Consider the following 57,671-nt stretch of genomic DNA (forward strand, 5'->3'; position numbering starts at 1 on the left):
TTGCTCGCGAAGGCGGTGTATCTGTGACATCTATGTTGAATGTCCGGCCGCCTTCGCGAGCAAGCCCGCTCCCACAGAAATTATTTCAGGGTAACAGTACCTTTCATCATCGAAATGTGGCCCGGGAACGAGCAGAAAAAGCCGTATTTTTCAGCGGCATCGAGCTTCGAAACGTCGAAGGTCACCGAGTCCTTCTCATTGGCACCAATCACCTTGGTATGGGCAATGACGCGGTCGTCAGCGTCTTTCAGGTAGTTCTTGTCGATGCCAGCCGCCAGGCCGTCGGTCGCGATCGGCTGCATGTCGGCTTCTTTGCTCAGGACCCAGTTATGGCCCATGACGTTTTTCGGCAGGTTGCCGGAATGAGTCAGCTCAACGGTGAAGGTCTTGCAGCTTTTGTCGATTTCGATGGCCTTGGTGCTGAAGGACATCTGGTCGGTGGAGTCGATCGTGGTCTTGCACTCCGCTGCCATCAGTTGGCTGCTGGCCAGCGTCAACAGGGATACCGCAACAAGTTTGGCAAACATCGTGAATCTCCAAGGCATGGTTAGAAAATTCCTTCAAAGGGGAAGACTGCCTTAATTTCAGACAAGTTCCTATGACCTGAATCAAACATTGTATACAACTTAAGGCTATCAGCCTGATGGACACAATCAACAAGCCAGACGCACGAGCCCACCCTATGATCGGCTCCATCACCCTCTGGAGCGTCCACCATGAACCTCAACAGCCTGTTGTGCAGCTTGCTCGCCGCCTACGCCTGCGGCGCCAGTGGCACCTATGAAAAACCCCAGCGCGAAGGCTAAGACTTTCAGCGCCTTTGCACACCCGTGACGAGGCTTTACTCTGCAACGGTCATCGACCCACGGAGTAACGCATGTCCATTGCATCTGTTTGTGTATTTTGCGGCGCCAGCACCGGCAGCCATCCCGCCTACCGTGAAGCGGCCCAGACCCTGGGAAAGGCGCTGGCCGAGCGCAAGCTGACACTGGTCTATGGCGGCGGTGCCGTCGGCCTGATGGGCATCGTTGCCGACGCGGCCCTGGCAGCCGGCGGAGAAGTCATTGGCATCATTCCCCAAAGCCTGAAGGACAAGGAGATCGGCCACGCCGGCCTGACCCGCCTGGAGGTGGTGGACGGCATGCATGCCCGCAAGGCGCGCATGGCCGAACTCAGCGATGCCTTCATCGCCCTGCCCGGCGGCCTCGGCACGCTGGAAGAGTTGTTCGAGGTCTGGACCTGGGGCCAGCTCGGCTATCACGGCAAGCCGCTGGGCCTGCTGGAAGTGAACGGGTTCTACAGCAAACTGACCGGTTTCCTCGACCACATCGTCGGCGAAGGCTTCGTCCGGGCGCCGCATCGTGACATGCTGCAAGTGAGCGAGTCGGCCCATGACCTGCTCGACGCGCTGGACGAATGGCAACCCTCGGTGCAGCCGAAGTGGGCCGAACAAAAACCCCGCTAACGGCTCGGCCCCGATACAGGGCAGAATACGCGCCGCTCTCCCTCCCTTCGACCCCAGAGGAACGCCCATGGCCAAACCCAATTATTCCTTCGCCAAACGTCAGAGAGACCTGGCCAAGGAGCAGAAGAAAGAGGAAAAGCTGCAGCGCAAGAAAGCCTCGGCTGAAGAAGCGGCACTGAGCCACGACGCCGAAAGCGACGTGACCACCGACGAAGGTGACGCACCGAAAGACCCGGCGCCTGACGCCTGATCCCTCCTGCCCCGCCGGTCCTGTGTCCTGGATCGGCAGCCCCGCTGCCGGCCTGAAAACCGGGACCATGGGCTTTGCTCGCTATTGAATACCTTGCCTGTGGGAGCGGGCTTGCCCGCGAAGGCGGTGTACCAGCGACCTCATCAGCCACTGACAACCCGCTTTCGCGAGCAAGCCCGCTCCCACACTGTAATCGTCCTATGACTCAACCGGCATCACCGTCACCCGCACCTCGGGATCGTGGTTGCCACCGCCCAGGATCACCCCGCGCAACGGCGACACATCGGAAAAATCCCGGCCCCAGGCCAAGGTGATGTGCTCCAGGGCCGGCTGCACATTGTTGGTCGGATCAAAATCCACCCAGCCCAGCACCGGGCAATACACCGACACCCAGGCGTGAGACGCGTCGGCGCCGATCAGGCGTGGCTGGCCGGGTGGCGGCTGGGTCAGCAGGTAGCCACTGACATAACGCGCCGCCAGCCCGCGCGAACGCAGACTGGCCAGCATCAGGTGGGCAAAGTCCTGGCACACGCCCCGCCGCCGCTCCAGCACCTCCACCAGCGGCGTCGCCACCTGGGTCGCTTCGGCGTCGAAGGTGAATTCCTGGAAAATCTTTTCCATCAACGCCCGGACCCCGAGCATCAACGGCCGGCCCGGCGGGAAACAGCTTGCGGAAAACTCGACGAAACTGCGCTTGAGGTGCACATAGGGCGACTCGAAACGGTAACGGCACGCCTCCAGCACCGGGGCCGCGAGCGGCCGGCCACTGTAGCTCAGTGCCTGGCAGGTCGACTCCCAGGCCGGGGACATATTGAAATCCAGCTCAGGACGGGCCAGCACTTCGACGCTCAACCGTGCGTTGACCTGCAACTCATCGTGCGGTCGCTCGAAAGCCAGGCGGGTCAGCGGGTTGCCGAACACGTCCTGTTCATCGCGGCGGGTGGTCGGTTCCGGGCTGATCAACAACTGCTGCTCGGTACAACGTTGCCACTCACACGGCCGTGGCCACAGGTGCGCGAGCTGCTGGGCCAGGGAAACCGGACTGTCATAGTGGTAATGGGTGTCGTGGAAAATCTGGTAACGGGCACTCATCAGACGGACACCGTGCGCTGGCTGACATCATCGACATGGGCAAAGTGACGCAAGGCCAGGCGATCGGACACCTGACCGCTGACATCGGCCACTTCCTGGAGCAGGTCGGCCAACCCGTCGAGCGCCGCGCGCAGGCTGGTTTCGCCGAACAACGGGTTTTCCAGGCAACGCAAATCGAAGCGTGAAAGACGCGTCACCAGGTCCGGCAAGGCAACGTCCCGGGGCGCGCCGAAGTCATCGTTGAGACGCTTGAGGGTGCGGGCCACCAGTTTCAACTGAAAGAGCACCGCATGGGGGTTCTGCTCGTCCAGCAACAGCAGGTCGAGCACCGGGATCAGTTGCGCCACCGCCAGATAGCGCGAGCGGTAGGTGATGCTGCTGTTACCCAACTCCAGCAACCATTCCAGCCCGGCCTGATCGAACACGGCCTCGCCCCGCAGGAATGCCGCCAGGCTGCTGCTGAGAAATTGCAGGCGCTCCAGGCGTCGGCCGATCATCAGAAAGCGCCAGCCCTCGTCGCGGGTCATGTCGTCCAGGGCAAAACCGGACAACGCCGCCAGGGACATCACCAGCCGGTTGAGGAAGTCCAGCAGTTCGCCGAAATCCGGCTCGGCGGTGTCCAGTTCCATGGCCTCGCGCTGCAGCTCAACCAGCGCCTGCCAGTTCTCCCGCGACAACTTCCCACGCACCTGGGACGCCGCCCACTGCAAGCGCTGCAGGTTGGAGCGCAGGCTGAACGACCAGTCCTCGCCCAGCAGGGCCGCCAGCAGCCGCTCGGGCAATTGCCCCTCGTCGGGCAGCAACATCAGGCTTTCGCCCAGGGCCACCGCCGACTGCAAGGCCTGCGGATCATCGCCGTCGACGTAGCGTGCGAGCATGATCCGCAACAGCCGCGCGCTGTCGTCGCAACGCTCGCAGTAACGGCCGAACCAGAACAGGTTTTCCACCACCCGCGACGGCAGGTACGGATCGCGGCGAACCAGGTCGTGGACGCCTACGGTCCGCTGGGCAGCCCACTGCTCGCCGCCCGGGGCCTGCTCCGCCAGCACCCAGGTGTCCTTGCTGGCGCCACCGCGCTGCATCGACACCACCTCGGCGTCGGCCTCGGCGGCCACGCGCGTCAGGCCACCGGACAGCACCCGATAATCATCCTTCCCGGCCACCGCATACACGCGCATGCCAATGGCCCGGGGCTGGATCTGCCCGTCCTCGGCCTGCCAGACCGGAGCCTGGGACAGTTGCGCCAGCTCCTGGGCGACGTACGCGTAGGGACGCGCCTGCATGCGCGCCGCCAGTTGGCTGCGCTGCTGTTCGCTCAGGTCGCGGCCGAACACCGGGTTGAAGCTCTGCGAAGGGAACGCCGGCTTGATCAGCAGTTCTGGCAGTTTCTCCAAAGCCTGGGCCAGCACCGGTGGTTCACCGCACCACCAGGTGGCGATCGACGGCAGCAACAACGCTTCGCCGAACAGGTACTGGTTGATTTGCGGCAAAAAGCCCAACAACCCTGGCGATTCCAGCACGCCGCTGCCCAAGGCATTGGCCACCAGCACCCGGCCCTGGCGCACCGCCTCCAGCAGCCCCGGCACGCCCAGGGCCGAATCGGTGCGCAGTTCCAGCGGGTCACAGAAATCATCGTCGAGACGACGCATGATGGCGTGGACCCGGCGCAGGCCGCTGAGGGTCTTGAGGTAGACCGTGGCGTCCCGGACAGTCAGGTCGCTGCCTTCCACCAGCGGATAACCCAACTGGCGCGCCAGGTACAGGTGTTCGAAATAGCTTTCGTTGAACCGCCCCGGCGTCAGCAGCACCACCAACGGCGGCTCGCCATCGCTGGGCGCCTGGCGTGCCAGGGTTTCCTGCAAGGTCCGGAAGAAGCCGGACAGGTGTCGCACCTTGAGGTCGCGGTACAACTCAGGAAACGCGCGGGAAACGATCATGCGGTTTTCCAGCGCATACCCGGCCCCCGACGGCGCCTGGGTCCGATCCGCCGTGACCCACCAGCGGCCATCGGGTGTGCGCGCCAGGTCTACCGCGTACAGGTGCAGGAAGTTGGCGCCCGGCTGGGCAATGCCCTGGCAGGGCCAGAGGAAATTGTTGTGCCCGAACACCAGTTCCGCCGGCAACAGGCCCTCGCTGATCAGCCGCTGTGGCCCGTACAGATCAGCCAGCACGGCGTTGAGCAGGCGGCCGCGCTGGGCGATGCCGGCCGACAGGTGCTTCCACTCCTGGGCATCGATGACGTGCGGCAGCAGGTCCAGTTCCCACGGCCGATCCGCACCCTTGGGGTCCGCGTAGACGTTGTAGGTCACGCCGTTTTCCTGGATCTGCCGCGCCAGCAGGGCCTGGCGCTGGATCAACTGGGCCGGCGTGCTGCGTTGCAATTGGTCGAGCAGCCGTCGCCAGTGCGGGCGCACCGCACCGCTGTCGTCCAGCAATTCGTGATAGGTGCCCGTCGTCAGCGGGTAACGGTCAAGCAGGTCAGGCATGGAAAGCTCGGCAGACGGCAATGAAGGATCAGACTAGCGCAAGCAGATGACGCGCGGATAGATGTGTGTTGCCTTGGGCCTGGCAACCTATTTCAGCCTTGAACCATCGTGGCGAGGGAGCTTGCTCCCGCTTGACCGGGCTGGCGCACCCGTGCGAAGCGCTCACAAAAAAAAGGGCTGCTTCGCAGCCAGCGGGAGCAAGCTCCCTCGCCACACAAGGTGTGCGTTACATGTTCGGGGCCCCATGGAAACGCCGCAGATCAAGCGTGAGCGGAAATTCGTCATCCACGGCCAGGCTCGGTATCGGAATTTTCCCGGGTGTGTGCCCGAGCCGGAAGAAGCGCGCCATCCGCCGACTCTCGGCTTCGTTGGCATTGACCGGCAGGCTCTCGTAGTTGCGCCCGCCAGGATGCGCCACGTGATACTGGCAGCCGCCCAGGGAACGCTGCGTCCAGGTGTCGAGCACATCGAAGACCAGCGGCGCCTGCACCGGGATGGTCGGTTGCAGGCAGTTGGCCGGTTGCCAGGCGCGAAAACGCACCCCGGCGACGAACTCGCCGACCCGACCGGTGGGGTGCAGCGGCACCGGCACGCCGTTGCAGGTCAACACATAACGTTGCGGCGCCAGGCCATTGAGCTTGACCTGCAAGCGCTCCAGGGAGGAATCCACATAACGCACAGTGCCGCCTGCCGCGCCCTCCTCCCCGAGCACATGCCAGGGCTCCAGCGCCTGGCGCAACTGCAATTCGATGCCATTGACCGCGTAATCGCCAACCTTGGGAAAACGGAACTCCAGGTGAGCGGCGAACCACTCGGCGCGCAACGGGTAGCCGGCAGCGTTCAGCTCATTGATGACGTCGGCAAAATCCTGCTCGATGAAGTGCGGCAACAGGAATCGGTCATGCAGTTCGGTGCCCCAGCGCGCCAGTTTCGCCGGCGCATAGGGCTCGCGCCAGAACCGCGCCACCAATGCCCGCAGCAACAGTTGCTGGACCAGGCTCATGCGGGCGTGAGGCGGCATCTCGAAAGCGCGCAGTTCCAGGAGGCCGAGACGCCCGGTGGCACCGTCCGGGGAATAGAGCTTGTCGATGCAGAATTCGGCGCGGTGGGTATTGCCAGTCACGTCGATCAACAGGTTGCGCAACAACCGGTCAACCAGCCAGGGCGGGCATTCCTCCCCAGGCTGGGGCATCTGCGCAAAAGCGATTTCCAACTCGTACAACGCGTCGTTGCGCGCCTCGTCCACCCGCGGCGCCTGGGACGTCGGGCCGATGAACAATCCGGAAAACAAGTAGGACAACGACGGGTGGTTATGCCAGTAGCTGATCAGGCTGCGCAGCAGATCAGGACGCCGTAGGAAAGGTGAGTCAGCCGGTGTCGCGCCGCCCAGTACGAAATGGTTACCGCCACCAGTGCCGGTGTGCCGGCCGTCGATCATGAATTTTTCGGTGGTCAGACGGGTCAGTCGCGCCTGTTCGTAGAGGAACTCGGTGCGCTCGACCAACTCGTCCCAGGAGGCCGAGGGTTGCACGTTGACCTCGATCACGCCCGGGTCGGGGGTGATGCGCAAATTGCCCAGGCGCGGATCGCTCGGCGGCTCATAGCCTTCCAGCAGCACCGGGCAGTGCAGTGCCTGCGCCGTCGCCTCGATGGCGCTGACCAGCTCCAGGTAATCCTCGGCCCGCTCCAGCGGTGGCATGAACAGGTACAGCCGGCCGTCGCGGGCCTCGGCACAGAGGGCGGTGCGGGTCAGCCAATCGGCCGAGACATCGACCGGCGGCGCACGGTCCGGTTCGACGGCCGCTTCGCCGTGCTGCGCCAACCGTTCGGTGTCGGGCAACTCAGGAAAATCCTGGTTCGGATCGGTGGGGTGGATGAACGGGAACTCAGCCGCCGTGACCCAGGGCTGCGACGCCAACGGCAGGCGATAGCCCAGAGGCGAATCCCCCGGCACCAGCCGGCAGTGCTCATCCCGCAGGTACCAGCGACCGCTCTGCCATTGATCGCCCTTGGCGGTACGGGCCAGCGGCAGGACCTGACCGATCACCTTGTCCAGGCCCTGGTTGAAGACCTTGCGCAGCCGCGCGCGCTCCAGGGGGTCTTCCAGGCGTGGGTCCTGGGCCGTGACATTCGAAGGCAACGTCCCTTCGCGCCACAAGTAATAGAAATTGTCTTCGTAGGCCGGGAACACGAATCGCGCGGGAATGTTCAGGCGCTCGGCGACGCGGGTCAGGAAGCGCCCCGCCAGCTCGCCGTCAGCCTGGTAGTCCTGCTGCTCGTCGGCGATCAGTGCGCTGTCGTGCCAGATCGGCACACCGTCACGGCGCCAATAGCAATTGAGCGACCAGCGCGGCAGTTGTTCGCCGGGGTACCACTTGCCCTGGCCGAAATGCACCAGGCCCTTGGGGGCATAGTGGTCGCGCATCCGTGCGAACAGCTCGGCAGACAGCCGGCGCTTGTCCGGCCCGAGCGCCGCGGTGTTCCACTCGGCGCCATCCGGGTCGTCGATGGACACGAAGGTCGGCTCGCCGCCCATGGTCAGGCGCACATCGCCCTCCAGCAGATCCACGTCAATCTGCCGGCCCAGGGCCTGGATCGCCAGCCATTGCGCGTCGGTGTACGGCTTGGTCACCCGCGGCGCTTCCCAGACGCGCTCGACCGACATGGTGTGGCTGAATGCGCACTCGCACGGCTCCACCAGGCCACTGATCGGCGCCGCCGAGGACGGGTCGGGGCTGCACGCCAGCGGGATATGCCCTTCGCCGGCGAACAACCCGGACGTCGCATCCAGGCCGATCCAGCCCGCGCCCGGCAGGTAGACCTCGCACCAGGCATGCAGGTCGGTGAAGTCCACCTCGGTCCCGGACGGGCCGTCGAGGCTTTTCACATCGGCCGTCAACTGGATCAGGTAACCGGACACGAACCGCGCCGCCAGGCCGAGGTTGCGCAACAGTTGCACCAGCAACCAGGCCGAGTCGCGGCAAGAACCGGAGGCCTGCTCCAGGGTGTGCTCCGGAGTCTGGACGCCGGGCTCCATGCGGATCAGGTAGTTGATGTCTTCGCTCAGGCGCTGGTTGAGCGCCACCAGGAAATCCACCGCCGGCAGCGGCGTGCGGTCGATGCCCTCCAGGTAAGTCTGCAACCGCGGCGTCAGCGGCAGGGTTTCCAGGTACGGGGCCAGCTCCTTGCGCTCATCGGCGGCGTAGCTGAAGGGGATCTTCTCGGCATAAGGCTCGAGGAAAAAGTCGAAGGGGTTGAACACCGCCATTTCCGCCAGCAGGTCGACCTCGATCCGCAGTTCCTCGGTTTTCTCGGGAAACACCAGCCGTGCCAGATAATTGCCCTGGGGGTCTTGCTGCCAGTTGATGAAGTGCTGGTCGGGCGAAACCTTCAGCGCGTAGGAAAGAATCCGCGTACGGCTATGGGGCGCCGGGCGCAGGCGAACGATCTGCGGGCCGAGCTCGACGGCGCGGTCATAGCGGTAATGCGTGACGTGGTGCAAAGCAACATGGATCGACACGGCGTGCCTCCTGCGAGCCTGGGCGTTATCGAAAGCGGCGCAAGACTTATGCCATGCAGGCAGGCCGGACACTTTCTTCGTCTACTCAAGGCAGTAGAGCACTAAAACCGAACGTTGCCCGCTTTCTGCGCAATGGGCCGCACATAAATGTGGCGAGGACGCGGGCTCAGCGGCGGGAGCGCGGGCCCTTGGCGGCCTGGATGATCAGCTCGCGCTGGCGGCGAATCTCCACCAGCTTGCGACGCATCTCCCGGTGGCGCTTGCTGTTGAGCAACAACAACCCCAGTAGAGGCAGCAGCACGGCGAACACGTAGACGCCTTGGTGCGGCCGGTAGGCAAACATCGGCAGCACGGCGGCCAGGCACGCCAGGAAATACCCCGCGACCCCCCAGACGGCCCAGGCCCGCCCACGTACGATCAGGAGATTGGCCCCCACCAGGACCAGCACCAGGGCCAATGTCCCGAACCCGACATAGTCAGCCCTGGTGGAGGGTTCCAAGTCTCGCCAGTAGGTCGTCCCGGCCAGCGAGAGCAGCATCGACCCACAAAAGCAGCCCAGCAAAAGGGTGCCCATGAACACCGGGAAGTACCGGGCCAGGAAGCCCTTCAGCGATCCGCCGCCGATCATTCGGTGAACTCCTCATACAAGCCGACAGCCACGGTTTTCACATGACCGTCGCTGGTGTAACTCCCGATGACGCCCAAGGCACCCCCCAAGGCGTCCTTGATCTGAGTCAGCGTCGCGTGTCTGATTTCGGCGGACGAATAGCGTTTGGGCAGGGCTCCGGCCCGCTGCTGCAACTTGAGCAGCTTGGCGGTCAGGCTCGGATCCTTGAGCGACAGCAACTCCTTGGTCAATTTGCTGCGTTCCTGCCGGCTCAACCCCTTGAGCAACTGGTACCAGCTCTTTCCGGTGGCGGCTGCCTTGTTGGCCTTGAGCAGGCGAACCGTGGTCAGGGCCGAGCCACCCACGCCCACCAGGGACACCGCATCCAGGATCGGCGAGACGATGTTGTACCAGTCGGCGTCGTTCATCTCATCATTGCCGGTGGGGTTGTTCAGTTCGTTGGCGACCCGCGCGCCGCCAATCACACATTGAGCGGTACTCGCCGTCGCGGCAGCTACGCCCAGGGCCACCACCCAGGCACTGGCTCCAGCGGTAAAGGGCACCGCGACGCTGCCACTGAACACCACCACCCAACCGATGACGGCGGCGACGCAAGACAAACCGGCATTGGTCGCCTCCACCCCGAGCTTCGACTCCCGCGGGCTGCTTTTCACCTGGTCGATGAACTGCTGCGGGGCGATGTACTTCTTGGCCTCGCGCAAAATCACGCGCTTGGGCGCGATGCTGCAGATCGGCTTGAACTCGCGCAGGGTCACCACGTTGTACTCGGAGTCGATGTACACCACCCCTGCGCCGGCAATGTTGGGGTCCGCATCGATGGCCGCGAACAGGCGCGGCAGGTTGACCTGGGCTTCGATGCGTTGACGGGCCATGTACTGGGAGAACGTGAAGTCCATGCCAATGGCGGGGGTTGAGGGGCTGCTCATGGGAATCGTCCTTGAGGATCGGAGGGTGAGCGCTTTATCGACACAGCCTCTGTGCAAGATCGGCACAGACCTTGTGGCGCGGCACATCACCCGGCTTCATGGCCCGGAACAGGGGCGGCGGCCACGATAGCAAATGGGCAGCACAGCCGCTAGAAAGCAAAACGCCAGCACTTAGGCTGGCGTTTGCGGTGCAACGTGGCGATCAGCGTGGCACGACCGGCTTGCGTGCCGGCTTCGGCCCCTTGCCCTTGGCCGCGTCCTTGCGCTCCTTGGCGGCCTGCTGGTTGCGGGCGAACGCGGCGGCCTTGGCTTGCTCGCGCTTGTCCCACGAATTGCCGCCGTCGCTGGCGCGTGGTGGCAGGCCAGTGTGCTGGGTCAGGATCCGAGTGGTGTCCTTGCCCACCTTGTGGCTGCCGGCCGGCGTCGAGTTCTTGCGACGGGCGCTCTGGTAGCTGTCGGTGGCCGGCTGGTGCAGCGGGATCAGCTGATGCTTGCCCGGCCCGATCAGGTCGGCCCGGCCCATGCGCGTCAGCGCTTCGCGCAGCATCGGCCAGCCCTTGGGGTCGTGGTAGCGCAGGAACGCCTTGTGCAAACGGCGCTGCTCTTCGCTCTTGACGATGGTCACCCCGTCACTCTTGTAGGTGACCTTGCGCAGCGGGTTCTTGCCCGAGTGATACATGGCCGTGGCGGTGGCCATCGGCGACGGGTAGAACGCCTGCACCTGGTCAGCCCGGAAGCCGTTGCCCTTGAGCCACAGCGCCAGGTTCATCATGTCTTCGTCGGTGGTGCCCGGGTGGGCGGCGATGAAGTACGGAATCAGGTACTGCTCTTTCCCGGCTTCCTTGGTGTACTTCTCGAACATCCGCTTGAACCGGTCATAGGTGCCGATGCCCGGCTTCATCATCTGGTTGAGCGGCCCTTCCTCGGTGTGCTCCGGGGCGATCTTCAGGTAACCGCCGACGTGGTGGGTCACCAGCTCCTTGACGTACTCCGGCGACTCGACCGCCAGGTCGTAGCGCAGGCCGGAAGCGATCAGGATCTTCTTCACCCCAGGCAATGCCCGCGCGCTGCGGTACAGCTGGATCAGCGAGGAATGGTCGGTGTTCAGGTTCGGGCAGATGCCGGGGAACACGCAGGATGGCTTGCGGCACGCGGATTCGATCTCCGGGCTCTTGCAAGCAATGCGGTACATGTTCGCGGTCGGGCCGCCGAGGTCGGAAATCACCCCGGTGAAGCCCGGGACCTTGTCGCGGATCTCTTCGATCTCGCGAATGATCGACTCTTCGGAACGGTTCTGGATGATCCGGCCTTCGTGCTCGGTGATCGAGCAGAACGTGCAGCCGCCGAAGCAGCCGCGCATGATGTTCACCGAGAACCGGATCATCTCGTAGGCCGGAATCTTTTCCTTGCCGTAGGCCGGGTGCGGGATACGTGCGTAAGGCATGCCGAACACGTAGTCCATTTCCTCGGTGGTCATCGGAATGGGCGGCGGGTTGAACCAGACATCGACGTCGCCGTGCTTCTGCACCAGGGCGCGGGCATTGCCCGGGTTGGTTTCCAGGTGAAGCACGCGGTTGGCGTGGGCGTAGAGCACCGCGTCGTTGCGCACCTTTTCCACCGAGGGCAGGCGGATCACGGTCTTGTCGCGGGTCATCTTCGGGCTGGCCAGGATCTGTACGACCTTGGCTTCGCTGGGGTCCTCAACCGGCCCCTTCTCCTGCTCGATGGCGCAGGCGGCAGTGTCCTGGGTGTTCACGTACGGGTTGATGATCTTGTCGATCTTTCCCGGACGGTCGATGCGCGTGGAGTCGATTTCGTACCAGTCCTTGGGCGTGTCGCGACGAATGAACGCGGTACCGCGCACATCGGTGATGTCTTCGATCTTGTGGCCATAGGACAGGCGCTGGGCGACCTCGACGATGGCCCGCTCGGCGTTGCCGTAGAGCAGGATGTCGGCGCTGGCGTCGATCAGGATCGAGTTGCGCACCCGGTCCTGCCAGTAATCGTAATGAGCAATGCGTCGCAGGGACGCTTCGATGCCGCCGAGCACGATGGGCACATGCTTATAGGCTTCCTTGCAGCGCTGGCTGTAGACCAGGCTCGCACGGTCCGGACGCTTGCCCGCCAGGCCGCCGGGGGTATAGGCGTCATCGGAACGGATCTTCTTGTCGGCGGTGTAGCGGTTGATCATCGAGTCCATGTTGCCGGCCGCGACGCCGAAGAACAGGTTGGGCTCGCCGAGCGTCATGAAGTCGTCTTTGGACTGCCAGTTCGGCTGGGCAATGATCCCCACGCGAAAGCCCTGGGCTTCCAGCAAACGGCCGATGATCGCCATGCCGAACGACGGGTGGTCGACGTAGGCATCACCGGTCACGATGATGATGTCGCACGAATCCCAGCCGAGCTGATCCATCTCCTCCCTGCTCATGGGCAGGAATGGCGCTGGGCCGAAACATTCGGCCCAGTACTTGGGATAGTCAAATAACGGCTTGGCTGCTTGCATGTCGATGACCGGTATAAAAGGTGAAAAATCGCGGGGGCGAAATATAGCACAAAAAATGATCAAGTCCGACGGCTATGGTCGGAAATGGTCGGGCTTATCGCAAAACCAATGTGGGAGCGGGCTTGCTCGCGAAAGCGGACGGACATTCAGCATCAATGTCTCCTGAGCCACCGCTTTCGCGAGCAAGCCCGCTCCCACAAGGAGTATTACAGCCCTTCAAAAAAGAAGGTCTTACTCATCATCATCAAAGTTATAGCTACCCGGCGCCAGGTTCTCGAACCGGGTGTATTTACCGATGAACGCCAGGCGGATGAAGCCGATCGGACCGTTCCGCTGCTTGCCGATGATGATCTCGGCGATGCCCTTGTGCTCCGTCTCGGGGTGATACACCTCGTCGCGGTACACGAACATGATGACGTCGGCGTCCTGCTCGATCGCTCCGGATTCCCGCAAGTCGGAGTTCACCGGGCGCTTGTTCGGACGCTGTTCCAGGGAGCGGTTCAACTGGGAGAGCGCCACCACCGGGCAGTTGAACTCCTTGGCCAGGGCCTTGAGGGAACGGGAGATCTCGGAAATCTCGTTGGTCCGGTTGTCGCCGCTGGAGCCGGGAATCTGCATCAATTGCAGGTAGTCGATCATGATCAGCGCAATGTCACCGTGCTCGCGCACCAGGCGACGGGTCCGGGCGCGCATTTCCGACGGGCTGATGCCGGCGGTGTCGTCGATGAACAGCTTGCGGTCATTGAGCAGGTTGACTGCCGACGTCAGGCGGGGCCAGTCGTCATCTTCCAGTTGGCCGGAACGGACCTTGGTCTGGTCGATGCGCCCCAGGGACGACAGCATACGCATGATCAGCGATTCGCCTGGCATCTCGAGGGAGTACACCAGCACCGCCTTGTCGCTGCGCAGCACGGCGTTTTCCACCAGGTTCATCGCGAAGGTGGTCTTACCCATGGACGGACGGCCGGCGACGATGATCAGGTCGGCCGGCTGCAAGCCGCTGGTCTTCTCGTCGAGGTCGGTGTAGCCGGTGGACAACCCGGTGATGGCGTTGTCGGTGTTGAACAGGGTATCGATCCGGTCGATGGCCTTGGTCAGCAAGTCATTGACGCTGACCGGACCGCCGGTCTTTGGCCGCGCCTCGGCGATCTGGAAGATCTGCCGTTCGGCTTCATCGAGGATCTCTTCGGCGGTACGCCCTTCCGGGTTGAAAGCGCTGTCGGCGATCTCGTTGCTGATGCCGATCAGTTGGCGCAGGGTCGCGCGCTGGCGGACGATCTGCGCATAGGCCTTGATGTTGGCGACAGACGGCGTGTTTTTCGCCAGTTCGCCGAGGTAACCGAGGCCGCCCACCTGGGACGTCTGCCCTTCCTTGTCCAGTTGTTCGGCCAGGGTCACGACGTCGATCGGCATGTTCTGATCGGCCAGCTTGGCGATCGCCCGGAAAATCAGGCGGTGGTCATGCCGGTAGAAATCGCCGTCGGAGACTTGATCGAGCACGCGCTCCCAGGCGTTGTTGTCCAGCATCAAGCCACCGAGCACGGCCTGTTCGGCCTCGATGGAGTGCGGCGGCACCTTCAGGGCAGCGGTTTGCAGATCGTATTGCTCGGGAGCGGTGATTTCGTTCATGGCCACGGGGATTCTGGTGATGAAAACAGCAATTGCACAAAGACAAAGGGCACGACCTGTAAACAGGATCGTGCCCGATGTTACCGACTAGTACCCAAGGGTGCCAGCCGACAGGTGTTGTTGCTTAGGCTGCTACCACGACAACGCGTACGGTGGCTTCAACTTCAGCGTGCAGGTGCACGGCGACGTCGAATTCACCCACGTTGCGGATGGTGCCGTTCGGCAGACGAACTTCGCTTTTCGCGACTTCAACGCCGGAGGCGGTCAGTGCGTCAGCGATGTCGTGAGTACCGATCGAACCGAACAGCTTGCCTTCGTCGCCAGCGGTGGCAGTGATGGTCACTTCCAGCTCGGCCAGTTGGGCAGCACGGCTTTCAGCCGATGCCTTACGGTCTGCGGCGGCTTTTTCCAGCTCAGCGCGACGCTCTTCGAACGCAGCCAGATTGGCAGCGGTCGCAGCGGTGGCTTTGCCGAAAGGCAGCAGGTAGTTACGACCGTAGCCGGCCTTAACGTTTACTTTGTCGCCCAGGTTGCCCAGGTTGGCGATTTTTTCCAGAAGGATCAGTTGCATGTGAAAATCCTCTAACTTTTAACCTTCACCGTTCGCGTTGTCGGCGTCTTTCGACGCCATCCGACCGCGAAAATCAATCAGGCTGTCAACGATGGCCAGGACCACGAGCAACGGACCGAGCAAGTGCATGAAAGGAAACAACGTCACGTACATCCCCACCAGCCAGAAACTGGCCAGTCGTTTCTGCGCCACCAGCCCATGAACCAGGGCCAGACCGGCGAAGATCAGCGGCACACTGCACAACGGCAACAGGATCAGTGCATGCAGCCCGAAGAACGGAGCCACACACATGACGGCCAGCAGTGACAGCGCCACGCCTTTGGGGAATCGGACGGCGCGAAACTCGCGACCGAAACCACCGGGGTTGTACAACGAAGCTTGCCAATAGCGCCCAAGCATCAGGCACAGCACGCTAAAGATCTGCAACGAAGACGCTATCGAAATGATCATCAGCGGAGCAGTCATGGCGGTGACAAACGCCTTCTGGTCTGCCGAGAATGTCTCGTAGACCCCACCCATCGCCAGCGGCAACACGTCCTTGAACGTCTGCGCCAGCGATTCGATGATGGAACTGAACACAGTCCCCAGGCTCACCGCACACAACAACCCCACGGCCACGCTGCACAGCAGCACGCGGTTCCAGGTATGCCCGGCGCGCAAAATCAACGCCAGGCTGCAAGCCCCGATCAACACCAGGAGCGTTGTCGGGTCCTTCAGGAAATGCCAGCTCACCAACGCCGACAACAACCCGATACCCAGGACGCTCAAGGCGTCCGAACCGCGCCGCAGGAGCACAAGGCATCCGGCGGCGGCACTCAACCAGAACAACAGCGGCAATGCCGCGGATCCGGCCACGACCAGCGTGGCCTGCACACGTCCCCGCATGATGAAGTCAGCTAAGGCGCGCATGCATTCAATCCCTTACTACTCGTCGACGAACCTGGTCTCAGCGGCCGTGGCTGTCGGTGTAGGCCAGCAGGGCCAGGAAGCGGGCGCGCTTGATAGCGGTGGCCAGCTGACGCTGATAACGAGCTTTGGTACCGGTGATACGGCTTGGAACGATTTTGCCGGTCTCGGATACGTAGGCTTTCAGGGTGTTGAGATCTTTGTAGTCGATCTCTTTCACGTCTTCAGCGGTGAAGCGGCAGAATTTACGACGACGGAAGAAACGTGCCATGTGATTGGCTCCTTAAAAGGTCCGTGGATTACTCGTCAGCGTTATCGCTGTTGTCGCTGTCGCTATCGCTGTCATCGCCATCGGCGCTGTCAGAGTGCTCAGGACGGTCGCGACGCTCACGGCGCTCACTGCGGTTTTCTTCAGCCTTGAGCATCTCGGATTGGCCGGTAACGGCTTCTTCGCGACGGATGACCAGGTTACGGATCACTGCATCGTTGTAGCGGAAGTTGTCTTCCAGCTCGGCCAGGGCCTTGCCGGTGCACTCAACGTTCAGCATCACGTAGTGAGCCTTGTGAACATTGTTGATTGCGTAGGCCAGTTGACGACGGCCCCAGTCTTCCAGACGGTGGATTTTGCCGCCGTCTTCTTCGATCAGCTTGGTGTAACGCTCAACCATGCCGCCGACTTGCTCGCTTTGATCCGGGTGGACCAAAAAGATGATTTCGTAATGACGCATGAATGCTCCTTACGGGTTGTAGCCTGCCGCTCAAAAACGGTCAGACAAGGAGTGAATGACACTTATGGACTTGTGGACGCTAGACACATAAGTGCCTGCCATCACAGCAAGGGGCGCAATTGTAGAGAAGGGTCGAGGGCGGCGCAAGGCAATTGGTGATTATTTGAACAATCACAATCCGTGCTTCATCACAAACCTTTGTGGGAGCGAGCTTGCTCGCGATAGCGGCCTGCCAGTCGACACTGCTGTCACTGATACACCGTCATCGCGAGCAAGCTCGCTCCCACAGGGGTTACTGCAGGGTCAGGGCTTCTTTGCCGCCGCCTTGACGCTACGCTGACGCAACGCTTCGAACAGGCACACGCCGGTCGCCACCGACACATTGAGGCTGCTGACGCTACCGGCCATCGGCAGCTTGACCAAATAGTCGCAATGCTCGCGGGTCAGGCGACGCATGCCCTTGCCTTCGGCGCCCATGATGAGGATCGTCGGGCCGGTCAGGTCCTGCTGGTAGAGGTCCTGCTCGGCCTCGCCCGCCGTGCCGACCACCCACAGGCCGCGCTGCTGGAGTTTCTCCAGGGTGCGCGCCAGGTTGGTCACGGCCACCAGCGGAATCACCTCCGCGGCGCCGCAGGCGACTTTTCGGACCGCCGGAGTCAATGTGGCTGACTTGTCCTTGGGCACGATCACCGCCAGCGCGCCGGCGGCATCCGCCGAACGCAGGCAGGCGCCCAGGTTATGCGGGTCGGTCACGCCGTCCAGTACCAGCAGCAGCGGCGCGCCTTCAGTGCGATCGAGCAGCTCTTCGAGCATGGCCTCACCCCACACCTGGCTCGGACTGACTTCGGCCACGACGCCCTGGTGAACGCCTTCGACCCAGGCGTCCATCTCGCGCCGCTCGGCCTGGCCGACCGCCACGCGGTTTTCATTGGCCAGCTCGACCAGGGTCTGCACCCGAGGCTCGCTGCGGCTTTCCGCCAGCCAGATCTGCTTGACCCGCTTGGGATGATGACGCAACAGCGCTTCCACGGCGTGCACGCCGTAGATCTTTTCCAACTGACTCATGACTTGGCCTTGGGTTTACGCGCCCCGCCACTCTTGGCCGGGGCCGAGCCCGCTTTCGGCGGGCCTTTACGGTGTTTGCTGGGTTTGCTGGCGGCCTTGTCCGGTGCCGAACGCCCGGTCTTGCCCGACGCTCCTTTGCCACCGTTCTTGGCTTCAGCCAGCAACGCCTGCTTCATTTCACGGCTTTTGCGCACTTCGGCGTTCTTCGCCGCCGCATCGCTCGGACGATAGGCCTCGCTGGCTTTTTCCTTGGCCGACCCGCGCCCGGAGCGGGACGATGCCGGCTCAGCGGCCTTGGCAGCAGGCGCGGAGGTTTCGGCACCGCGTTTCTTGCGGCCAATCGGTGCGCTGATGGTCTTCTCCGCCATCTCGAAGTCGATCTTGCGCTCGTCGAGGTCGACGCGCATGACCCGCACTTCAACGGTATCACCCAGGCGGAAGCTGCGACCGGTGCGCTCGCCCGCCAGGCGGTGATGCACGGGGTCGAAGTGATAGTAGTCCGCCGGCAGCGCAGTGACGTGCACCAGGCCCTCGACGTAGATATCGGTCAGCTCGACGAACAGGCCGAAACCGGTCACAGCCGTGATCACGCCCGGGAACGACTCACCGACGCGATCCTTCATGTATTCGCACTTGAGCCAGTTCACCACGTCGCGGGTCGCTTCGTCGGCACGACGCTCGCTCATCGAGCATTGTTCGCCGAGCTGCTCGAGGGCGGCTTCGTCGTACGGGTAGATGCGCGCCTTCGGAATCGTCATCGCACCGGCACGCTTGACGTGCGGAGTATTCATCTTCGAATGGATCACGCTGCGAATGGCCCGGTGCGTGAGCAGGTCGGGGTAACGGCGGATCGGCGACGTGAAGTGGGTGTAGGCTTCGTAATTCAGGCCGAAGTGGCCCTGGTTATCGGCGCTGTACACCGCCTGGCTCAACGAACGCAGCATCACGGTCTGGATCAGGTGGAAATCCGGGCGATCCTTGATGCTGGCCAGCAGGGCCTGGTAATCCTTGGGTGTCGGACCTTCCTTGCCTTTGTGCAAGGAAAGGCCCAGCTCGCCGAGGAACGCCCGCAGCTTTTCCAGACGCTCCGGCGGCGGGCCGTCGTGGACCCGGTACAACGCAGGAATCTCGTGCTTCTTCAGGAATTCGGCGGTGGCGACGTTGGCCGCCAGCATGCATTCCTCGATCAGCTTGTGCGCATCGTTGCGAACAGTCGGGCGGATTTCGGCGATCTTGCGCTCGGAACCGAAGATGATCCGGGTTTCCTGGGTTTCAAAATCGATTGCACCGCGCACATGACGCGCCGCCAGCAGCACCTTGTACAGTGCATAAAGCTGCTTGAGATCCGGCAACACTTCGCTGTACTCACCGCGCAACTTGCGCGACTCGGCCAGTTTCGGCGTCTCCAGCATCGCGCTGACCTTGTTGTAGGTCAGCCGCGCGTGGGAATGGATCACCGCTTCGTAGAAGCAGTAATCGGTCATCTCGCCGGACTTGGAGATGGTCATCTCGCAAACCATGGCCAGGCGATCGACGTGCGGGTTGAGCGAGCACAGGCCGTTGGACAGTTGCTCAGGCAGCATCGGCACCACGCGCTCGGGGAAGTACACCGAGTTGCCGCGCACCTGCGCTTCGGCATCCAGCGCCGAACCGAGCTTCACGTAGCTGGAAACGTCGGCGATGGCCACGTACAGCTTCCAGCCACCAGAGAACAGGCGCAGCTTGCCGGGCCGGGCTTCGCAGTAGACCGCGTCGTCGAAGTCACGGGCATCCTCGCCGTCGATGGTGACGAACGGCAGGTGACGCAGGTCGATGCGTTTTTCCTTGTCCTTCTCTTCGACTTCCGGCTTGAGCTTGGAGGCTTCCTTCATGACCGCATCGGGCCAGACGTGCGGGATGTCGTAGGTGCGCAGGGCAACGTCGATCTCCATGCCCGGCGCCATGTAGTTGCCCACCACTTCCACCACGTCCCCTTGGGGCTGGAAGCGCGGGGTGGGCCAGTGGGTGATCTTCACTTCGACGAACTGACCGACCTTGGCGTCGGCATTGCGGCCCGGGGTAACCAGCACTTCCTGCTGGATCTTCGGGTTGTCGGCGACGACGAAACCGATGCCGCCTTCCTCGAAATAACGACCGACGATGCTTTCGTGGGCGCGGGACACCACTTCGACGATCACGCCTTCACGACGACCACGGCGGTCCAGGCCGGACACGCGAGCCAGGGCCCGGTCACCGTCGAACACCAGGCGCATCTGCGCCGGGCTCATGAACAGGTCGTCGCTGCCGTCGTCCGGGATCAGGAAACCAAAGCCATCGCGATGGCCGGCGATGCGGCCCAGGATCAGGTCGAGCTTGTCCACCGGCGCATAAGTGCCGCGGCGGGTGTAGATCAACTGGGCGTCGCGCTCCATGGCACGCAAGCGGCGGCGCAGGGCTTCGAGCTGGTCCTCGGTGGTCAGGCCGAATTCTTCGACCAATTGCTCGCGGCTGGCGGGCGAACCCCGATCGGCGAGATGCGCCAGGATCAGTTCGCGGCTAGGAATAGGGTTTTCATATTTTTCCGCTTCACGAGCGGCCTCGGGATCGAGGGACTGCCAATCGGCCATTAGAGAGTTTTCACCTTGTCTATATGCGGGTTAGTTTGGCATAGGCTTAATGAAACGGGAAATTTCAGGCACCTGAATCCTGTTTCCGACGCCGTTCGACCCTGCGCTGCAGCCTAGGATCGTGCCACTCGTGAAATTTCCAGGTTTTTTTACCAAGAGGGGTTTACAGTTAAAAACACGCTCCGTATAGTGCGCGCCATCGACGACGCACACACGTTGCCGATACTGCCCAGATGGTGAAATTGGTAGACACGCCAGCTTCAGGTGCTGGTGACCGCAAGGTCGTGGAAGTTCGAGTCTTCTTCTGGGCACCAATTTCAAGCTGCAGACCAACAGCCTGCAAGCTTCACAAAAACCCGCGAAAGCGGGTTTTTGCATTTCTGCCCTCCTGAAATTCGACCTGGCAATTACTAAAACAAAAACAGGGGTTTACAGATCAAAACGCGCTCCGTATAGTGCGCCACATCAACAGCGGCAACGCTGAAGATGCTGCCCAGATGGTGAAATTGGTAGACACGCCAGCTTCAGGTGCTGGTGACCGCAAGGTCGTGGAAGTTCGAGTCTTCTTCTGGGCACCAATTCAAGCTTCAAGGTCATCGCCTTGAATCTCACAAAACCCCGCGAAAGCGGGTTTTTGCGTTTCTGGGTTCAGGAACCGCCTAAACCGCTATCGCGAGCAAGCTCGCTCCCACATTGGCCCCGTTAAACACCCGAGATCACTGTGGGAGCGAGCTTGCTCGCGATGAGGCCAGCCCAGCCGCGAGATCAGGCCCGGAACTGCCCCAGGCTTGCCTTCAACTGCGCCGCCAGGCTATCCAGCACCTTGCCGCTGGCCGTGGTTTCGACCACCGCCTGGGCCGCCTTTTCAGCCTGGACGTGAATGGTTTCGACCCGTCCACGCACCGCCTGCGCACCCTGGGCCTGATGGGCTGCAGCCTGGGTTGCCAGGCCGATGGCCGCGTGCACCTGTTCGACAGACGCCTGCACCGATTGCTGCAAGCGCGCGCTGTCACGCAACACCAGCAAGCCCTCATTGGCCTGGCGCCCAGCCTGACCAATCGCCGCCACCGCCTCGCGGGCGCCCTGCTGCAACGCCACGATGTGCGCCTGAATATCACCCGTCGAGCTCTGGGTCTTGCTCGCCAACGCTCGTACTTCATCCGCCACCACCGCAAACCCGCGTCCGGTCTCGCCGGCCCGGGCCGCTTCGATCGCCGCGTTCAAGGCCAGCAGGTTGGTCTGCTCGGCAATGCCATGGATCACCGTCAGCACCACCTCGATCTGCTCGCTCTGCTGCGCCAGCCGCTCGATCACCTTCGCCCCGGTGTCCACTTGCCCGGCCAGCGCCTCGATCAAACCGCTGACCTTCGCCGAGGTGCGCGTGTTTTCGTCCGTGGCCTGGCGAATCTCCACCACCTGCTGCAAGGCCGCCTGCATCGCCTGGCTTTCCGATTGAGCTTCGTCGGCCATTTGCGACAGCGCCCGCAAGCTCTCGGCCACCTCGTCACGCTGCATCCCGGCCGCCGCATCGGCGCCGGAGTTGCGCAAGGTCATCGCGCCGATCTCCACACCGGTACGCTGGGCGACATCGCCGGCCTCGCGCACGATGGGTTGCAACTTATCCACAAAGCGATTGACCGCCGACGCCATGTCGCCGATCTCATCCTTGCTGTTGATTTGCACACGCTTGGTCAGGTCGCCCTCGCCCGCCGCCAGGTCATTCATCGCCGCGATCAGCAGCTTGAGGCGATTGACCACCCGACGCCCCAGCACCACGGCCAGCAGCAACAGGACACCAGCGCCCACCAACGCCAGGCCGAGACCGATGCGCCAGCGCAAGGTGCTTGCCGCTTCCTGCACCGTACTGGAAGTGTTGGTCTGCATTTGCGTGGCCGTGGCCTGGGCCGATTGCAACCGACCGCGCATGGCGGTGGCACTGTCGGCCGCCGCGCCTTTCAGGCTATCGCCCACCAACTGGTCACTGCTGGCGATCAACGCCGAAAAGCGCTGGTCCAGCGCCTTCAGGTCGGTTTCGACGGACGCAGTGGAAACCCCCATCAGTACCTTGCCGATCTCCACGCCATTGGGGTTGATCGAAGCTTCGAGGTAATACACCGACGGATCGCTCTTCGCCGCATCCAACACCTTGTCCAGCGCCCGCTCGCCCTTGCCCTTCTCCAGCAACGCCTTGTTGATCGGGTTTTCCCGGTTCAAGTAGCGGGTCAGGTGCTCACCGGCAGCGTCGTCGTAAATGACGAACAAAACATTGGGGTTGCGCTGGGCCCGGCGGGCGAATTCGGAAAGGGTCGGCACATCGCTGTCCCACATGGCGCGGGGCGCGACGGAAGCCAGCAGTTGCGCCATATCATTGGCGGAATCGCGCAAGTCTTTCTCCAACGCCCCACGCAGCTGCGCCTGCTCGTCCTTCAGACGCGCGGACAGCCCGGCATTCAACCGCTGGCGAGTGTTGGCGGACAGGCTGTCCAGGCTCGACGTGACCTCACGCCCGGCCTGCTCCAGTTCTGCCGAAAGTTTCTGGCTGTCTACGCCCAACCGTGTACCGAGATCGGCTTCCAGCGCCGTGACAGTGCTCCGGGTCAGCGCGACGGCCACCAGTACCTGCACCAAAAGGGCGATACCGAGGGTAACGAACACGGGCCGCAGTAAACGGCTTTGTAACAGTGAGAGAACGGCCGACACGTGAAATCCCTCTACCAAACGCCAGTAATTTGATGGCACTCATCAAGAGCTGCCTGTAATGGAGTTGCATAGCAAGTGTCATGCCGCCTGGCAGCAGAAACGACAAAGGACCCAAATGAGGGTCCTTTGCTTTTTACATCAACGACTTATCAGCCGAAAGGATGACGCAGAACGATGGTTTCGTTACGGTCAGGCCCCGTCGAAATAATGTCGATCGGCGCACCGACCAGCTCTTCGACACGCTTGATGTAGTTACGGGCCGCCGCTGGCAGCTCTTCCAGCGTCTTGGCGCCTACGGTCGATTCAGCCCAACCCGGCATCTGCTCGTACACTGGCTCCAGGCCGATGTAGCTGTCGGCGTCGGTCGGTGCGTCGATGACAGCGCCGTCCTGGTTCTTGTAGCCCACGCAGATGTTGATGGTTTCCAGGCCGTCCAGCACGTCCAGCTTGGTCAGGCACAGGCCCGAGATGCTGTTGACGTCGATGGCGCGACGCAGGATGACCGCATCGAACCAGCCGCAACGACGGGCACGGCCGGTGGTCGCACCGAATTCATGGCCGCGCTTGGCCAGGAAAGCGCCGACGTCGTCGAACAGTTCGGTCGGGAACGGACCCGAACCGACGCGCGTGGTGTAGGCCTTGGTGATGCCCAGGATGTAGTCCACGTACATCGGACCGAAACCCGAACCGGTGGCGATACCGCCGGCGGTGGTGTTGGAGCTGGTGACGTACGGATAGGTGCCGTGGTCGATGTCCAGCAGCGAACCCTGGGCGCCTTCGAACATGATGTCCTTGCCGGCGCGACGCAGCTCGTGCAGTTCGGCGGTGACGTCGAGCATCATGGGCTTGAGCAGCTCGGCGTACTCCATGCACTCATCCAGGGTCTTCTGGAAGTCGATGGCCGGCTCTTTGTAGTAATTGACCAGGACAAAGTTGTGGTAGTCCAGCAACTCACCCAGCTTGGCGGCGAAACGCTCACGATGGAACAAGTCACCGATACGCAGGCCGCGACGCGCGACCTTGTCTTCATAGGCCGGGCCGATACCGCGACCGGTGGTGCCGATCTTCAGCTCGCCACGAGCCTTTTCACGGGCCTGGTCCAGTGCAACGTGGTAGGACAGGATCAGCGGGCAGGACGGGCTGATACGCAGGCGCTCACGCACCGGTACACCCTTCTCTTCCAGCTTGATGATTTCCCGCAGCAGGGCGTCGGGCGCAACCACCACACCGTTGCCGATCAGGCACTGGACGCCTTCGCGCAGCACGCCCGAGGGAATCAGGTGCAGGACGGTCTTCTCACCGTCGATCACCAAGGTGTGACCTGCGTTGTGGCCACCCTGGTAGCGCACTACGGCGGCAGCATGTTCGGTCAGCAGATCAACGATCTTGCCTTTGCCCTCATCACCCCACTGGGTGCCCAGGACTACGACATTCTTACCCATAACACTTGTCCTCATTCGCGCAAACTTGGTGCCGGCCGCGGCCGGCGAGAAAACTCAAGAAGCCAGCGGCAATACTTGCCAAAGCCCATTCTGCTGAATCAATTGCCGGTCGCAGTCCGCTTCACGGGCGGCGGCCACAGGTTGCCCAGGCAAGGCCTGGACGACACGCTGACCCTCGCTGCGCAACTGGCAGACGGCCTGCCAGAGTGCCGCATCCGTACTGTCAGGCATCCAGATACCGCCAGACGGTAGCTCGATCTCAGCACGCCCCAGGGTCACCAGGGTTTTCAAATCGGTAGAGAAGCCGGTCGCCGGACGGGCGCGACCGAAGTCGGCACCGATGTCGTCATAGCGACCGCCCTGGGCGATCGACTGGCCGACGCCCGGCACGAATACGGCAAACACGACACCGGTGTGGTAGTGATAACCGCGCAGCTCACCCAGGTCGAAATACAGCGGCAGGTCAGGGAAACGCACCGACAGACGCTCGGCAATCGCCAGCAGGTCGTCGAGCGCCGCCAACACCGGCGCCGGCGCGTGGGCCAGGCGCTCGCGAGCCGCGGCCAGCACCTCACGACCACCGCACAAGTCCACCAGCGCCCGCAGCATGCCTGACAGATCGGCCGGCAGGCCTTCGGTCAGGCTGATGACTTCGTCGATGGCCTTGCGTTGCAGCGCATCGAACAACTGCTGCTCCACTTCGCCAGACAGGCCGGCCGCACGGGCCAGGCCGCGATAAATACCGACATGCCCCAAGTCCATGTGGACATCCGGCACGTCGGCCAGTTGCAACATGGCCAACATCAGGCTGATGACTTCCACGTCGCTGCTCGGGCTGGCATCGCCATACAACTCGGCACCCAACTGGATCGGGCTGCGCGAGGATGACAAGGCACGTGGCTGGGCGTGCAGCACGCTGCCGGCATAGCACAGGCGGCTAGGGCCTTCGCGGCGCAGGGTGTGGGCATCGATGCGCGCCACTTGGGGCGTGATGTCGGCCCGAAAGCCCATCTGACGGCCTGATTGAGGGTCGATAACCTTGAAGGTGCGCAGATCCAAGTCCTGGCCCGCGCCGGTCAGCAGGGATTCCAGGTACTCGATATGCGGGGTGACGACAAACTCGTAACCCCAGCTCTGGAACAGATCCAACACCTGCCGACGCGCTACTTCGATACGCGCAGCTTCCGGTGGCAGTACTTCTTCGATGCCATCTGGCAGCAGCCAGCGGTCTACCGTTGCCATTACGCCATTCCCCTATGGTCCGGGCGGCCAGCCTTCGGGCAAGCCTTGAGTGAAGCAGAAAATGCCCCGCCCGCGCGCAAAACACGCGCAAGGGCGACGTGACGAATGGCGCCGTGCCGCTCAGTCAAGGTCGATTGAATCTGTGGCGAGGGAGCTTGCTCCCTTGCCACCAGAACTTTAATCGACGCCAGGAATGAACAGCATTGCAGCCTCGTCCGGCACTTTCCTCGAAAAACCTGTCGAGTCGTTCAACCCGACGCCTGCACCTCAAACCGCAATCGAACGTGCAGACGCAAAAAAGCCGGGAATTTCCCGGCTGCCGCATCATACACACGTTTTCCCAAAGGATCACCCCGCCCGACGCTTTAGCCGCCGGGCGGAGCCCCCAGGTCAACGTCGAATCAAGGCTTGGCCTTCTCCAGGTAGTGGAAGAAGTCGCTGCTTGGGTCCAGGACCATGACGTCGGATTTATTCGCAAAGCTTTCACGGTAGGCACGCAGGCTACGATAGAACCCGTAGAACTCCTGGTCCTGGCCGTAGGCCTTGGCGTAGATCGCTGCCGCCTGGGCGTCGCCATCACCGCGAACCTCTTCCGATTCACGATAGGCTTCGGCCAGCAACACGCGACGCTGACGATCGGCATCGGCACGAATGCCTTCCGCCAGCTCGTTACCCTTGGCGCGGTGCTCACGAGCCTCACGCTCACGCTCGGTGCTCATCCGCTCGAACACGCTGCGGTTCACTTCCTTCGGCAGGTCGATGGCCTTGACCCGGACATCGATCACCTCGATACCTAGTTCCTTTTCCGCCATCGAGTTCAGCGAACGGGTGATGTCGGCCATGAGCGCATCACGCTCACCGGACACCACTTCATGCAGCGTGCGCTTGCCGAACTGGTCACGCAGGCCCGACTCCAAACGACGGGACAGACGTTCATCGGCGATCTGCTTGAGGCCGGAGGTCGCGGTGTAGAAGCGCTCGGCATCCTTCACTCGCCACTTGGCGTAGGCATCCACCATCACGGCTTTCTTTTCCAGCGTCAGGAAGCGTTGCGTCGGCGCATCCAGCGTCATCAGGCGGGCGTCGAACTTGCGCACCTTGTTGACGTACGGCACTTTCACATGCAGCCCCGGCTGGACATCAGCCTGGACCACGCGACCGAATTGCAGCAACACCGCACGCTCGGTCTGAGCCACGATGTAGAAGCAGTTCCAGGCAGCGATCGCCACGACGACACCGACAATAAGGGCGATCAGCGATTTATTGCTCATCAGCGACTCTCCCTGGTACGTGCTTGCTGTTGCTGCAGGTCCGCCGCCGCGCGGGCATTGGCTTCATTGCTGGCGGCCGACGTGCTGCCCACAGGTGGCGCGGTGACGCTGCTGCGCCCCCCTTCGACCATCTTGTCCAGCGGCAGGTACAGCAGGTTGCTCTGGCCATTCTTGTTGCCGGTCACGAGGACCTTGCTGGTGTTGCTGAAGACTTCCTGCATGGTGTCCAGGTACAGGCGCTGACGGGTCACTTCAGGCGCCTTGCGGTACTCGGCCACCAGCTTGGTGAAACGATCGGCCTCACCCTTGGCGCGGGAAACCACTTCGTCGCGGTAACCGTTGGCATCCTCGATGATGCGCTGGGCCTGGCCGCGCGCTTCCGGCACGACGCCGTTGGCATAGGTCTCGGCCTGGTTGCGCGAACGTTGCTCGTCTTCACGGGCACGGATCACGTCATCGAAGGCTTCCTGGACTTCACGCGGCGCCGCGGCGCTCTGCACGTTGACCTGGGTCACCGTGATACCGGTGCGATAGGTATCGAGGAACCGTTGCAGGCGTTCCTTGATCTCGCTGGCCATCAGCTCGCGGCCTTCGGTCAGGACCTGGTCCATGGCGGTGGAGCCCACCACATGGCGCAAGGCACTTTCGGTCGCGTGCTGCAGGCTGACTTCCGGCTGGTCGACGTTCAGTACGAAGTCTTGCAGGTTGGTGATCTTGTACTGCACGGTCAGCGGCACTTCGACGATGTTCTCGTCTTCGGTGAGCATCTGGCCCTGCTTGCTGTACGCACGTTCACGCGTGACGTTTTCCAGGTACTTCTGGTCGATCGGCGGGAAATAGATGTTCAGGCCCGGGCCGACGGTCTCGTAGTACTTGCCGAAGCGCAGCACCACGGCCTGCTCCTGCTCGTCCACGACATAGACCGCACTGTAAAGCCAGACAGCCGCCAACACGACGAGACCGATGCCGAGCAGGCCAAAACCGCCGCTCTTGCCCGGACGGCCGCCGCCGTCATCACCACGTTTTTTACCGCCACCGAACAAACCGTTCAGGCTTTCCTGCAGCTTTCGGAAGGCCTCGTCGAGATCCGGCGGCCCCTTGCGGTCGCCGTTGTTACGACGCTTGCCACCCCAAGGATCCTGATTGTTCGAGTTGCCACCCGGCTCATTCCAAGCCATAGCGCTCTCCATCTGATAAAGCAAAGACGCACCCACGGCGCGCCGACCAATGCTACAGAATGCCTGACACCGCTTTCTCAGGCTTTTATTGCAAAGTGTGTTGCTCGATGAATTCCATCGGTTGCAGTCCTTCGCGACTGACCAGACGGTTCAGCTCCGATCGAGGCAGGCGCACCGCCAGCAGGCAGGTGCCTTCGTCGTCGTGTTCTTCTTTTTGCACCGCGCCCAGCTCGAAGAACTGGGCACGCAGCCGGGCGAAACGTTGCGGCAACTTCAGGGTCCCCACGAACAGATCGTCGCCGAGCAGCTCGGCCACGGCCTGCTTGAGCAGGTCCAGGCCGCTGCCGTCGCGGGCCGACAACCAGACCCGTTGCGGCTTGCCGTCGGCATCGCGCTGGATCTGCGGCTCCACGCCCTCGAGCAAATCGAGTTTGTTGTATACCTCGAGGATCGGCAAGTCCTGAGCCCCGATCTCGCCCAGCACCACCATCACCTGCTCGATCTGCAGCATCCGGTCCGGCTCGGCGGCATCGATCACGTGCAGCAGCAGGTCGGAGTTGCTCGACTCTTCGAGCGTAGCCCGGAAAGCCTCGACCAGTTTGTGCGGCAAGTGACGGATGAAGCCCACGGTGTCGGCCAGCACGATCGGCCCGAGGTCGTCCAGGTCGAGCCGGCGCAGGGTCGGGTCGAGCGTGGCGAACAACTGGTCGGCGGCATAGACGTCGGATTGGGTGACGTTGTTGAACAGGGTCGATTTGCCGGCGTTGGTATAACCCACCAGTGAAACCGTCGGGATCTCCGCGCGCTTGCGGCCGCGTCGCGATTGTTCGCGTTGGCTGCGGACCTTTTCCAGGCGCCCCTTGATCTGGCGCAGGCGAACCCGCAGCAGGCGCCGGTCGGTTTCCAACTGGGTTTCACCCGGGCCGCGCAGGCCGATACCGCCCTTTTGCCGCTCAAGGTGAGTCCAGCCGCGAACCAGCCGCGTACTCATGTGCTCAAGCTGGGCCAGTTCGACCTGGAGCTTGCCTTCATGGGTGCGGGCGCGTTGGGCGAAGATATCGAGAATCAGACCGGTACGGTCGATCACGCGACACTCGAAGACACGTTCGAGGTTGCGTTCCTGACTGGGCGTGAGGATGTGATTGAAAATCACCAAATCGACGTGCTCGGCCTTGATCAGGTCGCGCAACTCCTCGACCTTGCCACTGCCGATCAGGAACTTGGCGGTTGGCCGATGACGCGGCACGTTGAAGAACGCGACGGTCTCGGCGCCGGCCGAAAGTGCCAATTCCTGAAACTCCTGCGGATCTTCGCGCGCCTCAGGGTCCTGTCCATCCAGGTGAACGAGAATGGTCCGTTCACCACCACCGTGGCGCTCAAAGAACAAAGGAGGCTCCTATCAGGCGTTACCCGGTTCAGCGTCACCGCCTTCGGATTCGGTTGCGCTAGGCAGACGAATTGGACGAACTGGCACAACGGTGGAGATCGCGTGCTTGTAGACCATCTGGCTGACGGTGTTTTTCAGAAGGATGACGAACTGGTCGAAAGACTCGATCGTGCCTTGCAGTTTGATCCCGTTGACGAGATAGATGGACACCCCAACTTTTTCTTTACGTAAAGTGTTCAAGTAAGGGTCTTGTAGCGAATGCCCTTTTGACATGTGCCGCACTCCTTTAAGGATCAATAATAAAAATCGGAATCAGATGGCTTGGGCCGTCACACCCCCAAGGATAGACGGCAATTGCAAGGACTCAGCTCAATATGGAGATGGTCCCGAGGTATTTCAAGGCGCGTGGCAGATTGTCGCAATCGAGACTGTCGAGCCAATGCAGGTCAGTCCAGCTGCGCAGCCAGGTGAACTGGCGTTTCGCCAATTGGCGCGTGGCAATGATCCCACGCTCCTGCATCTCGGCTGACGTCAGCTTGCCGTCAAGGTAATCCCAGACCTGGCGGTAACCCACAGCACGTATAGACGGCAACCCGGCATGCAGGTCACTTCGCTTACGCAGGGCTACGACCTCGTCGATGAATCCCTGTTCCAACATTAATGTGAATCTTTGTTCAATTCGCCGGTGCAGCACTTGCCGGTTCGCCGGAGCGATGGCCAGATTCGCGACAGTATAGGGCAATTGTTGCAGTCCCGAAGCGGCTGCTTCAGTACTTTGCGCAGATTGTCGCTGGCGCAGGGCGGTCATGCTCAGGCCACTGACCCGATAAACCTCCAGCGCCCGGCTGAGCCGCTGCGGATCGTTGGGATGGATGCGCGCGGCCGATTCCGGGTCGATCAGCGCCAATTGCGCGTGCAGGGCTTGCCAGCCAAGGCGCGCAGCCTCGTCTTCGATCTGCGCGCGGACCTCGGGATCGGCCGCTGGCATGTCCGCCAGGCCGTCCACCAGGGCTTTGTAGTACAGCATGGTGCCGCCCACCAGCAGTGGGATCTTGCCGCGCGCGGTGATCTCGGCCATGGCCTGGAGCGCGTCGCGACGAAAATCCGCCGCCGAATAGGCCTCGGCCGGGTCGAGAATATCGATCAGGCGATGGGGAAATTCGGCCAGCAGCGCCTTGGACGGCTTGGCGGTGCCGATGTCCATGCCCCGGTAGACCAGCGCCGAGTCGACGCTGATCAGCTCGCAGGGCAGGACCTTGGTCAGTTCGATGGCCAGGTCGGTCTTGCCGGCGGCGGTCGGCCCCATCAGGAAAATCGCGGGTGGCAACTGGCTCATCAACGACCGCGCAAGAACAGTTTGTCCAGGTCGTCCAGGCCCAATTGGGTCCAGGTCGGCCGGCCATGGTTGCATTGGCCGCTGCGCTCGGTGTTTTCCATGTCCCGCAGCAGGCCGTTCATTTCCGGCAAAGCCAGGCGCCGGTTGGCGCGGATCGCGCCGTGGCAGGCCATGGTGCCGAGCAGTTCGTTCAGGTGCGCCTGGATGCGGTCGCTGGTGCCGTACTCCATCAGGTCCGCCAGCACGTCGCTGACCAACCGATTGGCCTCGGCCTGCTTCAGCAAAGCTGGAATCTGGCGGATCGCCAGGGTTTCCGGGCCCAGGCGCTGCAATTCGAAGCCCAGGCGCTGGAACCAGCCCACGTGCTCTTCGGCGCAATCGGCCTCGCGCTGGCTGACGGCCAGGGATTCGGGCACCAGCAGTGGCTGGCCGCTGAGGCCTTCGCTGGCCATGGCGATTTTCAGCCGCTCGTACATGATCCGCTCGTGGGCGGCATGCATGTCCACCAGGACCAGGCCCTGGGCGTTTTCCGAAAGGATGTAGATGCCCTTGAGCTGCGCCAAGGCGTAACCCAAGGGCGGAATGTCGCCCTGGCCGTCGGGCAAGGCCGTGGCACCGGCTTCAGGCAGCGGCTTGAAAAACTCGCGGTAGGCCGCCTGGGCCTCGGCTGCCGGCACAGTCGATTGCGGGCGTGGCGTGTATTGGTATTGATAGCCGCTGCCGGCACCGCTGCCGGCCGGGTTGTAGCTCGGCTGGGGCTGGGGCTGCTCCAGCAACGCATTGGCCGCCAGGCGCATTTCGCCCTGGGGACCGAACTCGCCCGCCTCCAGCCCCGTGGGCCGGACCATCCCACCCACCGCGGCCGGCGCCGCGAGCTGGTCTTCCGGCCGCACATCGCCCAAGGCGCGGTGCAAGGTGCCATACAGGAAATCGTGGACCATGCGACCGTCACGGAAACGCACCTCGTGCTTGGTCGGGTGCACATTGACGTCCACCACCGCCGGGTCGACTTCGAAAAACAGCACGAAGGTCGGGTGCCGGCCGTTGAACAGCACATCGCGATACGCCTGGCGCACCGCGTGGGCCACCAGTTTGTCGCGCACTGCCCGGCCGTTCACGTAGAAATATTGCAAGTCGGCCTGACTGCGGGAAAAGGTCGGCAACCCGACCCAACCCCAAAGCCGCAGACCGTTGCGCTCCACCTCGATGGGCAACGCCTGTTCGAGGAAGCCCGCGCCGCACACCGCCCCCACGCGCCGGGCCCGGGCCGCGTCATCATGGGCCTCGTGCAGGCTGAGGATGGTCTTGCCGTTGTGGCGCAAATGGAACGCCACGTCAAAACGCGCCAGGGCCAGGCGCTTGATGACTTCTTGCAGGTGATCGAATTCGGTTTTCTCGGCCTTGAGAAACTTGCGCCGCGCCGGGGTATTGAAGAACAGGTCGCGCACTTCCACCGACGTGCCCATCGGATGGGCGGCCGGCTGGACCCGGGACGCCATGTCCCGGCCTTCGGTCTCGACCTGCCAGGCCTGGTCGGCGTCACGGGTGCGGGACGTGAGGGTCAAGCGCGACACCGAGCTGATGGACGCCAGCGCCTCGCCGCGAAACCCCAGGCTCATGACCCGCTCAAGGTCTTCCAGGTCGCGAATCTTGCTGGTGGCATGGCGCGCCAGGGCCAGCGGCAGGTCATCGGAGGAGATACCGCCGCCGTCATCGCGCACCCGCAACAGCTTGACGCCACCCTGCTCGACATCCACATCGATCCGCTTGGCGCCGGAGTCGAGGCTGTTTTCCAGCAATTCCTTGATCACCGACGCCGGGCGCTCGACCACCTCGCCGGCCGCGATCTGGTTCGCCAGCCGCGGGCTGAGCAGCTCGATGCGGGCGTTGCTGCCGATCACTTCATCGCTCATTGCTTGGACGCCACTTCGTTACCGGGAATGGTCAGGGTCTGGCCGATCTTCAGTTCGTCACTCTTGAGGTTGTTGGCACTGCGCAGCGCGGCGGGCGACACCTGGTAGCGCACCGCGATCATCGCCAGGGTCTCGCCCGGGCTGACCCGATGGTCCCGCGGGCCCTGGGCGATCTTGCCGGAGTCGCGCAGCCAGGCGATGTAGGTGCCCGGCGGCGGGTTCTGCTGGAAGAACTGCCGCACACCGCTGCTGATGGAACGGGCCAGCGCCTGCTGGTGGCTGGCCGACGACAGCTTCGACGCTTCGTTGGAGTTGGAGATGAAGCCGGTTTCCACCAGGATCGAGGGGATATCCGGCGACTTGAGCACCATGAACCCGGCCTGTTCGACGCGCTGCTTGTGCAGCGGCGTGACCCGGCCGATGTTGCTCAGGACCTTCTGGCCGACGTTCAGGCTGGAGGTCAACGAGGCGGTCATCGACAGGTCGAGCAACACGCCGGCGAGCATCCGGTCCTTGTCATCGAGGCTGACGTTGCCCGCACCGCCGATCAGGTCGGAGCGGTTTTCACTGTCGGCCAGCCAGCGGGCGGTCTCGGACGTGGCGCCCCGGTCGGACAAGGCAAACACCGACGCCCCGAACGCCGCCGCGGAAGGCGCGGCGTCGGCGTGGATGGAGACGAACAGGTCGGCGCCTTTCTTGCGGGCGATTTCGGTACGCCCGCGCAACGGAATGAAGTAGTCGCCGGTACGGGTCAGCTCGGCGCGGAAACCTTTCATGCCGTTGACCTGGCGTTGCAGCTCTCGGGCGATGGACAACACCACGTCTTTTTCACGCTGCCCACGGGAGCCCGAGGCACCCGGGTCTTCGCCGCCGTGACCGGCGTCGATCACCACGATGATGTCGCGCTTGCCGGCCGGTGCCGGTGGTAGCTTGATTGCAGGTTCGGCCGGGGTCACCGGCACCGCAGGCACCGTGGCGACATTGGTCGGCGGTGGTGGTGGCGGCGCGGCGTCGGCCGGGTTGTCGAACAGGTCCACCACCAGGCGATTGCCGTACTGGGCATTGGGGGCCAGGGTGAAACTCTTCGGGGTCACGGCCTTTTTCAGGTCGATGACCACCCGCAGGTCGGTGGGCGTACGCTGGGCCGACCGCATCGCGGTAATCGGCGTATTGGCAGTGGCGACGTTCAGCGGCGCGCCCAGGGAGGCGCCATTGATGTCGATCACCAGGCGGTCGGGGGCGGTCAGGGTGAACACGCTGTGCTGCACCGGCCCCGTCAGGTCGAACACCAGTCGAGTGTTATCCGGCGCCCGCCAGAGGCGAACGCTGTTGACCTTTGTCTCGGCCACAGCATCGACGGCCAGTGCCGTAAGCAACAGTCCTACGACAGCAACCACCGCGCGAAAGCGCATACCAAACCCCATCATCAATAGTTTTCCAATGCCAACGCGGCACACCACGACTCGCCACGCGAGCCTTGCGGCGTCAGTTTCAGCGAACGCCCGCCATTCTGCGCGCCAATGGTAATGGTCAGGTCAGGCTTTGGCAAAAAGCCTGCACCCTTGTCGGGCCATTCGATCAGGCACAAGGCGTCATCTTCGAAATAATCGCGGATACCGAGAAATTCCAGCTCTTGCGGGTCCACCAGTCGGTAAAGGTCGAAATGGAACGCGCGGATGTCACCGATCTCGTAGGGCTCGACCAACGTGAACGTGGGGCTTTTGACCGAGCCCACATGGCCAAGGCCGCGAATGATGCCCCGGGACAAGGTGGTTTTCCCGGCACCGAGGTCGCCTTCGAGAAAAATCAGGCCATGGCCGGCCGTGGTGCGCGCGATGCGCGCACCCAATTGCGTCATGGCGTCTTCGTCCGCCACGTACAGGGTTACTTCAGACACGGTGAATGCTCCTCCAACAACTGACGAATGGCCGGGATCAGGTCGGTCGCTGCCACCCCCCGGCCCGACTGACCGGCCTGGGCACCGGCATTGGCGTGCAGCCACACCGCCAGACAGGCAGCCTCGAACCCTTCCATGCCCTGGGCCAGCAACGCACCGACCACCCCGGCCAGGACATCTCCCAGGCCGGCGGTGGCCATGGCTGGATGGCCCTGGCGGCACACCGCCAGGCGACCGTCCGGGCTGGCAATCAGGCTGCCGGCGCCCTTGAGGACGACCGTAGCGGTGTACTTTTCGCTCAGCGCACGGGCCGCCGCCGGACGGTCAGCCTGCACGTGGGCCGTGGATATCCCCAGCAACCGCGCCGCCTCCCCCGGATGCGGTGTGATGACACAATCCCCCGGCAGACTGACAGCGCCGCTGCCCAGCAGGTTCAGCGCATCGGCATCCCAGACCTGCGGCAGCGGCGCATTGGCCGCCGCCGACAACAGGCTGCGCCCCCACGCGGCCTGGCCCAGGCCCGGACCGACCACCACGACACTGGCTTGCTTAATCAGGCCCATCAATTGGTTGGCCGAATGCGTGCCCTGCGCCATGACCTCGGGCAAGCGCGTCAAGGCCGACGCCACATGCTCGCTGCGGGTGGCCATGGACACCATGCCCGCGCCGCAGCGCAGGGCGCTTTCGGCGCTCATCTGGATCGCGCCGCCAAACCCCCGATCGCCGCCGATCAGCAACACATGGCCGAACTTGCCCTTGTGGGCGGTGGCGGCGCGCGGCGCCAGGCGTGGCAGATTGTGCGCCGAGAGCAGTCGAGCGCTGAGCGGCGCCGCCTCGACGAGATCCGGATCGGCCTGCAGGTCGTTGAACAGCGGCTCACCGACCCGGTCCGCCGCCTCGCCGGTGAACAGCCCCAGCTTCAGACCGATGAAGGTGACGGTCAGGTCGGCCGTCACCGCGGTGCCCAGCACCCTTCCGGTGTCGGCACACAAGCCCGAGGGAATGTCCACCGCCGCCACCGGAAGGCCACTGACATTGATGGTGTCAATGGCACGCACATAAGGTTCGCGAACCTCGCCGTTCAGGCCAGTGCCGAGCAATGCGTCCAGCAGCACACCGCGCAATTCGGATTCGTCCGACCACGGCTCCACCGGCACGCCCACGGCAATGGCTTCGGCGTGGGCATTGGCGGCATCCCCCTGCAATCGCCGGGGCTCGCCCACCGCCAGCACCCGAACCGTCCAGCCCGCACGGCGCGCCAGAGTCGCCACCAGGTAGCCGTCGCCGGCGTTGTTGCCGTGACCGGCAAGTACGGTCAATTCACGGGCATCGGGCCAGCGTCGGACGATTGCGCGCCAGGTGGCGCGCGCCGCTCGCTGCATCAATTCGAAGCCGGTGGTGCCTGCCGCGATCAGTTGCGCGTCGAGGGCCCGCACTTGCGCGGCGCTGTACAGCGCGTCGGGAAAATCATCTTTAGTGTGCGGCATGCGTCTTCGGGCTCCGATGTCTGGCAGAATTATACGCATCTCAGTTCCGGTTTCTCTCGCCTCATGCCCGCCATCCCCACAGACCTCCCCGCCCTCGCCCAATCCATCAAGGAGTGGGGCCGCGAGCTGGGCTTCCAGCAGGTCGGCATCAGCGGCCTGGACCTCGCCGAGCATGAACGGCACCTGCAACGCTGGCTCGAAGCGGGCTACCACGGCGAAATGGACTACATGGGCGCCCATGGCAGCAAGCGCTCGCACCCTGAAGAGCTGGTGCCCGGCACCCTGCGGGTGGTGTCCCTGCGCATGGACTACCTGCCGGGCGACACCCAGATGGCGCAAATGCTCGGCCAACCGGAAAAAGCCTACGTCTCGCGTTATGCATTGGGCCGCGATTACCACAAATTGATCCGCAAGCGCGTGCAGCAATTGGCCGAAAAAATCCAGGCCGTCATCGGCCCCTTCGGTTATCGCGCCTTCGTCGACAGCGCTCCGGTCCTGGAGAAAGCCATCGCCGAACAGGCCGGGCTTGGCTGGATCGGTAAAAACACCCTGGTACTGAACCGCAAGGCCGGCAGTTACTTCTTCCTGAGCGAGCTGTTCGTCGATCTGCCGCTGCCGACAGATCCGCCCCATGCCAGCGAGCATTGTGGAAAATGCACCGCCTGCCTGGACATCTGTCCGACGAACGCCTTCGTCGGGCCCTACGTGCTGGATGCCCGTCGCTGCATTTCCTACCTGACCATCGAGCTCAAAAGCGCCATTCCGGAGGCATTGCGACCGTTGATCGGCAACCGAGTGTTCGGTTGCGACGACTGCCAGATCGTCTGCCCCTGGAACCGCTTCGCCCGCCCCTCTGGCGAGAGCGACTTCAAGCCGCGCCATAACCTGGACAACGCCGGCCTGGCCGAGCTGTTCCTGTGGGACGAGCAAACGTTCCTCAGCAGTACCGAAGGCTCGCCGCTGCGGCGGGCCGGCTACGAACGCTGGCTGCGCAACCTGGCGGTCGGCCTGGGCAACGCCCCCTCAACCATCCCCGTGTTGCAGGCGCTGGAAGCGCGGCGCGACTACCCCTCGGAACTGGTGCGCGAACATGTCGAATGGGCGCTGCGCCAGCATGCGCAACGTCAGACCTCGTCGTTGTAGACGAACTTCGGCATTTCCCAGTGAAAGCGGATCGCCAGGAGCCGCAGCAGGAAACCGCCGAACAAGGTGATGAGGATCGCCTGCTCGCTCGGCAATTGCAGGTAGACGCACAGCAGGTAGCACCACGCCGCGGCAAACGAGACGCTGGCGTACAACTCGCGGCGGAAGATCAGTGGAATATCGTTGCAGAAGATGTCCCGCAGGATGCCGCCGAACACGCCGGTGATCACCCCGCTGACCGATGCCACCAGCATGCCGTGACCCATTTCCAGGGCCGTCATGCAGCCGATCAGGGTGAACGCCACCAGTCCCAGGGCGTCGAGCACCAGGAACAACGAGCGCAGATGGCGCATCCAGCGCGCCAGGAAAACCGTCAGCATCGCCGCCGCGGTGGTCAGCACCAGGTACTCCGGGTGTTTGACCCAGGTGAGCGGGTAATGCCCGAGCAACACGTCACGCACCGAGCCGCCACCCAGCGCGGTGACGCAGGCAATCAGCACCACGCCAAACCAGTCCATTCCGCGACGCCCGGCAGACAGGGCGCCGGTCATGGCTTCGGCGGTGATGGCGATCAGGTAAAGCATCAACAACATGATGGCGGTCCTTGCAGGAGGGCGCGCAGTCTAGCCATTTCGGGTCTGCACCAAAAGAGCGCAATGCAACAATGCCTGCTTGAATACCCAGCCCACAGCCCAACCCGATCCCTGTGGCGAGGGAGCTTGCTCCCGCTCGGCCCCTCCTACCTGAAGGACCATTGGGGCCTGCTTCGCAGGCCAGCGGGAGCAAGCTCCCTCGCCACAACAGCAATCTCGCTGGGGGCCGGGGTGCCGGTGCCGGTGCCGGTCAGAACTTGATGAAATGCTTGCGGTAATGCTGCAACTCGGCGATGGACTCGCGGATGTCGTCCAGGGCCAGGTGGCTGCCGCCCTTCTGGAAGCTGTCACGCACATGCGGCGCCCAGCGGGCCGCCAGCTCCTTGAGGGTGGAGACATCCAGGTTGCGGTAATGGAAGTAGCTTTCCAGGGATTTCATGTGGGTATAAAGGAAGCGGCGGTCCTGGCAAATGCTGTTGCCGCAGATCGGCGACTTGCCTTTTGGCACCCACTGCTCCAGGAAGGCGATGGTCTGGGCCTCGGCCTCGGCCATGCTGATCTTGCTGTCGCGCACTCGCTGGGTCAGGCCCGAGCCGCCGTGCTGGCGGGTATTCCATTCGTCCATGCCGGCGAGGATCTCGTCGCTGTGATGGATCGCAATCACCGGGCCTTCGGCCAGGGTGTTGAGGTCGCTGTCGGTGACGATGGTGGCCATTTCGATGATGACGTCGGTGTCAGGGTTCAGACCGGTCATTTCCAGGTCGATCCAGATCAGGTTCTGCGGATTTTGCATGGGGGGGCTCCTCGGCGTAGCCCAGCAGTTTAGCCTAGGCCGGCCCTCGGGCGTGCTAAACTCGCGGCCGTTTTACCTAATCGCTGCATTTCTTCATACGGAACACCCATGGCCAAACGCCAACTCAATCGTCGTCAGAACTGGCGCATCGAAAAGATCCAGGGCGAACGCGCCGCCCGCGCCGCCAAGCGCGAATCCAGCGCTGTCGAGGCCCTGGAGGGTGGCGACCTGGGCCCTGAACAGACCGGCCTGGTGATCGCGCACTTCGGTGTGCAGGTCGAGGTCGAGGCCCGCGAAGGCGAGTTGGCCGGCCAGGTGTTCCGCTGCCATCTGCGGGCCAACCTGCCGGCGCTGGTCACCGGCGACCAGGTGGTCTGGCGCGCCGGCAACCAGGGCATCGGCGTGATCGTGGCGCAATTGCCGCGCCACACCGAGCTGTGCCGTCCGGACAGCCGCGGCCAGCTCAAGCCGGTGGCGGCCAACGTCGACATGATCGTCATCGTGTTCGCCCCGTTGCCCGAGCCCCATGCCAACCTGATCGACCGTTACCTGGTGGCCGCCGAACACGCCGGCATCCGCCCGTTGTTGCTGCTCAACAAGTTCGACCTGATCGACGCGCACAACGCCCCGGCGCTGAACGCCCTGCTGTCGGTCTACCGGGACCTGGGTTATCCGGTGCTGGAAGTCTCGGCCCACCACGGCAACGGCATGGAGCAGTTGCAACGGCAACTGGACGGGCGCATCAGTGTGTTCGTCGGCCAGTCCGGGGTCGGCAAGTCGTCGCTGGTCAACAGCCTGCTGCCGGACGTCGAGACCCGTGTCGGGCCGCTTTCCGAACTGTCCGGCCAGGGCACCCACACCACCACCACCGCGCGGTTGTTCCACTTCCCCGGCGGCGGTGAACTGATCGACTCGCCGGGCATCCGCGAATTCGGCCTGGGCCACGTCAGCCGGGCCGATGTGGAAGCCGGTTTCATCGAGTTCAACGAGCTGATCGGTACCTGCCGCTTCCGCGACTGCAAGCACGACCGCGAACCCGGTTGCGCCCTGCTCAAGGCCCTGGAAGAGGGCCGCGTGCACCAGCAACGGATGAACAGCTACCGCTCGATCATCGCCAGCTTGCCGGACAGCAGTTACTGACTGTAGGAATACACAATTTCCGTGGCGAGGGAGCTTGCTCCCGCTTGAGCGCGAAGCGCTCACCAAAAGGACTGCTTTGCAGCCCGGCGGGAGCAAGGTCCCTCGCCACGGGAATTGCGAAAGATAAAAAAAGCCGACAGTCATGTCGGCTTTTTCATGGGTCACTGCCCTGGTGTTGCGGGCGGTTTGGGCGCCGCATCGTCAAACAGGTTCAACCGTTCGCGCAGTTCGTGGGCCGGCACCGGTTGCTGGTCCGCCGGCAATGCGTTCGGGTCCACCGCCGCGCCTGACGGCGTTGCCGGGGCTTCGCCGGGGGCGCCCTGACCCTGGACAGGGTCTGGCGCCGGGTCGTTGGTTTGCGAACCTTCGATGGCTTTTTGAGCCTTCTTGGTCAGCACCACGATGTCGATACGCCGGTTGATCGGGTTGAACGGGTCCTTGCGGTCGAACAGTGCCGAGGAGGCATAACCGACCACCCGTGCCACCTGCTCGTCTGGATAACTGCCAGCCACCAGGGCGCGACGTGCGGCGTTGGCGCGGTTGGCAGAGAGCTCCCAGTTACCGTAGTCACCCTTGCCGACGTACGGCTTGGCGTCGGTATGGCCGCTGATGCTGATCTTGTTCGGCACCGCCTTGATGGTGTCGGCCATGGCCAGCAGGATGTCCTCGAAATAAGGCTTCAGGCGCGCGCTGCCGGAGTCGAACATCGGCCGGTTCTCGGCATCCGTGATCTGGATGCGCAAGCCGTTCGGCGTGATCTCGAACAGGATCTGGTCCTTGAACTTCTGCAATTGCGGGTTCTCGTCGACCTTGTTCTGCAACTCCTGCAGCAGCAATTCCAGGCGCTCGCGCTCGACCTGCTCGGCCATGCCCTCGACCTGATCGGTGTCCACCGTCACCTTGTCGGGCTGTGGCTGAGACTTGACCTCAGGGTTGAGGGTATTGTCCGGCGCCAGGGTCGGCGAACCACCCAGGTCGATGATGTACGGCGTGCCGCTTTCGGAGAAGCCGATCGGGTCCTTGAAGTAACCGGCGATGGCGATTTTCTGCTCCGGGGTGGCCGTGGACAGCAGCCACAGCACCAGGAAGAACGCCATCATCGCCGTCGCGAAGTCGGCGAAGGCGATTTTCCAGGCACCCCCGTGGTGTCCAGCGGCGATGCGCTTGACACGCTTGATGATGATCGGCTGGTTATTTTCCATATCAGCGACCGCGAACTGCTTGTTCCAGCTCGGCGAAGCTTGGACGGTGCGCCGGGTACAGGACCTTGCGGCCGAACTCCACCGCCAGCGACGGCGGCATGCCCGAGGCAGAGGCTACCAGGGAGGCCTTGATGGCCTCGTAGACGTTCAGTTCTTCCTTGGCGTCATGGGCCAGGGAATGGGCCAGGGGGCCGAAGAAGCCATACGCCGCCAGGATACCGAAGAAGGTACCCACCAGCGCCGCACCCACGTGCAAGCCGATGGACGCCTGGTCGCCGTCGCCCAGGGACGCCATGGTCACCACGATCCCCAGTACCGCCGCAACGATACCGAAGCCGGGCATGCCATCAGCGATACCGGTGACCGCGTGGGATGGGTGTTCCAGGTCTTCCTTCAGGTTGTAGAGCTCCATGTCGAACAGCCCTTCGAGCTCATGAGGCGCCATGTTGCCCGAGGACATGATCCGCAGGTAATCGCAGATGAACGCCGTCATGCGGGCGTCCTTGAGCACGGCTGGGTACTTGGCGAAGATCGGGCTGGCGGCGGCGTCTTCGATATCGCCTTCGATCGCCATCATGCCTTCGCGGCGGCTTTTGTTGAGGATCTCGTACACCAGCCCCAGCACCTCGATGTAGAAGGTGTGGGTAAAGCGCGAGCTGAACATGGTCAAGGATTTCTTGATCACGTGCATGGTCATATAGCCAGGGTTGGCCTGCAGGAAAGCGCCAAAGGCTGCGCCGCCGATGATCATCACCTCGAAGGGCTGGATCAGGGCGGCAATCTTGCCATGGGAGAGCACGTATCCGCCGAGCACGCTCGCGAACACGACAATGATGCCGATAATTTTAGCCATAGATAGAAAGTACTTATTTAAGTCGGGTTCAAGGTCATATTCGGAAGCTGAAAAATCTCTTCTTCTACTTATCGGCAAAACTGCGCCAGACTATAGCCAGTTCCGGCGAAAAGCCAATTTGCCCCGTTCCGGGCGTAGATAATTCATGGGATGATCGCGTCCAACCATGGCTAATGTATCGAACGTCCCGACTCCAAGACCGTCCACCCTCGAAGGCTGGGTAAAGCTGCTCCAGGGTGTTCACCTGCCGGTGCCCCAGGCCAGTCACGACCTGGTCTGCAAGGCGCTTGCCGACAGCCGCCGCTCGTTGCGCGACATCGCCGAGCTGATGCAGGAAAGCCCCGCCCTGGCCCTGAGCGTCATCCGCGAAGCCAACCATCACACCCATGGCAGCCTCGCCGAACCGGCGGAAAACCTTGAAGTCGCCCTCAACCGCCTCGGCCTCAAGCGCACCGAGCAATTGCTCGCGCGCCTGCCTTCGCTGCCCGAGCAGCAGATCCCCGTGACCCTGCGCCAGCTGCAACTGATCAGCCAGCACGCCACGCAACAGGCCAACGGTTTTTTCTCCAGCCGCCTGGCGCGGTTGTGGCAGGACATCCACTGGGGCAGCCTGCTGTTCCTCTCGCCGCTCTGGCCCCTGGCCCTGACGCACCCGCGGCTGCTCGGGGAGTGGGAGCTGCGGGTCATCCATAAAGGCCAGTCGGCCAGCCAGGTCGAGCACGAACTGTTCGGCGTCGGCCTGCTGGAGATCTGCCTGGGCGTGGTCGAAGCCTGGCGCCTGCCGATCTGGGTCGCACAGGGCTACCGCCTGCTGCTCAACGAACGTCGTGAACTGGTGAAAGTGCTGCGTATCGCCCGGGACAGCGAGCACCCGTTACGCCAGCAGAATCGCCTGGACGATGACCCGACCCTGCGGCGCTGGCTCAATCAGCCGGCCAACACCGTACTGCTGGCCAACGGCCTGGCCCTTTCCGCGCACCAGGCCTGGGACGGCCCCCACATCGCCCGCTGGCAATACCTCACCAGTTTGTATCTGCAAATTTCAATGGATGATGTCCAGCAACAACTGCACCAACAAGCCGCCAACAGCGCCCGGCAACACGCCATGCCAGACCTCTGGCACCCGGCCGAGGCCCTGATCTGGCCCTGGGGCAGTCGCCGCGTCCAGCCTGGCCCACGCTCGGCGACCCCGCCCAGTGCCCCGGACCTGAGCCAGTGGCGCAAGCAATGCTCGGCCCTGCTGGTGGAACCGAGCCCGTTCAGCAACGCCATGCACCTGACCAGTTCGGCTCGCGATGTGCTGGTGGCCTGTGGCATGCGTCGGGTGATGATCCTGATGGCCGACCGCAGCCAGACCAGCGTGCGCGTGCACCAAACCGCCGGCCTGGCGAAAGAAGTCGCGGCGATGAGTTTCCCCATCGCCCAGAGCAAGGTCTTGCAGCGGTTGCTGGCCCAACAGGCCCAGGTACGCCTGAACCCGGACAACAATGCCCAGTTCTCCGCGTTACTGCCGCCGGGCCTGCGCGCCCTGTTCAAGGGCGAGCACCTGCTGCTGCGCTCACTGACCTGCAACGGCCGGGTGATCATGCTCGTCGTCGTCGACCAGGGGGGCGGCCCTTTCTCGGACGTCACCGTGCAGGCCTTCGGCAAAACCGTGCAATGCATCGAAAGGGCCCTGCACACCTTTACCAACCGGGGCCGTTGAACTTGCTACAATCCTTTCCCTTTGCGCCCCTGGAGACCTCACATGCCTGACTTCTCTGGCTTGCCGCTGGTGATCGAGCCGAGCGAACTGCTGTCGCGCCTCGACGCCCGCGAACTGATCCTGGTGGACCTGACCAGCGCCGCCCGCTATAGCACCGGGCACATTCCCGGCGCCCGCTTCGTCGACCCCAAGCGCACGCAACTGGGCCAGCCACCGGCGCCGGGGCTGTTGCCGGCGAAAGCCGACCTGGAGGCCCTGTTCGGCGAACTCGGGCACCACCCGGACGCGGTGTACGTGGTGTATGACGATGAAGGCGGCGGTTGGGCCGGACGGTTCATCTGGCTGCTGGACGTGATCGGCCACGGCAACTACCACTACCTCGACGGCGGCCTGCTGGCCTGGCTGGACGAGGGCCTGCCGGTGTCCACCGACGCACCCGCACCCGGCGCCGGCCCGTTGAGCCTGACCCTGCACGACGCGCCAACGGCCACCCGCGAATACCTGCAAAGCCGCCTCGGCGCCGCCGACCTGGCCATCTGGGACGCGCGCGGCCCACTGGAGTATTCCGGCGAGAAAGTCGTCGCGGCCAGGGGCGGGCACATTCCCGGGGCAGTCAATTTCGAATGGACGGCCGGCATGGACCAGGCCCGCAGCCTGCGCATCCGCAAGGACATGCCGCAGATCCTCGAACAACTGGGCATCACGCCCGACAAAGAAATCATCACCCACTGCCAGACCCACCATCGTTCTGGCTTCACCTATCTTGTGGCCAAGGCGCTCGGTTATCCGCGGGTCAAAGGCTATGCCGGTTCCTGGGGCGAATGGGGCAACCACCCCGACACCCCCATCGAACGTTGAAGGCTCTTAAGGACCGTTAATGAAAAACCGTTTGTTCATCCTCTCTCAGTACCTGCTGCCCCACCACCTGCTGTCGCGGCTGGCCGGTTGCATTGCCGAATGCCGCGTGCGCTGGTTCAAGAATGCCTTCACCGCGTGGTTCGCCAAGCGCTATCAAGTGGACATGTCCCAGGCCCTGGTGGAAGACCTGACCGCCTACGAACACTTCAACGCGTTCTTCACCCGCGCCCTGAAAGACGGCGCGCGGCCGCTGGACGAAACCCCGGGCGCGATCCTCTGCCCGGCCGACGGCGCGGTCAGCCAGCTTGGCCCGATCGAGCATGGCCGGGTGTTCCAGGCCAAGGGCCACAGCTTCAGCGTGCTGGAGCTGCTGGGCGGCGATGCGGCCAATGCCGCGCCGTTCATGGGTGGTGATTTCGCCACGATCTACCTGTCCCCGAAGGACTACCACCGCGTGCACATGCCGCTGGCCGGCACCCTGCGGGAGATGGTCTACATTCCCGGACGGATTTTCTCGGTGAACCAGACCACGGCCGAAAACGTGCCGGAGCTGTTCGCCCGCAACGAACGCGTGGCGTGCATCTTCGACACCGAACGCGGGCCAATGGCCGTGGTGCTGGTGGGAGCGATGATCGTGGCCTCGATCGAGACCGTCTGGGCAGGTTTGGTCACGCCGCCCAAGCGTGAACTGAAGACGTTCCGCTACGACGAAGCGGCCCGTGCACCGATCCACCTGGAAAAAGGGGAGGAACTGGGGCGTTTCAAGCTGGGTTCCACTGCCATCGTGCTGTTCGGGCCGAACCAGGTGAAATGGGTTGAAAGCCTGGTGGCCGGTTCGCCGGTGCAGATGGGCCAAGGCCTGGCACTGCCAAAGGCCTGAGTAAAAGATCAAATGTGGGAGCGAGCTTGCTCGCGATGGCGATATAACAGTCACCTCGATGGCGACTGTCCTAGCGTCATCGCGAGCAAGCTCGCTTCCACAGGGTATCCAGCATAGATAGCGCACCTCCTTCGGCTACAACTGCTAGAGTTGGAACATCACGTTTGTTTCCCGCCGGAGCCCGTCCACGGCATGAATGAGACCAGCCCTCTCCAGTTGCTGCGTGTCCTGTCCCCGACGCAATCGCGCCTGTCGTTCTGCGAAGCCTCGCCGCGCGACCTCAAGCGCTGGATCGCCGACCTGCCCAAGGCCAACATCGGCGAAACCGCCCGCCTGTTGTACCAGGCCCTTGGCGAACTCAACCAGTTGCTCACACCCAGCGACAATCGCCTGCAATTGCTCGAATTGCTGCGCCCCGAGGTGTATTACGTCTGCAAGCACCTGGAGCGGCACTTCCTGCAACAGGCCATCGTGCTGGATGACCGCTCGCGCAAGATCGTCAACCTCTGCCAGGCCCTGCAAACCCAGCTGGCGATGGGTTACAAGCAGATCGTGGCGCGCATCGCATCCAAGTACACCAAGGACCGCGCCCGCCTGCTCAGCACCGCATTGCAGCGCGCCATGCACGCCCTCGATGGCCCGCTGATTCGCGCCAGCCAGCTCTACAGCCCTGTGCCTGAAGGCTTGTGGCTCGATTTGCACCAGTTATACCGGATTGCCTGCCAGCACCGCTTGCAACAACAAAGCGTGAGCGACGAACTGGCCAGCCAGGTTCACCAGTTGAGCCCCGAGCAAACCTACATCGTCGCCCTGTTGCTGGGCGCCTCACGCAGCAATCAGCTGCGCCAGGGCCAGATCGCGCGACTGGCCGAGGCCCTGGAGGCGTGGAGCCAGTGGGTCAGGCTCGACCCAGCCAGCACCGCCACCAGCCTGTTCGCCGTCGCCGCGGAACTGGATGTCGGACCACGCTACCGCTCCAAGTTCAGGGCCGAGCAGCAACCGACGTTGCAGGGCTTCGATCCGCAGCCATTGGTGCGCATGATCACCACCCACCTGGAACAGCCGGCCGACCCGGCCCTGCCGGTACCGGCCGGGATGAACACCGACACCTTGAATCACTTGCAGGCGGCCTGGGGCGAGGCGGCCGAGCGCAGCTTCCAGCGCATGGAAGGCAACGGGACATTGACGCTGTGCGTCGGCATGAGTGCGCTGCACTACTACCTGGGCGGTGAGCGCTCGTTCAGCGAAATCCTGAAGAAACCCACCACGCGCAAGGCCCGGTTCGAAGCCGCGCCAACCAAGCGCAGCGACACCTGGAGCCAGGCCTTCGATGCCGCGCCCAGTGGGGACAGTGAGCTGCTGCCCTATGAGGAAATCGAGTACCCGGCCAATCCATCCGATGACGACAGCAGCAGTTCCGACCGCCAGCATCATTTTCCCACCTTTGACCTGCCGATCATCAACCACAGCCCAGGTGGGTATTGCCTAGGCTGGCCGAAAGAGGTGCCGGAGCAATTGCAAGCCGGGGAAATGATCGGTATCCGGGACGCCAGCGATCAATCCTGGAGCATTGCCGTCGTGCGCTGGATCCGACAGGTGCGCAACGGCGCCATGCAAATGGGTATCGAGTTGGTGGCACCTTATGCCCAGCCCTGCGGGCTGCAACTGGTGCGCGAAGAGAACGAGCACGGCCACTACCTGCGCGGGCTGCTGCTGCCGGAGATCAGCGCCGTCGACCTGCCCCCCACCATGATTGCCCCGCGCCTGCCCTTCCAGGAGGGCCAGCGCGTGCTGATCAACACCAACGGCCAGGAGCGCCGCGCCGGGCTGGACCGCCGGATCACCAGCACCCACAGCTTCAATCAGTTTTCCTATCACCAGGAGAACGCAGCCGACACCCAGGGCGGCGGCGAAGCGGAGGGGGATTTCGATTCGTTGTGGAAGTCGCTCTAAGGCCAGACACAGCCCCTGTGGTGAGGGAATTTATCCCCTCACCACAGATAAATCCTCTCAGCGCCGTCTCAAAGCTGCCCGTCGCGATCCCGGAAGCCCAGCAGATACAGCACCCCATCCAAGCCCAGGGTCGAGATGGCCTGGCGAGCCGATTGCTTGACCAGTGGCTTGGCACGGAACGCCACGCCCAGGCCCGCGATGGCCAGCATCGGCAAATCGTTGGCGCCGTCGCCCACGGCAATGGTCTGCTCCAGGCGCAAGCCTTCCTTTTGTGCCAGTTCACGCAGCAGGTCGGCCTTGCGCTGGGCGTCGACGATCGGCTCGACGGCCACGCCGGTCACCTTGCCGTCCACCACTTCCAGTTCGTTGGCAAACACGTAGTCGATGCCGAGCTTGGCCTGCAACTGCTTGGCGAAGTAGGTGAAACCGCCCGACAGGATGGCGGTCTTGTAGCCCAGGCGCTTGAGTTCGGCGAACAGCGTCTCGGCGCCTTCGGTCAGGCGCAGGGAGGCACCGATGGCGTCCAGTACGCTGACGTCCAAGCCTTGCAGCAGCGCCAGGCGCTCCTTGAAGCTGGCGCGAAAATCCAGTTCGCCGGCCATCGCCCGCTCGGTGATCGCCGAGACCTTGTCGCCCACCCCTGCGGCCTTGGCCAGTTCATCGATGACTTCGGCTTCGATCAGCGTCGAGTCCATGTCGAACACCGCCAGGCGGCGGTTACGGCGGAACAGCGAATCTTCCTGGAAGGCGATGTCGACGTTCAGCTCCTGGGCCACGCTGAGGAACTCGGCCCGCAGCGCCTGGGGATCGGCCGGTTCGCCGCGCACGGAGAACTCGATGCAGCCCTTGCCCTTGTCGTCCGGCGTGTCCAGGGGCATGCGCCCGGACAAACGGTCGATGTGGTCGATGTTCAAGTCATATTTGGCGGTGATCGAGCTGACGCGCTGCAGCTGCTCGGCGGTGACCTTGCGGGTCAGCAAGGTCACGATGTGGCGTTTCTTGCCCTGGCCGGCGACCCAGTGCTGGTAGTCGGCCTCGGAAACCGGGGTGAAGCGGACCTGCTGGTCAAGCTTGTAGGCGGTGAACAGGATGTCCTTGAGCACCGACTTGCTGTGTTCGGCGTCCGGGATTTCAACCAGGATGCCGAACGACAGCGTGTCATGGATCACCGCCTGACCGATGTCGAGAATGTTCACACCACCCTGGGCCAGAACGCCGGTAATGGCCGCAGTCAGACCCGGACGGTCGCTGCCAGTGATGTTTATCAGGACGATTTCGCGCAAGGCGCACCCCCGCAGGTGGAAAAAAACCGCATTCTACCCACATTCAGTGACCATCGGGCACCGCCAGTGCTTTGCCGGTCATGGGGCTGTCGCTATACTGCGCGTCAATTTCACGGACAAAGAGCCGAGCTCAGTGAACCGGCCCACGCCAGTCAAAACCGACAATTTCTTCCTGCTGATCTTCCGTGCACTGCGCCACCGTCGCGTGCCGATTGCATTGCGCATTGCCAGCCATAACGTGATCCTGGTCGCCCTGGCCCTGGTCATCTATGCCTGCGTGATGGGCCTGCAGTTCAAGCAGGCAATGCACGAGCAGGCCGATGCCCTGGGTGAGAGCCTGACCACCCAGACCGCCACGTCCGCCACCGAGCTGCTGGTGTCCAACGACATCCTCAGCCTCAACGTGCTACTCAACAACCTGACCAAGAACAAGCTGGTGGCCCACGCGGCCATCTACAGCGTCGACAACCGCATCCTCGCCGAGGCCGGCCAGCGGCCCAAGCCTGGCCTTTTGGGCGAGTCCGGCGGCATGTACCAGAGCAAGATCACCTTCCAGGACGTGACGGCCGGGCAACTGCGCATCAGCCTGGACATGGACCAGTTCCAGCAACCGATGACCATCAGCCTGCAAAGCATGGGCATCCTCAGCGCGATACTGCTGGCCCTGGCCCTGGCCTTGAGCCTGCGCCTGGGCCGGCACATCTCCACGCCGCTGTTGCAATTGCGCGTCTGGCTGCGGGACATCGACGAACACACCCCGGCCACCCAGCGCCAGGACGAAATCGGCGACCTGGCCCGGCAACTGCACGCCAGCTTCGCTCCGGAGCCGGCCCCCGTGCCCGAGCCCGAAGCGCTCGACTACGTCGACGAAGACGAGGCCGAGCCGGGCTTCGAAGTGCGTAACTTGCGCGATCCAGGCTTCGACGAGAGCCCGCCGATGCCCGCCGCCAGACCGGCGCCCCGCCATGTGGTGCGCACAGTCGAAGACGATGAAGACGACGACGCCTTCGCCGACCTGCGTGACGATTCGATCAGCGGCGAAGCGAAGCCGCTCGTCAAGCCCGTCGTCTCGAACCTGCCCCAGCACAGCGCCGTACTGGCCGTGCAACTGGGCGCCCAGGATCAACTGCGACGCCTGCCCCAGGCACGCCTGAAGGAGTTGCTCGAGCGCTACCGTGACTGCCTCGACCAGGCCGCCTCGCTCTACCAGGGCGAACTGCACACCTTGAACGACGGCAGCACGTTGATGCTGTTCCACACCGAGGACAGTGGTGACGACTACCTGACCAACGCCATCTGCTGCGGTGAGTTGCTGCGGGCGCTGGGCCACCAGTTGCAGATCGAGGTCGCGGACAGCGGTATCACCCTGCAACTGCAATTGGGCCTGACCCTGGGTGACGGCCTGTTCGGCCTCAGCCAGATCGACCTGCTGCTGACCGAAACCGCGCAGGACGCCCTGGCGCTGTCGCAACACAGCCGCAACCTGCTGCTGGTGGAGCGCAAGATCAACGACGACGCGCTGATCCGCCAACGCGCCCGCATCCGCCCCATCGCCAGCCCTGAAGGCGCATGCTGCGTGGAACGGCTGATGGAGCCCTACCCGTCGCTGCTGGAGCGGCAACTGGCGCGGATGCACGAGCGCCAGGCCTAACCCCGGTTGCTTGGAATGACGAAGCCCGCAGATGAGTGATTGTCTGCGGGCTTTTTTGTGGGCCGCACCGGCCCCTTCGCGGGCAAGCCCGCTCCCACAGGGGCCTTCATGACCACAGAACCGGATCCTGCCGCGGACTAAATGTGGGAGCGGGCTTGCCCGCGAAGGGGCCAGCACAAGCGCGCAAGCCCCCTCCCCAGAAACAACAAAGCCCGCATCAACGCGGGCTTTGCTTCACGGCTATCCAGCCATCAGAACCTGAACACTTCCATGTCCGTGCGAATCGGCAGGGCCATCGGGATCTTCGGCGATTTTTCCGGCGCAGCGGGCTTGGCCTGGGTCGGTGCGGTTTTACGCGGCGTATCGATGATCGGAGGCTGGTTGGCCAACGGCTTGAGGGACACGGACAGCTGCTCGGCCAGGCGTTGCAGCAGTACACCTTGGGCCTGGACTTGCGCCGCGGTGGTCCCGGCGTGTTGCTCTTGCAGATGCACGATTCGATTCTCGCGAACCTTGCCCCGACGGTCGATCAAGCGCCATTGGGCATCGAGCACCGCAGGCTGGCTCTTGCCCGAGTCCAGGCGGGTGATCGACAGCAGCACCTGGACATCCGGGGTGAAACCCTGGGTGGCCGGCGCCAGCACCACGCGCTGGCTGTCCAGTTGCCCGGCGACCTGGCGCAGCAGCAATTGGTCGATGTCCGAAGACAGGCTACCGGCCCAGCGGCCGTCCGTGGCAGCCTGCAGGCTGCCGTCTGGCTGGCGTTGCAACAGGGTTTCGCGTTGCAGGTAATCGGCGATCAATACCGGCCCCAGCAATACCGCCATGCCTGTGCTTTGCGCAGGCTGGGCGGGCGTCCCGCTGTCGAGTTGATACAGCGACACCGGCTGATGGACACTGCAACCCGCCAGGCCAAGCAGGCCGGCGAGCCATAAAATAGGAAGGCGCAGAGCAGTCATCGTTCCATCCAGGTGGCGGCCACAAAGCCTGCCACAGTGAAAAAATACTCGGTCATTATGAAGAACGCTCGGCCACGCCGGCGCTTGAAAGGGCCTATCATCCGTGAATATGCGTTCCGACTCCAGCGCCAAAGCGTCGGTCTGCGCCTTTTAATCGCAGACCGAGCCCTCTAGTACGCCTAATTCAAGTTTTCGACGAGCAGTGCATCGACCCGCTGAAACCCCCTCGGAAGCTTGTTGCCGCGTCGACCGCGTTCTCCCTTGTAATGCTCAAGATCGTCCGCCTTGAGCGAGAGCGTACGCTTTCCAGCCTGCAGCACAAGCGTGGCGCCCTCCGGCAACACTGCAATATCCGTGACATATTCCTCACGGCTCGCCACCCGTTCGCCGGAAATCCCGATGATCTTATTCCCTTTGCCTTTACCTAATTGTGGCAGGTCGCTGATTTTGAAGACCAACAGTCGGCCCTCGGTGGTCACCGACGCCAACCAGTTGTTCTCGCGATCGGCCACGGGGCGTGGTGCGATGACCTTGGCGTTGTTCGGCAGGCTCAACAACGCCTTGCCCGCCTTGTTCTTGGCTTGCAGATCCTCGCCCTTGACCACGAAGCCGTACCCGGCGTCCGAGGCAATCACGTACAGCCCGTCATCATCAGGCATCAGCACGCACTCAAAAGTTGCACCCGGCGGCGGCGTCAATCGACCGGTCAGCGGCTCGCCCTGGCCACGCGCCGATGGCAGGGTGTGGGCCGGCACCGAGTAACTGCGCCCGGTGGAGTCGACAAACACCGCGAACTGGTTGGACCGCCCGGCCGCCAAGGCCTTGAACCCGTCCCCGGCCTTATAGGAAAGCCCCGTGGCATCGATGTCATGCCCCTTGGCAGAGCGCACCCAGCCTTTTTCCGACAGCACCACGGTCACTTTCTCGTTCGGCAGCAGGTCGTGTTCCGTCAATGCTTTGGCTTCGGCGCGCTCGACGATCGGCGAGCGGCGGTCGTCGCCGTAGGTCTCGGCGTCCTTGAGCAATTCGGCGCGCACCAGCTTCTTGAGCTTGGCTTCGCTGCCCAGCAAGGCTTGCAGCTTGGCTTGCTCCTTGAGCAACTCATCCTGCTCGGCCCGCAACTTCATCTCTTCCAGCCGCGCCAATTGCCGCAAGCGAGTGTCGAGGATGTAGTCGGCCTGGACTTCGCTCAGGTCGAAGCGCGCGATCAGGCTGGCCTTCGGATGTTCCTCGGTGCGGATGATGTGGATGACTTCGTCCAGGTTGAGGTACGCGATCAGCAAGCCGTCCAACAGGTGCAGGCGACGCTCGACCTTGTCCAGGCGAAATTGCAGGCGTCGACGCACGGTCTTGACCCGGAATTCCAGCCATTCCACCAGCAACGCCCGCAGGTTCTTGAGCTGCGGCTTGCCGTCCAGGCCAATGATGTTGATGTTGACCCGGTAGCTGGTCTCCAGGTCGGTGCTGGCGAACAGGTGCTGCATCAGCGCCTCATGATCGACCCGGCTGTTGACCGGGATGATCACGATGCGGCAAGGATTCTCGTGGTCGGATTCATCGCGCAGGTCGGCCACTTGCGGCGCTTTCGACGGTTTTGCCTGCATCATCGCGGCAATCTGCTCCAGCACCTTGGCTCCGGAGACCTGGTGCGGCAGCGCGGTGACGATGATGTCGCCGTCCTCGATGTGGTACACGGCGCGCATGCGCACCGAACCGCGACCGGTCTCGTAGATCTTCAACAGGTCGGCGCGCGGCGTGATGATTTCCGCTTCGGTCGGATAATCCGGACCCTGGATGTGCTCGCAGAGCTGCTCCACCGTGGCTTTGGGCTCGTCCAGCAGGCGCACGCACGCCGTGGCGACTTCCCGCAGGTTGTGCGGCGGCACATCGGTGGCCATGCCGACAGCGATGCCGGTGGTGCCATTGAGGAGGATATTCGGCAAACGGGCCGGCAACACCAGGGGTTCATCGAGGGTGCCGTCGAAGTTCGGCCCCCAGTCCGCAGTGCCCTGGCCCAGCTCGCTGAGCAGCACTTCGGAATAGCGCGACAGCCGCGCCTCGGTGTAGCGCATGGCCGCGAAAGACTTGGGATCGTCCGGCGCCCCCCAGTTGCCCTGGCCGTCCACCAGGGTGTAACGGTAGCTGAACGGCTGGGCCATCAGCACCATGGCCTCGTAGCAGGCCGAATCGCCGTGGGGGTGGAACTTGCCGAGCACGTCGCCGACGGTGCGCGCCGACTTCTTGTGTTTGGAATCGGCGTCCAGCCCCAGCTCACTCATGGCATAGACGATCCGCCGCTGGACCGGTTTCAGGCCGTCGCCGATATGCGGCAGGGCGCGGTCCATGATCACGTACATGGAGTAATTGAGGTAGGCATTTTCGGTGAAGTCAGCCAGCGACCGGCGCTCTACGCCGTCTAAGCTGTCTGCAAGAATGTCGCTCATGCGGGCCTCATCAGTTCGTTGTCTGGCGCAGCAGCATGGTGCCGTCGCGCTGGGTAAATTCAAGTTTGTTCAGGGCGCTCATGCCCAGCAGCACCTGCGTGCCACCCAGGCCTGGCGCCACCAGGGCACGGACATCGCGCAAGACGATGTCACCCAATTGCAGCCGGTCGATGCGGGTGCGATAGCCCTCGCTCAAACCGTTGGCGGTACTCAACGTCACGCCGAAACCTTTTTCCAACTTGAGACGCTCGGCCAGCTCCACTGGAATCGCCACATCCGTGGCACCGGTGTCGAGCATGAAATCCACCGGCTGGCCGTTGATATGGCCGCTGGCGACGAAATGCCCCTGGGTATTGCCCACCAGCTTCACTTCGATAAACCCGTCGCCCCGTTGCGAATACACCTGGGTGTTGGGGTTCTGCTGACGCTGCTCTACCTGGGCAAAGAAGCGTGTCGCCAGGAACAGGGCCGCGCACCAGGCCAGGATCATCAACACCCGACCGGCGCGCTTGCCCGGCGCCTGTTGGCTCATGGCGCGGCGCTCCAACCACCGTCTGGCGCGGCGAAACGCCAGATGATCGGCCGCTCTTCGCCGTCGGCCCGCGCACCGTCGTTGTTGTCCAGGCCAATCCACGCCCCCTCGGCGTCCACGACCAGCGCTTCGGCCAGACCGTAGTCCTGAGAATAGCGGCGGTTGTCCTGCAAGGCCTCGGCGGCGAACGACCAGCAACGCTCCACCTTGGCGCTCTGCGGATCACGCCGGCAGACCTGGAAGGCGTTGCGCTCCAGAGTAAACAGCTTGCCATTGAACAATGAAATGTCTGCGAAATCCCGGGAAACCGGGCGGGCCTTGGGGAACTGCGCCGGCTGCATCTCCAGCCCCGCTTCGCTCAACAACACGCAGTTGTCATCGCAATCCCACACCGTTTGCTGGCGCTTGATCAGCAACAGACCACGACGTTCACGCTCGGCCGCCAGCCATAGCTGATCGCCGGCCGGGTTCACCGCCAGACCTTCGAACAGCGCATTGAAATGCAACAACATGCCGCTGGCCCGGGCCTGGCGAATCATTGTCGGGGCGATTTTCAACCAGGACGCCTCGCCGGTCGGCGGCACTTGCAGTACCGCCGCATAGGCCTCGCTGACCACGTAGCGATTGCCGGCGCTGTCGCAACTGATGCCTTCGAAATCCAGCGCGCCACCGCGCAGGAACGACGCAGCCCAGGTTCGCGAACGCAAGCCCCAGGGCAAACCGTTGTCGGGCACCTCAGGCACGTCGATGGTCAGCGCCTGGGCCTGCCAGACGTTCCCATCGGACGTGTCCAGGCGATAAATGCGGTCATCGTCGCGATCGGACACCGTCCACATTTCATTGCCACACAGGGCCAACCCGGACAGGTTGCCGCCGCGCATGCCTTCGACGGCGTGCTCGGACAGCAACTTCAATTCCGGTGCCGGCTCTGCGACCACAGCCCCCGCCCACAGCAACAACGCCAGGGCGAACCCGCTGCGCATCAGGCCAGCACCTCGGCCAGGTCGCCCTTGGATTCGAGCCAGGACTTGCGATCGCCAGCGCGTTTCTTCGCCAGCAGCATGTCCATGATTTCCGTCGTGGCCGCGAAATCATCCAGGGTCAACTGCACCAGGCGACGGGTGTTCGGGTCCATGGTGGTTTCGCGCAGTTGCGGCGGGTTCATTTCGCCCAGGCCCTTGAATCGGGTGACCTGTGGCTTGCCGCGCTTCTTCTCGGCCACCAGGCGATCGAGGATGCCGTCGCGCTCGGCTTCGTCCAGGGCGTAATAAATGTCCTTGCCCAGATCGATGCGGTACAGCGGCGGCATCGCGACGTAGACATGGCCGGCGTCCACCAGCGGACGGAAATGCTGGACGAACAGCGCGCACAGCAGCGTCGCGATGTGCAGGCCGTCGGAGTCGGCGTCGGCAAGGATGCAGATCTTGCCGTAGCGCAACTGGCTCATGTCCTCGGCGCCCGGATCGACTCCGATGGCCACGGCAATGTTGTGCACTTCCTGGCTGGCCAGCACTTCGCTGCCGTCCACTTCCCAGGTATTGAGGATCTTGCCCCGCAGCGGCAGGATCGCCTGGAACTCCTTGTCCCGCGCCTGCTTGGCCGAACCGCCGGCGGAATCCCCTTCCACCAGGAACAGCTCGGAACGCATCGGATCCTGCCCGGCGCAGTCGGCGAGCTTGCCCGGCAGCGCCGGCCCTTGGGTGATGCGCTTGCGCTCGACCTTCTTGCTGGCCTTGAGGCGACGACCGGCGTTGCTGATCGCCAATTCCGCCAGCGCCAGGCCGGTTTCCGGGTTGGCGTTGAGCCACAGGCTGAAGGCATCCTTGACCACACCGGAAACAAACGCTGCCGCTTCGCGAGACGACAGGCGTTCCTTGGTCTGGCCGGAGAACTGCGGTTCCTGCATCTTCATCGACAACACGAACGCGATGCGCTCCCACACGTCTTCCGGCGCCAGCTTCACGCCTCGGGGCAGCAGGTTGCGGAACTCGCAGAACTCGCGCATGGCGTCGAGCAGGCCCTGGCGCAAGCCGTTGACGTGGGTCCCGCCCTGGGCCGTGGGGATCAGGTTGACGTAGCTTTCCTGGACACTCTCGCCGCCCTCGGGCAGCCACAGCAGCGCCCAGTCCACGGCTTCCTTGTTACCGGCCAGGCTGCCGCAGAACGGCTCGTCGGGCAGGCGTTCGAAACCGTTGACCGCGTCCACCAGATAAGAGCGCAGACCGTCTTCGTAATGCCATTCGACCTTCTCGCCGCTGGCCTTGTCCTCGAAACTGACCAACAACCCCGGGCACAATACGGCCTTGGCCTTGAGCACGTGCTTGAGACGGCTGACGGAGAATTTCGGCGAATCGAAATACTTCGGGTCCGGAGCGAAATACACGCTGGTCCCGGTGTTGCGCTTGCCGACGCTGCCGACCACTTCCAGCTCGGTGGCCTTGAAGCCATCGGCGAAGGTCATCTGGTATTCGTTGCCGTCACGCTTGACCCGCACCCGGACCTGGGTCGACAAGGCGTTGACCACGGAAATACCCACCCCGTGTAGACCGCCGGAGAACTGGTAGTTCTTGTTGGAAAACTTGCCGCCGGCGTGGAGCTTGGTGAGGATCAGCTCGACGCCCGACACGCCCTCTTCGGGGTGGATGTCCACCGGCATGCCGCGGCCGTCATCGCTGACCTCCAGCGAATGGTCGGCGTGCAGGATGACTTGCACCGATTTCGCGTGCCCGGCCAAGGCTTCGTCGACGCTGTTGTCGATGACTTCCTGGGCGAGGTGGTTCGGCCGACTGGTGTCGGTGTACATGCCGGGGCGCTTGCGCACCGGGTCGAGGCCCGAGAGGACTTCGATGGCGTCTGCGTTATAAGAGCTAGCGCTGGGAGTGGCCATGGGGTCTCGTCGTCAGTGTTCAAATGAAAAAAGGGCGATGGTTCACAGCGAGGTGAAGTCGATCGCCTGGTACAAATCGGCGCCAATGCCGGCAAAACCGAGCAGCGCCGGCAGCTGCTGGGCAAACCCCTGGAAACCGTGGTCGCCGCCGGCCTGGATGCGCAAGGCACAGGCACGGTAATACTGTTGGGCGTGGCGATAATCCAGCGTTTCATCACCGGTTTGCAACCATACCTGATACCGCTGCGGATCCTGGGGCGCCGGCACCTCCAACGCGGCCAGGGCCGTGACGTGATCGTGGGTCAACTCCCAGGTTTCATCGGTGTACAGATTCTTCTGCGTGCCCAGGTAGCCATCGAACATCCGATGGGGGCTGACGGCCGGGTTGATCAGCAGAGCCTTGAGGCCGTGGCGCTCGGCCAAGTGAGTCGCATAGTAGCCGCCGAGCGAGCTGCCGACCAGCAGCGGACGGCCCAGTTGTGTAATTGCCTGCTCCAATTGGGCCATGGCTTCGCGGGGGTGGTGGTGCAGGGCTGGCACTTGCAGCTGATCGCCCAGGCCCAGGCG

46 protein-coding genes, 2 tRNA genes and 1 pseudogene (1 of these 49 running past the window's edge) are annotated in these 57,671 nt (G+C 63.3%); 11 read left to right on the forward strand and 38 right to left on the reverse strand.

The annotated features are described in order from the left end of the window. Positions 1 to 80 precede the first annotated feature (80 nt). The gene (azu, locus tag AD664_RS18005; protein ID WP_053148327.1) at positions 81 to 527 is read right to left on the reverse strand and encodes an azurin; all 447 of its coding nucleotides are present in this window, start codon (positions 525 to 527) and stop codon (positions 81 to 83) included. 350 nt (positions 528 to 877) lie between these two features. On the opposite strand from azu, the gene AD664_RS18010 reads away from it, so the two are divergent. Together AD664_RS18010 and AD664_RS18015 are read left to right on the forward strand one after the other, a co-directional pair. Continuing rightward, positions 878 to 1,465 (forward strand): TIGR00730 family Rossman fold protein, encoded by a 588-nt coding sequence (locus tag AD664_RS18010; RefSeq protein WP_053148329.1) that lies wholly within the window; start codon positions 878 to 880, stop codon positions 1,463 to 1,465. Positions 1,466 to 1,532: 67 nt separating this feature from the next. Then, positions 1,533 to 1,715, forward strand: a complete 183-nt coding sequence (locus tag AD664_RS18015) for a hypothetical protein (RefSeq protein ID WP_053148331.1) — start codon at positions 1,533 to 1,535, stop codon at positions 1,713 to 1,715. 198 nt (positions 1,716 to 1,913) lie between these two features. Here the strand turns inward: AD664_RS18015 and AD664_RS18020 are convergent, their stop codons facing one another. The 13 genes from AD664_RS18020 to rnr form a co-directional block, all read right to left on the reverse strand. After that, entirely contained in the window at positions 1,914 to 2,807 is an 894-nt protein-coding gene (locus AD664_RS18020) for a transglutaminase family protein (protein ID WP_053148333.1), read from the reverse strand. After that, the gene (locus tag AD664_RS18025; RefSeq protein ID WP_053148335.1) at positions 2,807 to 5,293 is read right to left on the reverse strand and encodes a circularly permuted type 2 ATP-grasp protein; all 2,487 of its coding nucleotides are present in this window, start codon (positions 5,291 to 5,293) and stop codon (positions 2,807 to 2,809) included. Before AD664_RS18025 ends, AD664_RS18020 begins: the two co-directional genes overlap by 1 nt. A gap of 226 nt (positions 5,294 to 5,519) precedes the next feature. After that, complete coding sequence (locus AD664_RS18030; RefSeq protein WP_053148337.1) at positions 5,520 to 8,813, reverse strand: DUF2126 domain-containing protein; 3,294 nt, start codon at positions 8,811 to 8,813, stop codon at positions 5,520 to 5,522. A gap of 166 nt (positions 8,814 to 8,979) precedes the next feature. Then, positions 8,980 to 9,441, reverse strand: a complete 462-nt coding sequence (locus AD664_RS18035; RefSeq protein WP_053148339.1) for a hypothetical protein — start codon at positions 9,439 to 9,441, stop codon at positions 8,980 to 8,982. Beyond that, positions 9,438 to 10,367, reverse strand: coding sequence for a hypothetical protein (locus AD664_RS18040; protein ID WP_053148341.1), 930 nt, complete (start codon positions 10,365 to 10,367; stop codon positions 9,438 to 9,440). Before AD664_RS18040 ends, AD664_RS18035 begins: the two co-directional genes overlap by 4 nt. A gap of 202 nt (positions 10,368 to 10,569) precedes the next feature. Then, positions 10,570 to 12,870, reverse strand: coding sequence for a YgiQ family radical SAM protein (locus AD664_RS18045; protein WP_053148342.1), 2,301 nt, complete (start codon positions 12,868 to 12,870; stop codon positions 10,570 to 10,572). 231 nt (positions 12,871 to 13,101) lie between these two features. Next, entirely contained in the window at positions 13,102 to 14,499 is a 1,398-nt protein-coding gene (dnaB, locus tag AD664_RS18050) for a replicative DNA helicase (protein ID WP_053148344.1), read from the reverse strand. A gap of 124 nt (positions 14,500 to 14,623) precedes the next feature. Next, positions 14,624 to 15,070 carry a 50S ribosomal protein L9 gene (rplI, locus tag AD664_RS18055; protein WP_003186385.1) on the reverse strand — a complete coding sequence of 149 codons (447 nt, stop codon included), beginning with the start codon at positions 15,068 to 15,070 and terminating at the stop codon, positions 14,624 to 14,626. A gap of 18 nt (positions 15,071 to 15,088) precedes the next feature. Next, entirely contained in the window at positions 15,089 to 15,979 is an 891-nt protein-coding gene (locus AD664_RS18060) for a hypothetical protein (RefSeq protein ID WP_053148346.1), read from the reverse strand. 37 nt (positions 15,980 to 16,016) lie between these two features. Beyond that, positions 16,017 to 16,247, reverse strand: a complete 231-nt coding sequence (gene rpsR / locus AD664_RS18065) for a 30S ribosomal protein S18 (RefSeq protein WP_002551829.1) — start codon at positions 16,245 to 16,247, stop codon at positions 16,017 to 16,019. A gap of 28 nt (positions 16,248 to 16,275) precedes the next feature. Then, the gene (gene rpsF / locus AD664_RS18070) at positions 16,276 to 16,704 is read right to left on the reverse strand and encodes a 30S ribosomal protein S6 (RefSeq protein ID WP_003186395.1); all 429 of its coding nucleotides are present in this window, start codon (positions 16,702 to 16,704) and stop codon (positions 16,276 to 16,278) included. Positions 16,705 to 17,007: 303 nt separating this feature from the next. Next, entirely contained in the window at positions 17,008 to 17,769 is a 762-nt protein-coding gene (rlmB, locus tag AD664_RS18075; protein WP_047736054.1) for a 23S rRNA (guanosine(2251)-2'-O)-methyltransferase RlmB, read from the reverse strand. After that, entirely contained in the window at positions 17,766 to 20,375 is a 2,610-nt protein-coding gene (rnr, locus tag AD664_RS18080; RefSeq protein ID WP_053148349.1) for a ribonuclease R, read from the reverse strand. The genes rlmB and rnr overlap by 4 nt, the downstream gene beginning before the upstream one ends. A gap of 227 nt (positions 20,376 to 20,602) precedes the next feature. Between rnr and AD664_RS18085 the strand changes: the two genes are divergently transcribed. Then, positions 20,603 to 20,689: transfer RNA gene (locus AD664_RS18085), tRNA-Leu, on the forward strand. Positions 20,690 to 20,866: 177 nt separating this feature from the next. After that, positions 20,867 to 20,953: transfer RNA gene (locus AD664_RS18090), tRNA-Leu, on the forward strand. Positions 20,954 to 21,140: 187 nt separating this feature from the next. Here the strand turns inward: AD664_RS18090 and AD664_RS28235 are convergent. The 13 genes and pseudogenes from AD664_RS28235 to AD664_RS18150 form a co-directional block, all read right to left on the reverse strand. Beyond that, entirely contained in the window at positions 21,141 to 22,025 is an 885-nt protein-coding gene (locus tag AD664_RS28235; protein WP_371260970.1) for a methyl-accepting chemotaxis protein, read from the reverse strand. A 21-nt stretch (positions 22,026 to 22,046) separates the two neighbouring features. Beyond that, a pseudogene (locus AD664_RS28240) lies at positions 22,047 to 22,739 on the reverse strand (methyl-accepting chemotaxis protein); the annotation flags it as partial. Between the two features lie 485 nt (positions 22,740 to 23,224). Continuing rightward, positions 23,225 to 24,517 carry an adenylosuccinate synthase gene (locus AD664_RS18100; RefSeq protein ID WP_042729519.1) on the reverse strand — a complete coding sequence of 431 codons (1,293 nt, stop codon included), beginning with the start codon at positions 24,515 to 24,517 and terminating at the stop codon, positions 23,225 to 23,227. A gap of 54 nt (positions 24,518 to 24,571) precedes the next feature. Beyond that, positions 24,572 to 25,759 carry an ATP phosphoribosyltransferase regulatory subunit gene (locus AD664_RS18105; RefSeq protein WP_042729518.1) on the reverse strand — a complete coding sequence of 396 codons (1,188 nt, stop codon included), beginning with the start codon at positions 25,757 to 25,759 and terminating at the stop codon, positions 24,572 to 24,574. A gap of 401 nt (positions 25,760 to 26,160) precedes the next feature. Then, the gene (gene hflC / locus AD664_RS18110; RefSeq protein WP_042729517.1) at positions 26,161 to 27,030 is read right to left on the reverse strand and encodes a protease modulator HflC; all 870 of its coding nucleotides are present in this window, start codon (positions 27,028 to 27,030) and stop codon (positions 26,161 to 26,163) included. Next, complete coding sequence (gene hflK / locus AD664_RS18115; RefSeq protein WP_042729516.1) at positions 27,030 to 28,208, reverse strand: FtsH protease activity modulator HflK; 1,179 nt, start codon at positions 28,206 to 28,208, stop codon at positions 27,030 to 27,032. Before hflK ends, hflC begins: the two co-directional genes overlap by 1 nt. Positions 28,209 to 28,293: 85 nt before the next feature. Continuing rightward, entirely contained in the window at positions 28,294 to 29,595 is a 1,302-nt protein-coding gene (hflX, locus tag AD664_RS18120) for a ribosome rescue GTPase HflX (protein ID WP_042729515.1), read from the reverse strand. Between the two features lie 12 nt (positions 29,596 to 29,607). Then, positions 29,608 to 29,868 (reverse strand): RNA chaperone Hfq, encoded by a 261-nt coding sequence (gene hfq, locus AD664_RS18125; RefSeq protein ID WP_003186419.1) that lies wholly within the window; start codon positions 29,866 to 29,868, stop codon positions 29,608 to 29,610. Between the two features lie 91 nt (positions 29,869 to 29,959). Continuing rightward, positions 29,960 to 30,931 carry a tRNA (adenosine(37)-N6)-dimethylallyltransferase MiaA gene (gene miaA, locus AD664_RS18130; protein WP_053148355.1) on the reverse strand — a complete coding sequence of 324 codons (972 nt, stop codon included), beginning with the start codon at positions 30,929 to 30,931 and terminating at the stop codon, positions 29,960 to 29,962. Then, complete coding sequence (mutL, locus tag AD664_RS18135) at positions 30,931 to 32,844, reverse strand: DNA mismatch repair endonuclease MutL (protein WP_053148358.1); 1,914 nt, start codon at positions 32,842 to 32,844, stop codon at positions 30,931 to 30,933. Before mutL ends, miaA begins: the two co-directional genes overlap by 1 nt. After that, complete coding sequence (locus AD664_RS18140) at positions 32,841 to 34,271, reverse strand: N-acetylmuramoyl-L-alanine amidase (protein ID WP_047736057.1); 1,431 nt, start codon at positions 34,269 to 34,271, stop codon at positions 32,841 to 32,843. The genes mutL and AD664_RS18140 overlap by 4 nt, the downstream gene beginning before the upstream one ends. Further along, positions 34,271 to 34,741: a tRNA (adenosine(37)-N6)-threonylcarbamoyltransferase complex ATPase subunit type 1 TsaE gene (tsaE, locus tag AD664_RS18145; RefSeq protein WP_053148361.1), complete on the reverse strand. Its 471-nt coding sequence runs from the start codon at positions 34,739 to 34,741 to the stop codon at positions 34,271 to 34,273. The genes AD664_RS18140 and tsaE overlap by 1 nt, the downstream gene beginning before the upstream one ends. Next, entirely contained in the window at positions 34,729 to 36,228 is a 1,500-nt protein-coding gene (locus tag AD664_RS18150; protein WP_053148364.1) for an NAD(P)H-hydrate dehydratase, read from the reverse strand. The genes tsaE and AD664_RS18150 overlap by 13 nt, the downstream gene beginning before the upstream one ends. A 63-nt stretch (positions 36,229 to 36,291) precedes the next feature. Between AD664_RS18150 and queG the strand changes: the two genes are divergently transcribed. Next, positions 36,292 to 37,371 (forward strand): tRNA epoxyqueuosine(34) reductase QueG, encoded by a 1,080-nt coding sequence (gene queG / locus AD664_RS18155; protein ID WP_042732965.1) that lies wholly within the window; start codon positions 36,292 to 36,294, stop codon positions 37,369 to 37,371. Here the strand turns inward: queG and AD664_RS18160 are convergent. Continuing rightward, positions 37,353 to 37,967, reverse strand: a complete 615-nt coding sequence (locus AD664_RS18160; protein ID WP_172679744.1) for a trimeric intracellular cation channel family protein — start codon at positions 37,965 to 37,967, stop codon at positions 37,353 to 37,355. The genes queG and AD664_RS18160 overlap by 19 nt on opposite strands. Positions 37,968 to 38,214: 247 nt before the next feature. Continuing rightward, on the reverse strand, positions 38,215 to 38,757 hold the full coding sequence (orn, locus tag AD664_RS18165) for an oligoribonuclease (protein WP_047736060.1): 543 nt from the start codon (positions 38,755 to 38,757) through the stop codon (positions 38,215 to 38,217). Positions 38,758 to 38,865: 108 nt separating this feature from the next. Between orn and rsgA the strand changes: the two genes are divergently transcribed. After that, positions 38,866 to 39,897 carry a small ribosomal subunit biogenesis GTPase RsgA gene (gene rsgA / locus AD664_RS18170; RefSeq protein WP_053148366.1) on the forward strand — a complete coding sequence of 344 codons (1,032 nt, stop codon included), beginning with the start codon at positions 38,866 to 38,868 and terminating at the stop codon, positions 39,895 to 39,897. A 161-nt stretch (positions 39,898 to 40,058) separates the two neighbouring features. On the opposite strand, the gene motB is transcribed toward rsgA, so the two are convergent. Further along, the gene (motB, locus tag AD664_RS18175; protein WP_042730531.1) at positions 40,059 to 41,099 is read right to left on the reverse strand and encodes a flagellar motor protein MotB; all 1,041 of its coding nucleotides are present in this window, start codon (positions 41,097 to 41,099) and stop codon (positions 40,059 to 40,061) included. A gap of 1 nt (position 41,100) precedes the next feature. Beyond that, positions 41,101 to 41,952: a flagellar motor stator protein MotA gene (gene motA / locus AD664_RS18180; RefSeq protein ID WP_053148369.1), complete on the reverse strand. Its 852-nt coding sequence runs from the start codon at positions 41,950 to 41,952 to the stop codon at positions 41,101 to 41,103. 166 nt (positions 41,953 to 42,118) lie between these two features. Here motA and AD664_RS18185 point away from each other — a divergent pair, with 166 nt between their 5' ends. The 4 genes from AD664_RS18185 to AD664_RS18200 all read left to right on the forward strand — a co-directional run bounded on the left by AD664_RS18185 (position 42,119) and on the right by AD664_RS18200 (position 47,348). Then, on the forward strand, positions 42,119 to 43,657 hold the full coding sequence (locus AD664_RS18185; protein WP_053148373.1) for an HDOD domain-containing protein: 1,539 nt from the start codon (positions 42,119 to 42,121) through the stop codon (positions 43,655 to 43,657). Positions 43,658 to 43,699: 42 nt separating this feature from the next. Further along, positions 43,700 to 44,515, forward strand: coding sequence for a rhodanese-like domain-containing protein (locus tag AD664_RS18190; protein WP_053148376.1), 816 nt, complete (start codon positions 43,700 to 43,702; stop codon positions 44,513 to 44,515). Between the two features lie 19 nt (positions 44,516 to 44,534). Further along, the gene (gene asd / locus AD664_RS18195) at positions 44,535 to 45,395 is read left to right on the forward strand and encodes an archaetidylserine decarboxylase (protein WP_053148379.1); all 861 of its coding nucleotides are present in this window, start codon (positions 44,535 to 44,537) and stop codon (positions 45,393 to 45,395) included. 192 nt (positions 45,396 to 45,587) lie between these two features. Beyond that, complete coding sequence (locus tag AD664_RS18200) at positions 45,588 to 47,348, forward strand: hypothetical protein (RefSeq protein WP_053148382.1); 1,761 nt, start codon at positions 45,588 to 45,590, stop codon at positions 47,346 to 47,348. Between the two features lie 68 nt (positions 47,349 to 47,416). Here AD664_RS18200 and serB read toward each other — a convergent pair whose 3' ends face one another. Then, complete coding sequence (serB, locus tag AD664_RS18205) at positions 47,417 to 48,631, reverse strand: phosphoserine phosphatase SerB (protein ID WP_042730537.1); 1,215 nt, start codon at positions 48,629 to 48,631, stop codon at positions 47,417 to 47,419. 133 nt (positions 48,632 to 48,764) lie between these two features. Here serB and AD664_RS18210 point away from each other — a divergent pair, with 133 nt between their 5' ends. Beyond that, the gene (locus AD664_RS18210) at positions 48,765 to 50,282 is read left to right on the forward strand and encodes an AhpA/YtjB family protein (RefSeq protein WP_047736064.1); all 1,518 of its coding nucleotides are present in this window, start codon (positions 48,765 to 48,767) and stop codon (positions 50,280 to 50,282) included. A 251-nt stretch (positions 50,283 to 50,533) separates the two neighbouring features. On the opposite strand, the gene AD664_RS18215 is transcribed toward AD664_RS18210, so the two are convergent. The 6 genes from AD664_RS18215 to AD664_RS18240 form a co-directional block, all read right to left on the reverse strand. Further along, positions 50,534 to 51,241 (reverse strand): membrane integrity-associated transporter subunit PqiC, encoded by a 708-nt coding sequence (locus tag AD664_RS18215; protein ID WP_053148385.1) that lies wholly within the window; start codon positions 51,239 to 51,241, stop codon positions 50,534 to 50,536. A gap of 179 nt (positions 51,242 to 51,420) precedes the next feature. After that, positions 51,421 to 53,685, reverse strand: coding sequence for a DNA topoisomerase IV subunit A (parC, locus tag AD664_RS18220; RefSeq protein ID WP_053148387.1), 2,265 nt, complete (start codon positions 53,683 to 53,685; stop codon positions 51,421 to 51,423). Between the two features lie 10 nt (positions 53,686 to 53,695). Next, a complete protein-coding gene (locus AD664_RS18225) occupies positions 53,696 to 54,217 on the reverse strand; it encodes a TIGR02281 family clan AA aspartic protease (protein ID WP_053148389.1) in 522 nt (173 codons plus the stop codon). Further along, positions 54,214 to 55,200, reverse strand: a complete 987-nt coding sequence (locus AD664_RS18230; RefSeq protein ID WP_053148391.1) for an esterase-like activity of phytase family protein — start codon at positions 55,198 to 55,200, stop codon at positions 54,214 to 54,216. Before AD664_RS18230 ends, AD664_RS18225 begins: the two co-directional genes overlap by 4 nt. Beyond that, positions 55,200 to 57,104 carry a DNA topoisomerase IV subunit B gene (gene parE, locus AD664_RS18235; protein ID WP_047736068.1) on the reverse strand — a complete coding sequence of 635 codons (1,905 nt, stop codon included), beginning with the start codon at positions 57,102 to 57,104 and terminating at the stop codon, positions 55,200 to 55,202. Before parE ends, AD664_RS18230 begins: the two co-directional genes overlap by 1 nt. 42 nt (positions 57,105 to 57,146) lie before the next feature. Further along, positions 57,147 to 57,671, reverse strand: the 3' portion of a protein-coding gene (locus AD664_RS18240) for a YqiA/YcfP family alpha/beta fold hydrolase (RefSeq protein ID WP_053148394.1). The gene runs 84 nt beyond the window's last position; 525 of the gene's 609 nt are visible here — the last part of the coding sequence; its start codon lies beyond the right edge, outside the window; the stop codon is at positions 57,147 to 57,149.

It is taken from the genome of Pseudomonas sp. P97.38, assembly GCF_001269745.1.
GTDB lineage: Bacteria > Pseudomonadota > Gammaproteobacteria > Pseudomonadales > Pseudomonadaceae > Aquipseudomonas > Aquipseudomonas chlororaphis_E.

Bases quoted from the DNA above. Each gene is read 5' to 3' on its own strand.
- azu (WP_053148327.1), bottom strand. From the start codon at position 527: ATGTTTGCCAAACTTGTTGCGGTATCCCTGTTGACGCTGGCCAGCAGC.
- AD664_RS18010 (WP_053148329.1), top strand. From the start codon at position 878: ATGTCCATTGCATCTGTTTGTGTATTTTGCGGCGCCAGCACCGGCAGC.
- AD664_RS18015 (WP_053148331.1), top strand. From the start codon at position 1,533: ATGGCCAAACCCAATTATTCCTTCGCCAAACGTCAGAGAGACCTGGCC.
- AD664_RS18020 (WP_053148333.1), bottom strand. From the start codon at position 2,807: ATGAGTGCCCGTTACCAGATTTTCCACGACACCCATTACCACTATGAC.
- AD664_RS18025 (WP_053148335.1), bottom strand. From the start codon at position 5,293: ATGCCTGACCTGCTTGACCGTTACCCGCTGACGACGGGCACCTATCAC.
- AD664_RS18035 (WP_053148339.1), bottom strand. From the start codon at position 9,441: ATGATCGGCGGCGGATCGCTGAAGGGCTTCCTGGCCCGGTACTTCCCG.
- AD664_RS18040 (WP_053148341.1), bottom strand. From the start codon at position 10,367: ATGAGCAGCCCCTCAACCCCCGCCATTGGCATGGACTTCACGTTCTCC.
- AD664_RS18045 (WP_053148342.1), bottom strand. From the start codon at position 12,870: ATGCAAGCAGCCAAGCCGTTATTTGACTATCCCAAGTACTGGGCCGAA.
- dnaB (WP_053148344.1), bottom strand. From the start codon at position 14,499: ATGAACGAAATCACCGCTCCCGAGCAATACGATCTGCAAACCGCTGCC.
- rplI (WP_003186385.1), bottom strand. From the start codon at position 15,070: ATGCAACTGATCCTTCTGGAAAAAATCGCCAACCTGGGCAACCTGGGC.
- AD664_RS18060 (WP_053148346.1), bottom strand. From the start codon at position 15,979: ATGCGCGCCTTAGCTGACTTCATCATGCGGGGACGTGTGCAGGCCACG.
- rpsR (WP_002551829.1), bottom strand. From the start codon at position 16,247: ATGGCACGTTTCTTCCGTCGTCGTAAATTCTGCCGCTTCACCGCTGAA.
- rpsF (WP_003186395.1), bottom strand. From the start codon at position 16,704: ATGCGTCATTACGAAATCATCTTTTTGGTCCACCCGGATCAAAGCGAG.
- rlmB (WP_047736054.1), bottom strand. From the start codon at position 17,769: ATGAGTCAGTTGGAAAAGATCTACGGCGTGCACGCCGTGGAAGCGCTG.
- rnr (WP_053148349.1), bottom strand. From the start codon at position 20,375: ATGGCCGATTGGCAGTCCCTCGATCCCGAGGCCGCTCGTGAAGCGGAA.
- AD664_RS28235 (WP_371260970.1), bottom strand. From the start codon at position 22,025: ATGGCGTCGGCGGTCAATCGCTTTGTGGATAAGTTGCAACCCATCGTG.
- AD664_RS18100 (WP_042729519.1), bottom strand. From the start codon at position 24,517: ATGGGTAAGAATGTCGTAGTCCTGGGCACCCAGTGGGGTGATGAGGGC.
- AD664_RS18105 (WP_042729518.1), bottom strand. From the start codon at position 25,759: ATGGCAACGGTAGACCGCTGGCTGCTGCCAGATGGCATCGAAGAAGTA.
- hflC (WP_042729517.1), bottom strand. From the start codon at position 27,030: ATGAGCAATAAATCGCTGATCGCCCTTATTGTCGGTGTCGTCGTGGCG.
- hflK (WP_042729516.1), bottom strand. From the start codon at position 28,208: ATGGCTTGGAATGAGCCGGGTGGCAACTCGAACAATCAGGATCCTTGG.
- hfq (WP_003186419.1), bottom strand. From the start codon at position 29,868: ATGTCAAAAGGGCATTCGCTACAAGACCCTTACTTGAACACTTTACGT.
- miaA (WP_053148355.1), bottom strand. From the start codon at position 30,931: ATGAGCCAGTTGCCACCCGCGATTTTCCTGATGGGGCCGACCGCCGCC.
- mutL (WP_053148358.1), bottom strand. From the start codon at position 32,844: ATGAGCGATGAAGTGATCGGCAGCAACGCCCGCATCGAGCTGCTCAGC.
- AD664_RS18140 (WP_047736057.1), bottom strand. From the start codon at position 34,271: ATGATGGGGTTTGGTATGCGCTTTCGCGCGGTGGTTGCTGTCGTAGGA.
- AD664_RS18150 (WP_053148364.1), bottom strand. From the start codon at position 36,228: ATGCCGCACACTAAAGATGATTTTCCCGACGCGCTGTACAGCGCCGCG.
- queG (WP_042732965.1), top strand. From the start codon at position 36,292: ATGCCCGCCATCCCCACAGACCTCCCCGCCCTCGCCCAATCCATCAAG.
- orn (WP_047736060.1), bottom strand. From the start codon at position 38,757: ATGCAAAATCCGCAGAACCTGATCTGGATCGACCTGGAAATGACCGGT.
- rsgA (WP_053148366.1), top strand. From the start codon at position 38,866: ATGGCCAAACGCCAACTCAATCGTCGTCAGAACTGGCGCATCGAAAAG.
- motB (WP_042730531.1), bottom strand. From the start codon at position 41,099: ATGGAAAATAACCAGCCGATCATCATCAAGCGTGTCAAGCGCATCGCC.
- motA (WP_053148369.1), bottom strand. From the start codon at position 41,952: ATGGCTAAAATTATCGGCATCATTGTCGTGTTCGCGAGCGTGCTCGGC.
- AD664_RS18185 (WP_053148373.1), top strand. From the start codon at position 42,119: ATGGCTAATGTATCGAACGTCCCGACTCCAAGACCGTCCACCCTCGAA.
- AD664_RS18190 (WP_053148376.1), top strand. From the start codon at position 43,700: ATGCCTGACTTCTCTGGCTTGCCGCTGGTGATCGAGCCGAGCGAACTG.
- asd (WP_053148379.1), top strand. From the start codon at position 44,535: ATGAAAAACCGTTTGTTCATCCTCTCTCAGTACCTGCTGCCCCACCAC.
- AD664_RS18200 (WP_053148382.1), top strand. From the start codon at position 45,588: ATGAATGAGACCAGCCCTCTCCAGTTGCTGCGTGTCCTGTCCCCGACG.
- AD664_RS18215 (WP_053148385.1), bottom strand. From the start codon at position 51,241: ATGACTGCTCTGCGCCTTCCTATTTTATGGCTCGCCGGCCTGCTTGGC.
- parC (WP_053148387.1), bottom strand. From the start codon at position 53,685: ATGAGCGACATTCTTGCAGACAGCTTAGACGGCGTAGAGCGCCGGTCG.
- AD664_RS18225 (WP_053148389.1), bottom strand. From the start codon at position 54,217: ATGAGCCAACAGGCGCCGGGCAAGCGCGCCGGTCGGGTGTTGATGATC.
- AD664_RS18230 (WP_053148391.1), bottom strand. From the start codon at position 55,200: ATGCGCAGCGGGTTCGCCCTGGCGTTGTTGCTGTGGGCGGGGGCTGTG.
- parE (WP_047736068.1), bottom strand. From the start codon at position 57,104: ATGGCCACTCCCAGCGCTAGCTCTTATAACGCAGACGCCATCGAAGTC.